We start from the raw sequence: 57302 nt of genomic DNA on the forward strand, positions 1-57302 counted from the left end.
GACGGACGCTCGTCACGACGGTCACGACCGAACCCACGGTCATCACGACGGTCACGGTTGAACGGACGGTCGTCACGACGGTCATCACGACGGAAACCGCCACCCGACGGACGCTCGTCACGACGGTCACGACCGAACCCACGGTCATCACGACGGTCACGGTTGAACGGACGGTCGTCACGACGGTCATCACGACGGAAGCCACCGCCCGACGGACGCTCGTCACGACGGTCGAAGGAACGGCCCTCGTAGGAACGGCCGCCCCGGTCGTCGCGGTCGTCACGGCGGTTGTCGAACGAACGGCCGCGCCGCTCGAAGTTGCCCCGCTCGTCACGGCGGTCGTCGCGGCGGTCCGACTGCGGCTCCGGCGCCGCGGCGGCGGCCACGGCGGCCTCCAGCTCGACTCCGGCGGCCTCGGTCACCTCGGCGACCGCGGCCTCGGGGTCCTCGCCCCGCTCGCGCGCGGCACGGGCCACCAGACGGTCGGCCTCGCCGCGCAGTTCGACCGCGCGGCGCTGGACGCGCTCAAGCTGCCGGGTGAGGTCGGCGACCTCGCGCTCGGCCTGCTTGGCCGCGTTGTTGGCGGAGTCGGCCTGAACCTCGGTCAGCGAACGCGCGCCCGTGATCTCGGCGACCTCGGGGTCGAACGCGCCCGCCCCGCCCACGATGTGACGCGAGGCGTCCACGCCCGCGTCCTCCATCAGCCGGAAGATCTGGCGGCGCTGGTGCGGCAGCGAGAGCGAGACGACCACGCCGGACTTCCCGGCGCGGGCGGTACGGCCCGAGCGGTGGAGGTAGTCCTTGTGGTCACCGGCCGGGTCCACGTTGAGGACCAGGTCGATGCCGTCGACGTGGATACCGCGCGCGGCGACGTCGGTGGCGACGAGCGCGTTGACGTAACCGTCCTTGAAGTCGGCCAGCGTCCGGGTGCGCGCGCCCTGTGTCATACCGCCGTGCAGCGCGTCTGCCTTCACGCCCGCCTCGCGCAGCTGCTCGGCGATGCGGTCCGCGCCCAGCTGGGTGCGGACGAAGATGATGGTGCGGCCCTTGCGGGCGGCGATCGCGGCCGTGACCGGGGCCTTGTCCTTGGGCTTCACGACGAGGACGTGGTGGGTCATGGTCGTGACATTGCCCTGGGCGCTGTCGACTTCGTGGCTGACCGGGTCGGTGAGATAGCGCTTGACCAGCGTGCTGATCTCGTTCTCCATCGTGGCGGAGAAGAGCATGCGCTGACCGCCGGACGGCACCTGGTCGAGCAGTTCCGTGACCTCGGGCAGGAAGCCCAGGTCGGACATCTGGTCGGCCTCGTCGAGGATCGCGATCTGGACCTGGTCAAGGGAGCACGCGCCGCGGTTGATGATGTCGCGCAGCCGGCCCGGAGTGGCGACGAGGATGTCGACGCCGCGCTCCAGGGCGTAGATCTGGTTGCCCATGGACGTACCGCCGCAGACGACCTTCATCTTCAGCCCGAGGACGTCGCCGTACGGCTGGAGGGCGTCCGCGACCTGCATCGCGAGCTCACGGGTCGGGGTGAGGATGACGCCGCGGGGCTTCTTCTTCTCGGTGTGGCCGCCGGAGAGGGTCGCCAGCAGCGGGAGGCCGAAGGAGAGGGTCTTGCCGGAGCCGGTACGACCGCGGCCGAGGATGTCCTTTCCGGCCAGGGCGTCCGGGATGGTCGCGGCCTGGATCGGGAAGGGGGTCGTCACACCGTTCTGCGCGAGCTTGCGCACGACGGGCTCGGGAAGGCCGAGGGTCGCGAAGGTGACGGCCGGCTCAGCGGTCTCGGCGGTCTCGGCGGCCTGGGCGATCTCAGCGGCCTCGTCGATCTCGGCGGCCTCGGGGGTCTCGGCAGTGACGGGGATCTCAGTGGCCTCGGCGGCCTGGGCGGCCTCGACGACACCGTCGTTCTCGGGCATGACGGGGTGCTCGGTACTGAAAGTGGACATGCGAAATGCGAAACCTTCCGGAGTCTCGGCACGCGCCCAAACTCCGTGATTTCGCAAATCGACCGCCTCTATGCGGTCAGCCACGGCTAGGGAGAGTACGCGCCACGCGGCGCTCTTCTGTTTCGGCGCCGGGCAATGGGATCAAACGATCTACCACCATACGCACCCTCCCCCACCCTAGGCAAACCGCCACGGAGTGACCCCCGTTACAGGGGTCCCGTACGCGGTGAGGCCATCGGCTCCCAGTCCACCTCGCGCACATCGGCGTACGCCAGTCGCATCGCGCCCGCGTGCACCTCGGGCTCGGATGACGCCGACGGCGGGTCGGTGGGTCCGGTCGTGGGCTCGGTGGGAGGGTCCGTGGGCGGCTCGGTGGGCGGCTCCTCCGGGGGAACCGTCGGCTCGGCGGGAGGGGTGGTCCCGCCTCCGGTGGGCGGGGGGCCGCCGGGCTGCTGCTGCGGCCGGTTCACGCCCTGGGTCGGCCGGACGGCGGGGTCCGCCGTGCCGCTCGGGCTGGGGGACGCGTCCGGGGCATCGCCCTTGCCGCCGGATTCGGCGGCGCCGGCCCGTCCGCCGCCGGCGTGGCGGCCACCGCGCCCGCTGTGCCCGCCGTCCTGCTCGGCCACCGCGCCACGCCGGTCGGCCGGCTTGCTGGGGGCCGGTTCGCCGCCCTTGCCGTCGCTCACGCTCATACAGCCCGCCGTGGCTGCGAGCGCGAGCGAGGCGGCGAGCGCGACAGCCAAACGGCCGGGGGCGGACAACTGGCGCACGGGGGCACCTCCGGAGAACAGGGCGGGGACGGGACAGGACGGGAACGGGACAGTGCGGGGACAGGCGCGGATTCCACAACCGCGCACGGGTTTCACGCACGGGTTTCACGACCGCGCGCACGGGTTTCATCACCCGGACGCGTGGTCTCGCACTGCCCAACTCCCTGTGACCCGCAGGGGACACGCCCAGAGCCCTGACGAGTACACGCCCCTCAATGTCCGAGCCCCCACCGCACGACCGGGCGATGCACGAGCGCCCACGGCACGAGCGCGCTCGGCGAGGCGCGCACGCGGCCCCGCCGTCAAGGAGCGGACCCGCGCTTCGGCGAGCGCGCTCGCGCCGACGGCCGCGTGGACGAGGTCTCTCCCTACCCCGACAGCGCCTGGGCCAACTCCGCCCCCAGGACCACCGCTCCGATGCCCACCAGCACGGAAGCGGCCACATTCGCCGCCGCCGTGCCGCGCCAGCCGCGCTCGGCCAGCCGGAGCGTCTCGTACGAGAAGGTCGAGTACGTGGTGAGCGTGCCGCACAGTCCCGTTCCCACCAGCGCGTACGCCTCCGACGACGCCCGCTCCGAGACCGAGACCGACGCCCCCGCGAGCAGGCCCAGCACGAGGCAGCCGGCCACATTGACCACGAAGGTGCCCCAGGGGAAGACCGAATCGTGACGCGCCTGGACCGCACGGTCCGTCAGGTACCGCAGCGGCGCGCCGACGGCCGCGCCCAGCGCCACGAGAAGCCAGCTCACCGCGCGGCCCTCCGGGTCAGTGCGGCGGCCAGCAGCACGGCGGCGAGGCAGCCGACGACGGTCGCGCCCGCGTACGCCGCCGCGACGGCGGTGTCCCCCCGTTCCAGCAGGTCGCGGAAGTCGAGTGCGTACGTCGAGAAGGTGGTGAATCCGCCGAGCACCCCGACTCCGATGAACGGCCGCACGAGCGGGTGCGCGCTGCGGCCTCCTTCACTGACGAGCACCATGAGCACGCCGATCAGGGCCGAGCCGCTGACGTTGATCACCAGGGTGGCCCAGGGGAAGCCGTCCACAGGCCAGGTCCGGGAGATCGCGTGCCGGGACAGCGCGCCGACGACTCCGCCCGCCGAGATCACCGCGAGGACGCGCCAGAGGCGGGGCCCGGACGTCTCCATCCGCTGGGACGGCACATGCAGATCGACATCCGGATCGATCGCTTCCGGATAGCCGGGGCCCGGAAGACCAGTCCCCGGAGGGCCGGGATCCGAAGAACCGGGATCCGAAGAACCGGGATCCGGAGGGCCGGGATCCGGAGGGCCGGGCTGCCAAAAACCAGGATCCGGGGTGCCAGGCCCGGGAGGACCGGCATCCGAAGAACCCGGCCCCGGACGGCCGGAACTCACCCGTATCCCAGCGCGTGCAGCCGCTCGTCGTCGATCCCGAAGTGGTGGGCGATCTCGTGCACGACGGTGATCTCGGTCTCCGCGACCACCTCCTCACGCGTGTGGCACATCCGCAGCGTCGGCCCCCGGTAGATCGTGATCCGGTCCGGCAGCACCCCGGCGTACCACTCGCCCCGGTCGGTGAGCGGGGTCCCTTCGTACAGCCCGAGCAGCTCGGGATCGTCGGCGGCCGGTTCGTCCTCGACGAACACCGCGACGTTGTCCATCAGCCGCGTCAGCTCCGGCGGGATCCTGTCCAGCGCCTCGGCGACCAGTTCCTCGAACTCCTCGCGCGTCATCTCCAGCACGTGGCCATTGTCACGTACGCCGTGAGAACGGTCGCCCGGCGGTCCGCCAACCGATCACGAACGCGCCCCGCGGCCGATCACCGCCACGGAGCGCCGGCCGCCGCCCGGCGCCCGCATCGCCCGCTCCCGGAACCGCATACCGACCCGCCCCGACGGGCATACGGGCCCAATGGCACGCTCAGCCCGTGAAGTCCTGAAATCGACGGCCGGAGCGCTGTCCCGGCTCCCGCTCCGGCCCCGAATCCGTCGCCGTATCCGTATCCGTCTCCGGCTCCCGCTCCCGCTCCCACTCCGCCGCCGGTTCCAGGGACCGGGCCGCCGACTCCGGCGCCACTACCGATCCCACCGCGCCGAACCCGTCAGCACCCTCGCGCACACCCCGCACCCCTGGGCCCGCGCTCTCGGCCTCACCGCCGTCGTGCTCCTGGGGGCGTGGCTCGGGCTGCTGATCGTGGGCAGCGTCCATACGCCCGTCGGGCCGATGAACACCACCATGACCCTGCGGCCGGACCTCACCGGCGGCACCAAGATCAATGTCTCTCCGCTGGGCGCGCTGGAACTCGAAACGCATACCGCGCCGCTCCGTCTGGACGTCGCCGTCGACCAGCTCGACCCGGCCCGGTCCACGGCCCTGGTCGAACACCCCGAACGGATATCCGGCCTCCAGGACGAGGTCGCCCGGGACGTCGCCGGCGGCACCACCGAACTGGCCGTACGCTCCTGCGCGGCCGTCGTCGGCGGAGCGACCGCCCTCGGTCTCGGCGTCTACCGCCGCCCTCGCCGGGCACTCGCGGCGGGCGGTCTCGCGCTGGCGCTGCTCGCCGCGTCCGCGGTCACCGCGTTCGCCACGTGGAACCCCAAGTCGGTGCTGGAGCCCAGGTTCTCGGGCCTGCTCTCCAGCGCGCCCTCGCTCGTCGGCGACGCCCGCTCCATCGTCACCGAATTCGACGTCTACCAGCAGGAATTGGCCAGGCTGGTCACCAATGTCACCAAGCTGTACAACGCGACGTCGAACCTCCCGACGTTCCAGCCGCACCCCGGCACCATGCGGGTCCTGCACGTCTCCGACATCCATCTCAACCCCGCCGCATGGCACATCATCGCCACACTGGTGGAGCAGTACGGCATCGACGTGATCATCGACTCCGGCGACACCATGGACCACGGAACCGCCGCCGAGAACACCTTCCTCGACGCGATCCCCGACCTCGGCGCGCCCTATGTGTGGGTGCGCGGCAACCATGACTCCCGCGCCACCCAGGCATATCTCTCCCGTCTCAAGAACACCCATGTCCTCGACGAGGGCAAGGCGGTCACCGTCGCCGGACTGCGCATCGCGGGCAGCGGCGACCCCCAGTTCACCCCCGACCGCTCGGTCGTCGCCCAGGGCGACCCGGCCGAACGCCTGATGGGCATCCGCCTCGCCTCCGCCCTCCGCGACCAGGCCCGCGCCGGCACCCCGGTGGACATCGCGGTCGCGCACAACCCGGTCGCCGCCCGCGAGACCGACGGCACGGTCCCCCTCGTCCTGGCCGGACACGTCCACCGCCGGGTGAACGAGGTGATGCCACACGGCACCCGGCTGAAGGTCGAGGGCTCCACGGGCGGCGGCGGACTGCGCGCCGTGCAGAACGACAAGCCGGAGAAGGTACGGGCGTCGGTGCTCTATCTGGACCGTACGACCCGGCGCCTCCAGGCGTGGGACGAGATCACGCTCGGCGGTCTGGGCCTGACGACGGCCGAGGTCAGCCGCCATCTCCCGGAGGAGAACCGGCCCGGCGCGACCCCGTCCCCCACCGGCTCAGAACCCTCGCCCGGCGCGTCGCCCCCGTCCCCCGCCCCGGTCCCGTGATCCCACCCCAACCCCTCCGGGGGAGCCGCCCCAACCCCTCCGGGGGAGCCGCAGGTAACCGTTTTGGCGATACCAGTTCCCATCCCATATGCTTCTCACGTCCCCGACGCGCTGCGAAGCGCACAGGCGGGCCCTTAGCCCTCATCGTCTAGTGGCCCAGGACGCCGCCCTTTCAAGGCGGTAGCACGGGTTCGAATCCCGTTGGGGGCACGCAACACATGTGCGAGACTAGTGCTCGCACATTGCTTGGTCCTGTGGAGCAGTTTGGAGTGCTCGCCACCCTGTCAAGGTGGAGGCCGCGGGTTCAAATCCCGTCAGGACCGCTGCGGTCGCGCGAATGACCGCATGGCTGGGTAGCTCAGTTGGTACGAGCGTCCGCCTGAAAAGCGGAAGGTCGCCGGTTCGACCCCGGCCCCAGCCACCGCAGCCCGACCAGGGCAGACACCCCCGCCAGGGATCATCGGCGGGGGTCTTTTTTTGCCGCCCCGACCGCAGAGGGCGACGGGGAAGACGGTCACTCGACCACCCCCGGAGCGTCGACGATCTCGACCTCCAGAAACTTCGCGCCGCCGCAGTCGAGACAGTAGAGCTGGAACCCGGTCGTGTCGTAGCCGGTGCCCGCGCAGGCGGGGCACTCCAGCCACTCCGTGGTTCCGAAGATCACGCGGCAGACGTTCTGGTCCTGGCAGCGCGGCTCGCCGCACACCGGGCAGATACGGGCCGAGCGGCGGACGATCCTCGGTGCTGAAGCCCCAGATTGCCGACCAGGATGGATCAGCGAAACAGGCATGATGGAGGCTCCCTTGGAGGAGAGGTGGGGCGGCGCATCTGCTTGGTGATGGGGTGCCGCCCTTCTTCAGGGAGCAATTACCTCCCTAGGGAGCTTGAAACCAAATCTCCCTAGGGATGCCAATCGGGCCTGCGCTTGTACGCGGGGCGGGGAAGTGATCGGGTATGCGTTTCGTGCGCCCGGAAGGGGTGGCAGGTAGGCTGACCACCCTAGGGAGCATCGAGGAGTGGAGAGACAATGCCCGAGACTGCGCGGCAGATCGCCGACGATCTCCGGGCTCGGATCGAGTCTGGTGAACTACAGCCGGGCGATCGGTTGCCCGGTGAACCCTCGTTGGTGAAGACGTACGGCGTCGCCAAGATGACTGCCAACCAGGCGCTGAAGATCCTCGTGGGCGAGGGCCTGGCGGCCGCTCGGCCCGGTTCCGGAACCTACGTGCGGGAGTTCAGGCCGATCCGCCGGGTGGCCAACGACCGCCTCTCCAAGTCCCGCCGAGACGCCGGACAGTCCATCTGGTCGGCTGACGTCGCGCAGCGCCCCCTGGTCACCGACGTACAGGTGTACGAGGCCGAGGCCCCGCACCAGATCGGTCGCCTGCTGAAGCTCGACCCGGGAGCGCCGGTCATCGTGCGCAGCCGGAAGTTCGTCGTCGAGGACCGTCCGGTACAGATCGCAACGTCGTACCTCCCGGCCGACCTGGTCCGAGACACAGCGATCACCCAGCCGAACACCGGCCCGGGAGGCAGCTACGCGCGCCTGGCCGAGCTGGGAGCGGAGCCAGTGCACTTCTCTGAGGAGCTGCGGGCGCGGATGCCCAGCGAGGAGGAGCGGTCGGCCCTGAACCTGGCCGCAGGCACGCCCGTCCTGGAGATCTGCCGCACTGCCTTCACTGAGGACGAGCGCCCTGTGGAGGTCAACCAGATGCTTCTGGACGCCGGTTCGTACGTCCTCGAATACCGCCTCAGCATCTGAGCTGTTACGGATTTGGGCGGGCGGTCCGCGGACGGGTGACCGTTACGCCGACGCGCGGGCGGTACGTCTTGGCCCGGGACCGGGGAATCGGCCGCCGAAGTCGACCACCGGCTGGTGCTGTTCCGGCCGGTGGCACGACACTGGCGGCGAGACCCCGGCCCCGGCCCCCGGACCGGATGACCGCGCCCCTCGGATTCAGTCGGATTCAGGCTTCCTCGGCCTGTCCCGCCCGCCCTTCCCGCCTCCGCCGTCCCCGTACGGCCAGGACCACGGCCACCGCCGCCACCACGCCCGCCAGGAGCGCCCAGTCGGGGACCGCGTCGGCGACTCCGCCCACCCACTGCTCGGCGGCGAAGGAGTCGTCCACGGAGAGCAGGCCCGGCAGGGCCGTCGTGCCGTCGAAGACCAGGAAGACCGTGCCGAGGACGATGAAGAAGAGACCGGAGAAGAGAGAGGTGGTGTGGAGGCGGAGCCGCCCCACGTTCAGGGACCGGCCGCGCAGCCAGGGGCGTTTGCCGAGGTCGAAGCGGTCCCACAGGAGCGCCAGCAGGAAGAGGGGGACCGCCATCCCCAGGGCGTAGACGGCCAGCAGCAGTCCGCCGTAGACCGGGCTGCCGCTCAGCGCCGAGACCGTCAGAACGCTGCCCAGGATCGGGCCCGCGCAGAATCCGGCGAGACCGTAGACCAGACCGAGGGCGTAGACGGGAGCCGCCGTCGTCGGGCGGATGCGTCCGGAGAGGGCCGCCATCCTGCGGGAGGCGAAGCCGAGGCCCAGGATCTGGGCCACGCCGAGGGCGATGATCAGCCAGCCGCCGACCGAGACGAGGAGATCGCGGTTGCCGTAGAAGAAACGGCTCGCGTACGACCCGGCGACCCCCAGCGGGACCAGCGTGGTCGCCAGTCCCGCGTAGAAGATCCCGGTACGGAGCAGGAGCCTGCCCGCCGAGTCGAGCGAGTACGCGAAGAACGCCGGGAGCAGCAGGGCGCTGCACGGGCTGATCAGGGCGAGCAGGCCGCCGAGGAAGGCGGCCAGATAGCCGATGTCGCCCATCACGAGTTCTCGGGCGTGCTCTTCGCGGCCCGCTGAGCCGCCTCGATCGCCTCCGTGAAGGTGTCCATGGGCTGTGCGCCCGCGATCGGGCGGCCGTTGATCAGGAAGGACGGCGTGGAGGCCGCGCCGAGCCCGTACGCCTCGTCCTGGTCCTTCTTGACGGACGCCTTGGCCTCGTCGCTGTCGAGGTCGCGCAGGAAACGGTCCGCGTCGGGGATGCCCGCCTGGACGGCGAGTTCCCGCAGACGGTCCTTGGAGAAGCCCTTCTCCTTCGCGCCCTCGGCGTACGCCGCCGCGTGGAACTCCCAGAACTTCCCCTGCTGCCCGGCCGCCCACGCCCCTCGGGCCGCGTTCTCCGAGGGCTCGCCGAAGATCGGGAAGTTGCGCCACTCGATGCGCAGGACGCCCTTGTCGACGTACTTCTCGATCAGCGTGGGCTCGGTGTCGCGGGCGAACTTTCCGCAGTAGCCGCACTGGAAGTCGGCGTACTCGACCATGACGACGGGCGCGTCCGCGCGGCCGATGGCGAGGGGGTCCTTGGCGTCGCGGCGGGCGAGTGTCTGCAGTTCGGGGTAGGTGCTGCCGCTGGGATCGGCGGAGTCGCCGGCGACCGGTCCGGAGCCGCCGCGCGTGGCGCGGTCGTCGGGCCGGGTGGCGGTGTACGAGGCGAGGCCGAGCAGCAGCGCGGCGACGGCGACGCCCGCGCCGATGATCAGGGGCTTACGGGAGGAGGAACGGGAACGGGAAGGGGAGGGCATGACGGTGGTACTCCTGAGCGTGGGTGGACTGAGCGGATACGTAACGCGGGGGCCGCTGGTCTACACGCGCAGGATCGACAGTTCCTCCGGGGAGGGCGGGGGCAGCGACGGCGGACGGCCCTCCGGCGGAAGGCCGGCGTCCGCCGGGGTCAGGGCCGGGTCGGTGCCGCAGTGGACGTCGTACGGAGCGGGCGGCGGCTCATGGGCGGCGGCGCGCGGCGGGGCGGACGGCTGTGTTCCGTGGTCGTCGGCCGTGCCGTTCCCGTCGCAGCCGGGTCTGCCGTCCTGGATTCCCGCCGGGGCCGTCAGCACGGTCCGGGCGTCGGGTCCGTACGCGTGCGAGGCCGAGGCAGGGCCCGATTCCAAGGCCGAGCCCGAAGCCGGAGCCAAGGCCGAGCCCGGACCCGAAGCCGAAGCCGGACCCAAGGCCACAACCGGTGACGCGACCGGGGCCGGCACCGCAGCGGCGGCGGGCTCCCGCGCCGGGCAGAGGAGCAGCAGCAGTGCGAAGACCGTCCCCAGCAGGGCGGTCACGGTCGCCGGAAGCCGGAACCGGCGGCGATCGCGGCCGAACGACGGCATGGACGCGCTGCCCCCTCCCCGAAGCCCCGGAATCCCTGAAGCGGCACGGCAGCCGCCCGCCACGGAATGATCTGCTCCATAGTGCACCAGTTCGCGGATGAAATGCGTTCGCCAGTGGTTTGGCGGGGGTGCGATCCTGGGGTCCGTATGTCTACTTCCTTCGCCGACCTTCAGACGCTGCTGGCCGGGGTGTCCTTGCGGGACGCCCACCGGCTGGGCCGCCGTCTCGAAGGCGCTCGCCGCATCCGTAAGCCCGAAGCGCGGCAGGCCGTGCTGGACGAGATCGCCGCCGAGGCCCGGAAGGCGGCGGACCGCACCGCCCGCCGGGCCGAGCGGTCGCCCGAGGTCACCTACCCGGAGCAGCTGCCGGTCAGCCAGAAGAAGGACGTGATCCTGGAGGCGATACGCGACCACCAGGTCGTGATCGTCGCGGGCGAGACCGGCTCCGGCAAGACGACCCAGATCCCCAAGATCTGTCTGGAGCTGGGCCGGGGCGTCCGGGGCATGATCGGCCATACGCAGCCGAGGCGTATCGCGGCCCGTACGGTCGCCGAGCGGGTGGCCGAGGAGCTGCGGACCCCGCTCGGCGAGGCCGTCGGCTGGAAGGTCCGCTTCACGGACCAGGTGAACCAGGACACCACGTTCGTGAAGCTGATGACGGACGGCATCCTGCTCGCCGAGATCCAGACGGACCGCGAGCTGCGCGCGTACGACACGATCATCATCGACGAGGCCCATGAGCGGTCTCTGAACATCGACTTCCTGCTCGGCTATCTCGCCCAGCTCCTGCCCAAGCGCCCCGACCTGAAGGTCGTGATCACCTCCGCGACCATCGACCCCGAGCGCTTCTCCCGGCACTTCGGCGACGCGCCGATCGTCGAGGTCAGCGGGCGTACGTACCCGGTCGAGGTCCGTTACCGCCCCCTCCTCGAAGAGGACGGCACAGAGGGTGCGGAAGGGGGCGAGAGCGATCGCGATCAGATCACCGCGATCTGCGACGCGGTCGACGAGCTCCAGGGCGAGGGCAAGGGCGACATCCTCGTCTTCCTCTCCGGTGAGCGCGAGATCCGCGACACGGCGGACGCGCTGAACAAGAAGCTGTCGTCCCGCGCCAAGGGCGCGCCCGGACAGAGCACGGAGGTGCTGCCGCTGTACGCGCGGCTCTCGCACGCCGAGCAGCACCGGGTCTTCCAGCCGCACGCCGGGCGCAGGATCGTTCTGGCGACGAACGTCGCCGAGACCTCGCTGACCGTGCCGGGCATCAAGTACGTCATCGATCCGGGCACCGCGCGGATCTCGCGCTACAGCCACCGCACCAAGGTGCAGCGGCTGCCGATCGAGGCGATCAGCCAGGCCAGCGCCAATCAGCGCAAGGGCCGCTGCGGCCGTACGTCGGACGGCATCTGCATCCGGCTGTACTCGGAGGACGACTTCGACTCCCGTCCCGAGTTCACGGACGCCGAGATCCTGCGGACGAATCTGGCGTCGGTCATCCTCCAGATGACGGCGGCGGGCCTCGGCGACATCGAGAAGTTCCCCTTCATCGATCCGCCGGACCACCGCAACATCCGCGACGGCGTGCATCTCCTCCAGGAGCTGGGGGCCTTCGACGCGGCCCAGAAGGATCCGGCCAAGAAGCTCACCCCGCTGGGGCGCAAGCTCGCCCAGCTCCCGGTCGACCCCCGGCTCGCGCGGATGGTCATCGAGGCCGAGAAGAACGGCTGCGTGCGCGAGGTCATGGTGATCACGGCGGCGCTCTCCATCCAGGACCCGCGCGAGCGGCCCGCGGAGAAGCAGACCCAGGCCGACCAGCAGCACGCCCGCTTCAAGGACGAGACCTCCGACTTCCTCGCCTTCCTCAACCTCTGGCGGTACGTCCGCGAACAGCAGAAGGAGCGCGGATCGTCGAGTTTCCGGCGGATGTGCAAACAGGAGTATCTGAACTTCCTCCGGATCCGCGAATGGCAGGACATCTACGCGCAGCTGCGCCAGGTCGCCAAGTCCATGGGCATCGGGGTGAACGAGGAGGACGGGCCGGAGGCGGGCGTCCATGTGTCGCTGCTGGCGGGACTGCTCTCGCACATCGGGCTCAAGGAGCCGAGCGGGAAGAACGAGTATCTGGGCGCGCGGGGCGCGAAGTTCGCCGTCTTCCCCGGTTCGGCGCTGTTCAAGAAGCCGCCGCGGCTGGTGATGTCCGCCGAGCTGGTGGAGACGTCCCGGCTCTGGGCGCGCGTCAACGCGAAGATCGAGCCCGAGTGGATCGAGCCGCTCGCCCAGCATCTGGTGAAGCGCACCTACAGCGAGCCGCACTGGGAGAAGGACCAGGCGGCGGTGATGGCGTACGAGAAGGTGACGCTGTACGGCGTCCCGATCGTCGCCCAGCGCAAGGTGAACTACGGGCGGATCGACCCCGAGACCTCGCGTGATCTTTTCATCCGCAACGCACTGGTCGAGGGCGACTGGCGTACGCACCACAAGTTCTTCGCCGACAACCGGAAGCTGCTGACCGAGGTCGAGGAGCTGGAGCACCGGGCCCGCCGGCGCGACATCCTGGTGGACGACGAGACCCTCTTCGACTTCTACGACCAGCGGGTGCCCGACCATGTCGTCTCGGGCGCGCACTTCGACTCCTGGTGGAAGGGCAGACGCCGGGAGGAGCCCGATCTCCTCGACTTCGAGCGCGAGATGCTCATCAACGAGAAGGCGGGCGCGGTCACCAAGGACGACTATCCGGACACCTGGCGACAGGGGCCGCTGAAGTTCCGGGTGACCTATCAATTCGAGCCAGGCGCGGACACGGGGTCCTCCGAGCGGAGCGAGGGCAGCGACGGGGTCACCGTCCATGTGCCGCTCCAGGTGCTGAACCAGGTCACGGACGAGGGTTTCGACTGGCAGATTCCGGGGCTGCGCGAAGAAGTCGTGGTGGAGCTGATCCGCTCCCTGCCGAAGCCGATCCGCCGGCACTACGTGCCGGCGCCGAACCATGCGAAGGCGTTTCTGGAGCGGGCCCATCCGCTCCAGGAGCCGCTGCCGGTGACGCTGGCGCGCGAGCTTCAGCGGATGGTCGGGGTCCCGGTGCGGGCGGAGGACTTCGATCTGTCGAAGATCCCCGACCATCTGAAGATCACTTTCCGTGTCGTCGACGAGCGCCGGCGCAAGCTCGCCGAGGACAAGGACCTTGAGGCGCTGAAGCTGCGGCTGCGCCCCAAGGCCCGTCAGGCCCTCTCACGGGCCGCGGCGGCGACCGCCGGGCCCTCGGGTGAGTCGATCGAGCGGACGGGCCTCACGGACTGGACGATCGGGTCTCTGAGGGAGGTCTTCGAGACGCGGCGGGCGGGGCAGCCGGTGAAGGCGTACCCGGCGCTGGTGGACGAGGGTCCGACCGTCTCCGTACGCCTCTTCGACACGCAGGCGGAGCAGCGGCAGGCGATGTGGCGGGGCACGCGGCGGCTGATCCTGCTCAACGTCCCGGTGAACGCGGCGAAGTTCGCCTCCGAACGGCTCGGCAACCAGCAGAAGCTCGCGCTCTCCAGCAATCCCCACGGGTCCGTCACGGCGCTCTTCGACGACTGCGCGACGGCGGCTGCGGACAAGCTGATCGCGGATTACGGCGGACCGGTGTGGGACGAGGAGTCGTACCGGAAGCTGTACGAGAAGGTCCGCGCGGACCTGGTGGACACGACGGTGCGCACGGTGGAGCAGGTTCAGCAGGTCCTGGCGGCCTGGCAGGCGTGTGAGCGCCGTCTGAGGGCCACGACCAGTCCGACCCTGGCCGCCAACGTCCAGGACGTCCGGACGCAGCTGGCGGCGCTGATGCCCGCGGGGTTCGTGACGGCGACGGGTCTGCGGCGGCTGCCGGATCTGATGCGGTATCTGGTGGCGGTGGACCGCCGGCTCCAGCAGATGCCGTCGGCCGTGCAGCGCGACACCACGCGCATGGAGAAGGTCCATGAGATGCAGGACGAGTACGCGTGGCTGCTGGAGCAGTTTCCGCAGGGGCGGCCGGTGCCGCAGAACGTGCTGGACATCCGCTGGATGATCGAGGAGTTGCGGGTGAGTTACTTCGCGCACGCGCTGGGCACGGCGTATCCCGTCTCCGACAAGCGCATCGTGAAGGCGGTGGACGCGGCGGCGCCGTGACGGGCGCGGGCTGTGGCCGCGGGTGCCGTTGCGCGTGCGGGTACGGGTGCCGTTGTGGGTGCCGGGGCGGGGTCGCGGTGGTTCGCGAAGCCCTGGCGGGCGCGGGCGGTGAATCTGTCGCCCCTAGCGGGTTCGACCCGTGGGCGACGCTGCTGTAGAGTCTCTTCTCGCAGCCCAGCGCACGATTCGGAGCTGCGAAACCTGGTCCTGTGGAGCAGTTTGGAGTGCTCGCCACCCTGTCAAGGTGGAGGCCGCGGGTTCAAATCCCGTCAGGACCGCGCGTGATCTTCGAAGGCCCGTACCTCTGTGAGGTGCGGGCCTTCGCCGTATGTGCGCGCCGACGGCCGCGGGGCGTGAAGTACGGAGGTCGGCGCGGTCGCCCGGTCCGAGCCCCCCGGACGCCGGGGCGCGGCTGTGGGTTGACGGGGGTCGGCGGGGCCGGTACCTCTCAATAGAGGGGCGGCACACACCGATGCGGAGGTGACGTGCATGGCGGCGTCCACAGCGAGGCGACATGAGACCAGGGCGCTGCTACGGGCCCATCTGGCGGCAGCGTCCGGCTATCGGCATCGCACCGGGCGCTGTCCCGTCTGCCGGCAGCTCCAACGGCTCGCCACGGAGGCCGAACCCGCCTCCGGCACGGAACACGGAAGCATGCCCGGTTCCGGGCTCGAATACGGACCCGGATCCGAGCCCGCGCCCGAAGCCGGGTCCGGAGCTGCTTCCGGAGCCGGATGCCCGGACAGTTCCGAGGACGGCTCCGAGGGCGGCTCCGAGGCCGCTTCCGGAGCCGGGTCCGAGGACGGATCCGAGGACGGATCCGAGGACGAAGGTCCCGACACCGAGTGACTTCGGGCCGGTCCCAACTCTCTTGGAAAGTGCCATGCTCGATGTTGGCAAGGGTTGCATGGTGTGATGGGTGTCACCGTATAGGTTTTCAGAACCCGGGTTCTTGGAGCCTTCCCACAGCGGACAAATTTAGTATGTGCAATTGCACTCCCCGGTGAACGTCTCCCCGCCCACCCACGACTCCCCCTCCGCACCCCCGTTCGCCCGCCTTTCGGGCCGCATATCGCTTACCGGGGAGTACGGCCGTAGCGCATGAAAAATCGCGCTGGACCCGGCGGAGTCCAGCGCGATCGATGACCCAGGGTCTGTTGGGGCAGACGCCTGTCATATGGAGCTATGGGTGGGCTTCACCGGGATAGGGGTCCCGGCACCGCCCGTTCGGCGAGGTTCGCACCTCACCGTGCGAGGCTTATGCCTCGCTGCGCTGCTGCGGAATGCCTGCCAGCAGTGCGCGTACCTCTGCCTCGCGGTACCGGCGATGCCCTCCGAGCGTACGGATGGACGTGAGCTTGCCTGCCTTCGCCCAGCGGGTGACCGTCTTCGGATCCACGCGGAACATCGTGGCAACCTCAGCCGGGGTCAGCAGCGGCTCGGCATCAGGGGTGCGAGCGGTCATGAGCGGCCTCCTCGGGAGAACCGAACCTTCTCGGTTCTTTCCTCTAAATTCTGCACCTTGACCCGCGTTGCCCGAAATGGCGGACGCGGGTCGAGTCGGTTATAGGACGAACGGCTTGTCCTCGGCACTACAACTACACCATCTGTCCAGCCACGTCGGCCAAACCGACGGAATTGCCCTCTCAGGCATCCAACAGCGGCGGAACGCCGATGGACCATGCCATAGCGGACAGTCACGTCACAGTAACGATCAGTCACAGAGCGATCAGGAGTCACCAGACCCCCCATAGAGCGCAATGCCAAGCATTCCGCCCGTACTTGGGCGGAAGGAACCCTCCCCGGACTCCTTGTCCTATTTTGACACGAGGGTAGGCGATAGGCGCAAGGGCCCCGTTAGTGCAGTCCGTCACGCTTGAGACAAAAGCCCGGATCGGGACCTAGGGCCCGAGACGAAAAGACCCCAGCCATCCACAGAATCGCTCAATTTGCGAACCGAAGGTCCCTCACCACCTGCCAGCGCCGCACCAGGCGTGCGTACGCCTCACTCGCGCCCTCGCCGTCACCGGCCCGCAACGCCTCGATCCCCGCGGCCACATCGGCGGCCGAGTGATCGTCGGCGAGCAGCGTTCCCGGCAGCGCGTGCACCAGCCCGCCGTAGTCCAGCTCGACCAGAGAGCGCGGATGGAACTCCTCCAGCCACTTCCCCACGTCCACGAGCCCCTCGGCGAGCGGCCCCCCGTCCGCCGACTCCCGCAGCGCCCTCAGCGTCCGCGCGACGCGCCGCCGGGCCTGCACCATGGGCGTGCGGTACCGCAGCACCGGAGCGCCCGGCCCGGCCGGCCCGTACTCGCGCTCCTCGTCCGAGAAGAGCACGAACCACCGCACCGGCACCTGCCACACCGAGGTCCTGATCCACGGCCGGGCGTCCGGATTGCGCTCCCGCCACCGCTCCCAGTCCGCCGCGGCCTGCCCGCGCACCACGGGCGGCAGCACCGCGTCCAGCAGCGGCGCGGGCAGCCGCGCCGACAGTTCCTCCAGCGCCAGCCAGCCCCGCAGCCGGGTCCGCCAGGGGCAGACGCACACCTCCCCGTCCACCTCGGCGACGAACGCGTCCCCGCTCTCGTGCACCGGTACGGCGATGGGCGGGGTGGGCAGCAAGTCGGCCAGGGAACGCCGTAGTTCGTCCTGTGCCGTCACCGTCTCCCGCCGGGCCGCGTAACGGACCCAGTGGCCCCGCTCGGGCTCCGGAAAGGCCGCCAGGGGCTCGTACACCCGCAGATAGGAGGCGTAAGGCACGATCACCGAGGACACCGCTGGCATACGGCGAATCCTTCCACGTCGGCGCCCCGCGGTACTCCTTCGAGGGGTGATCCTCGGCACTGCGGCGGATCTACGCCCCCGTAGGACTTACGCTCGTCCCCAACTGGGGCTTCCCCCACCCCGGGAAGCCCATCCGCCGCTTCGTACTTGGGAGTCACTACCGTGACCGATGTGACCGGCGTTCCTGTACCCGGCAACCCCGCCGACCCCGGCGATGTGCTGCACACCCTGTTCCGCTCCGACCAGGGCGGCCATGAGCAGGTCGTGCTCTGCCAGGACCGCGCAACCGGCCTGAAGGCCGTCATCGCCATCCACTCCACCGCCCTGGGCCCGGCCCTCGGCGGCACCCGCTTCTACCCGTACGCCACCGAGGCGGAGGCCGTCGCCGACGCGCTGAACCTCTCCCGCGGGATGTCGTACAAGAACGCCATGGCCGGACTCGATCACGGCGGCGGCAAAGCCGTGATCATCGGCGACCCGGACACGCTCAAGAGCGAGGAGCTGCTGCTGGCCTACGGCCGGTTCGTGGACTCCCTCGGCGGACGCTATGTGACCGCCTGTGACGTCGGCACCTATGTCGCCGACATGGACGTGGTCGCCCGCGCGACCCGCTGGGCCACCGGCCGCTCCCCCGAGAACGGCGGCGCCGGCGACTCCTCCGTCCTCACCGCGTACGGCGTCTTCCAGGGGATGCGCGCCACCGCCGAGCACCTGTGGGACGCCCCCACGCTCAGCGGTCGCAAGGTCGGCGTCGCCGGCGTCGGCAAGGTCGGACATCACCTGGTGGACCATCTCGTCGAGGACGGCGCGGAGGTCGTGATCACCGATGTGCGCGAGGAGTCCGTACGGCGAATTCTGGCCAGACACTCCGGACGGGGAACGGTGACGGCGGTCGCGGACACCGAGGCCCTGATCCGGGTCCCGGACCTGGACGTGTACGCCCCCTGCGCGCTCGGCGGCGCCCTCGACGACGCCTCCGTCCCCGTGCTCACCGCCAAGGCGGTCTGCGGCGCGGCCAACAACCAGCTCGCGCACCCCGGCGTCGAGAAGGACCTCGCCGACCGGGGCATCCTCTACGCGCCGGACTACGTGGTGAACGCCGGCGGCGTGATCCAGGTCGCCGACGAACTGCGCGGCTTCGACTTCGACCGGTGCAAGGCGAAGGCGGCGAAGATCTACGACACCACGCTGGCAATATTCGCACGTGCGAAGGAAGACGGCGTTCCGCCGGCCGCGGCGGCCGACCGGATCGCCGAGCAGCGCATGGCGGAGGCCCGCCGGAGCTGACCCTTGACGGGCACATGACCCGCCGTTCCGGGAGACAAGACTCACCCCGGTCGGCGGGTCGAGTGCCGAGAAGAGGTTAATATCGCAGTTGACCAGCGAGGACAGGGCTCCTCGCGGGTTCTGTGAAGTGGCACCTCATGCGGGCGGCGTACCGCATGGCCGCGGAAGCAGGTACCGTTGAAGCCCTACGGTCCGGTCTCTCCACGGAGAGTCCGTACCGAATCATGAACGCGTGTCAAGACTCTGGGGCCGTCGAGCCCCGTCACCGAGGGGGTCGAGCCATGGGGCGCGGCCGGGCCAAGGCCAAGCAGACAAAGGTCGCCCGCCAGCTGAAGTACAACAGCGGCGGCGGGACTGACCTGTCGCGTCTGGCCAGCGAGCTGGGCGCATCGACTTCGAGCCAGCCTCCGAATCCGGAGCCGTTCGAGGACGACGACGAGGAAGACGACCCGTACGCGCGGTACGCCGAGCTGTACAACGACGACGAGGACGATGAGGACGACAGCCCGTCGTCGCAGCGTCGCGGCGCTTGACGTCGTACTGACCACCGACCCGGTCCCGGGGCCCCCGCCCCGGACCGGGTTCTGCGCTGTCCGGCGGCTGCCCGCGCGGTCGCGGCACCACCGCGCACAGGACGCGCGGCCGTAACGCCACTCCGTACAGCAGCACGCGCGGCCGTAGCGCCACCGCGTGCGGAACGCGCGGCCGTGCCGGGCGTCGCGTCAGGCATGGTGTGCCGCATCGCCCGAAGGTCAGGCCGCGTAGTCGCCGACGAGTTCCGCGCCCGTGGCGCCGTCGCCGCGGGCGGTGATCTCACCGGCGACCCAGGCGTCCACACCGCGGTCGGCGAGCACGGTCAGCGCGACGTCGGCCGACTCCTGGGGGACGACGGCGATCATGCCCACGCCCATGTTCAGGGTCTTCTCCAGTTCGAGGCGCTCGACCTGTCCGGCCTTGCCGACCAGGTCGAAGACCGGTCCCGGGGTCCAGGTCGAGCGGTCGACGACCGCGTGCAGCCCGTCCGGGACGACCCGCGCCAGGTTGTTGGCGAGACCGCCGCCGGTGATGTGGCTGAAGGCGTGCACCTCCGCGGCCCTGGTGAGCGCCAGACAGTCCAGCGAGTAGATCTTGGTGGGTTCGAGCAGTTCCTCACCGAGGGTGCGCCCCAGCTCGTCGACCCGCCGCTCCAGCGCCATCCCCGCCCGGTCGAGCAGCACATGGCGGACCAGCGAGTACCCGTTGGAGTGAAGGCCGGAGGAGGCCATGGCGATGACCGTGTCACCCGTGCGGATACGATCCGGGCCGAGCAGCCGGTCGGCCTCCACCACGCCCGTGCCGGCGCCGGCGACGTCGAAGTCGTCCTCGCCCAGCAGTCCGGGGTGCTCGGCGGTCTCGCCGCCGACGAGGGCGCAGCCGGCCAGCACACAGCCTTCGGCGATGCCCTTGACGATGGCGGCGACCCGCTCGGGGTGGACCTTGCCGACGCAGATGTAGTCGGTCATGAACAGCGGCTCCGCGCCGCAGACGACGATGTCGTCGACGACCATGCCGACGAGGTCGTGGCCGATCGTGTCGTACACGCCGAGTCTGCGGGCGAGGTCGACCTTGGTGCCGACGCCGTCCGTGGCGGAGGCCAGCAGAGGGCGTTCGAAGCGCTTGAGGGCGGAGGCGTCGAAGAGTCCGGCGAAGCCGCCGAGGCCGCCGAGCACCTCGGGGCGGCGGGTCTTCCTCACCCACTCCTTCATCAGCTCGACGGCGCGGTCACCCGCCTCGATGTCGACGCCCGCGGCGGCGTAGCTCGCGCCGGTGGCCGCGTGCGGGGCACGCTCAGAAGACTCAGCTGTCATGACTAAGGGAGAGCTTTCGTGTCGTTAGGGGCGACGGAGCGCGTCGGCGGCGTCGGTGCCGCCCGCCAGCTCGGTCTCGAGGAGCTGCTTGCCGAGCAGCTCGGGGTCGGGAAGGTCCATCGGGTACTCGCCGTCGAAGCAGGCGCGGCAGAGATTCGGCTTGGCGATGGTGGTCGCCTCGATCATGCCGTCGATGGAGATGTACGCGAGCGAGTCGGCGCCCAGGGAGGTCCCGATCTCCTCGATCGACATCCCGTTGGCGATCAGCTCTGCGCGGGTGGCGAAGTCGATGCCGAAGAAGCAGGGCCACTTCACGGGCGGGGAGGAGATCCGGATGTGGATCTCGGCCGCTCCTGCTTCGCGGAGCATCTTGACGAGGGCGCGCTGGGTGTTGCCGCGGACGATCGAGTCGTCGACGACGACCAGCCGCTTGCCCCGGATGACTTCCTTGAGGGGGTTCAGCTTGAGGCGGATGCCCAGCTGGCGGATGGTCTGGGAGGGCTGGATGAAGGTCCGGCCGACGTAGGCGTTCTTGACCAGTCCGGAGCCGTAGGGGATGCCGCTCGCCTCGGCGTAACCGATGGCCGCGGGGGTGCCGGACTCCGGGGTCGCTATCACCAGGTCGGCTTCGACGGGAGCTTCTTTGGCCAATTTCCGGCCCATCTCCACTCGGGAGAGATAGACGTTCCGGCCGGCGATATCGGTGTCGGGGCGCGCCAGGTAGACGTACTCGAACACACAGCCCTTGGGCTTCGCTTCTGCGAATCGAGAGGTGCGGACGCCGTTCTCGTCGATGGCGATCAGTTCGCCCGGCTCGATCTCGCGGACGAAGCTCGCACCGCAGATGTCGAGGGCGGCGGACTCGCTGGCGACGACCCAGCCCCGCTCGAGACGGCCGAGGACGAGCGGGCGGATGCCCTGCGGGTCACGGGCCGCGTACAGGGTGCCCTCGTCCATGAAGACCAGGGAGAACGCGCCTTTGACCTCGGGAAGCACGATGGGCGCCGCGTCCTCCACGGTCAGCGGCTTGCCGTCGTCGTCGACCTGGCCCGCGAGGAGCGCGGTGACGAGGTCGGTGTCGTTGGTGGCGGCAACCCGGGTGGTGCGGCCGTCCTGGCGGGGCAGCTCGGCGACCATCTCGGCGAGCCGGGCCGTGTTGACCAGGTTGCCGTTGTGGCCGAGCGCGATGGAGCCGTGGGCGGTGGCGCGGAACGTCGGCTGCGCGTTCTCCCAGACGGAGGCCCCGGTCGTCGAGTAGCGGGCATGCCCCACGGCGATATGCCCCTTGAGGGAGCCTAGGGATGTCTCGTCGAAGACCTGCGAGACCAGGCCCATGTCCTTGAAGACGAGGATCTGGGAGCCGTTGCTCACCGCGATACCCGCGGACTCCTGGCCTCGATGCTGGAGGGCGTAGAGCCCGAAGTAAGTGAGCTTGGCGACCTCTTCTCCGGGAGCCCAGACACCGAAGACGCCACATGCGTCCTGGGGGCCTTTCTCACCGGGGAGTAGATCGTGATTGAGTCGACCGTCACCACGTGGCACGGCACCGAGTGTAGGCGAGATCGACCACTGGTCCGAATTGGGGAGTGGGGGAATCCGTATTCGACACTCTGGGTGACGGGTCGGTCACTTCTCCGCGATGGCGCCGACGCGGGCGTCGCCGGGGCCCGCGAGGGTCAGTCCGCGGTGCTGGACGACATAGGTGACCTCACGGTCGAGAACCTTGAGCATATGGGCCTCCACCTGGCCTTTCCCTCCGCCGCAGAACATCTTCGTACTGGCGATCCGGCCGAGGAGGATCTTCGGTCCGGAGACCTTGGCGGTGGCGGTGAAGGTGTTGCAGCCCAGGTTTCCGCGTACGGAGCCGTCCTTGCCGAAGACCAGATACGCGACGTTCTCCGCACCGGCCGGCACGGACGCCGACTGATCCCCTCTGATCAGGGAATTCACCGTCCATTTGGTGCCGAGGAGCGGGGCCGCGGGCTGGACGGCGAGGGTGATCGTGTCGCCGTCCGTCGGGTCGGTGAGAGTGAGTTTCTTCTCATCGCCGGAGAGCTGGGCCTTGAGCCTGCCGGTGAGGGTGGCCTTCATGGAGTTCTCGAAGCTCTGGACGGCTTCGGGGCAGCCCATTTCGGTGGTTTCGTCGGCTTTCACTACGAGGACGTCTCCGTCGAGTTCGGCGTCCGCGCCGAAGCGGTTGCAGCCGTAGTTGCCCTGGATCCGGCCCTCGGCGGCGAAGTGGAGCATCGCGCCGGCCGGTGCCTCGGTCCGCTTTCCGCCGACCGTCATACCGGTGACGGTCCACTGGTCGTCGGTGATGGGCAGATCGGCGGGTGTTTCGCGGCCGCTTCCCGCTTCGGACACCGTCTGCGAGCCGCAGGCGGCGAGCGTGAGAAGGGCGAGCACCGTGACGGGAACGCTCAGGTGAGTGCGCATGCCCCTGGGACGGGGACGGCCCGGCTCCGGTTCCAGCCGGTTCCGGGCGGGTGGGTCGGGGGCGGTTGCTCCCGGTGGGTCGGTGGTTCCGTGGGTGCTGTGCGGGGGCCGGTCTTGTACGGGGACCGGCGCTGCGGGCCGTGCGGCTCGGGCCGTGCGGCTCGGGCCGGTCGGGTGGCCGGTCGGGTGCGAGGCCGGTTCGGTGGGCCGGTGGGCCGGGCCGTCAGGGCAGGATCGGGAGGAGCGCGGCGAGGTCGGCCCGCTCGCCACTCGCGCTGACCTGCGCGTTCTCCAGTGCCTCGGCCCATCCCGTACGCCCGGTGGCGAGCCGGATCCAGGTCAGCGGGTCGGTCTCGACGACATTGGGCGGGGTGCCACGGGTGTGCCGGGGGCCTTCGACGCACTGCACCACGGCGTACGGCGGCACCCGCACCTCGACCGCGCCGCCCGGCGCCTTCACGGCGAGCGCGTCGGCGAGCAAACGGGTGCACGCGGCGAGCGCCTGGCGGTCGTGCGGGACGGAGAGGCCGGTGGCGTCGTTCAGATCGTCGGTGTGGACGGTCAGTTCGACGGTACGGGTGACCAGGAAGTCCGTCAGCCGCATCGCCCCAACCCCGGTGGCGACCAGCCGTTCGCCGGAGGCGGTCGGCAGGACGCGGGCGAGGCGTTCGGCCGTGCGCGCGAACAGTTCGCCGATCTCCTCGCCCGCCGCCGGCTCCCTGGTGTGCTCGTCGATCTCCCCGGAGCAGCGGGCCGTGACGAAGGGCCACCCCAGCGCGTCGACTTCCCGCCGCGGCGGCTCAGGGCGCTCGATGTTCCGTACGACGGTCTCGGCCGTCCAGGCGATATGCGCGGCCAGTTCGCGTACCGTCCAGTCCCCGAGCCGGGTGGGCAGCGCGAGTTGTCCGGGGGTGAGCGAAGCGACGGCCGCCGTCACATTCCCGAACTGGGCGAGCACGGCGGTACGGGTCTTGACGGGGTCATGGCTGCGGACGCGCTTCTTGGCCGGGGGCATGACATCGAGGGTAGTCACCGGGGGTCGCGCGCCGGGCCGCCGACCGGGTGGTGTGCCGGTCCGCCGACGGTGAAGGCTTCGCCCTTCGCGGGGATCCCGAAGCCCCGCCAGCGGAACGGGATGCCTCGGGCGGTGTCCAGGTCCGGGGCGTCCATCAGCTGGAAGTGGACGTGCGGTTCGGTGGAGTTGCCGGAGTTCCCGCACTGGGCGAGCTGTTGGCCCGCCCGTACCCGGTCGCCCGCCCGGACGGTGAGCGAGCCGCGCCGGACATGGGCGTACATCGCGTACGTACCGTCCCCGAGGTCGAGCACGATCCGGTTGCCGGTGACCAGGGAGGGTCCCCCCAGCGACCGGAGGAACCCCTCGACGACCATCAGATAGATCACCATCGGCAGCGAGGTACGGCTCAGATGGTCGCGCTGCCGGTCCGAGGCGTGGACGACCGTGGCGTCCGCGACCGCGAGGAGCGGGGCGCCGAAGGCGGGGAAGGCGCTGTTGCGGCGGACAAGGGGCCACAGCCAGGCGGCGCCCGGCCGCTGGGTGCCCGACCGCTGAGTGCCCGGCGTTTCGGCGCCCAATGGTTCGGCGCCCGGCCGCTCGGCGTCCGACCGATCAGCGTCCGACCGATCAGCGCCCGGCGGTTCGGCCACGATGTCGATGGCGTACGTCTGGCCGAAGACGTGCGTGCCATGGCTCGGGACCCTGTCGGCCGGGCTGTTGTGGGCGGTCCAACGGCCGGTGACCGGGGCTTCGACCTCGACCGCGGAGGGACGCTCCCCGGTCGCGTACTCCTTGCGGGCCCGCCGGCTCCTGACGAGGTCCAGCGCGAACGCGGCCAGGCCCGGCGCGACGACCACGGGAGCGCCGCCGGGCAGGCCGGAGACCAGGTCGAAGGCGAGCAGGGCGAGGAAGGTCAGCCAGCCGACCCGGCTGAGGACCGCCGACAGCTTGCGGAGCGCCGTACGTCGCGCGCTCACCGCGCCTCCCCCGTTCGCCGGACTTCCGTCGTTCGTCTGGCCTTCTCCGTTCGCCGGACTTCCGCCGTTCGCCGGGCCTTCTCCGTTCGCCGGACTTCCGCCGTTCGCCGGGCTTTCCCCGTTCGCCAGGCTTCCCGTTCCTCCCGTTTCGCCCCTGGGCATCCTCGTACTCCCCCTGTGGTCGCTACGGTCGCGCCGCGGTCAGGAGCACCAGCAGCGGGACGACCCGTGGAGCCGGGATCTCGTGACGTCCCCGGTCCGAGCTGTGCAGCCAGCCCGCGGCCGTGAGCTGGCGCAGATGGTGGTAGATCTGGCCGGTCGTGCCGAACCCGTCCAGCTCGGCCAGTTCGGCGGCGGTACGGGGAGCCTCGAGGATCACCCGCAGCAGGCACAGCCGTACCGGATGGCCGAGCGCGGCGAAGGAGTCCACCGTCTCGGACCAGTCCGCTTCGAGGAGTTCCTCGGTGAGCGCGCCGAACTGCCACTCGTACCGCTGACCGGCCGACATCCGGACCGAGCCGGCGAACAGCACTCCCCCGTCGTCGGCACCGGCACGGGCGAGCTGGTCCTTGAACCCCTCCAGTGCCCAGAACAGCCCGTCGCCGATGCGCGGGGCCTCGGCGCGCTCGCTCTCCAGCGCGTCCAGCCGGCGTTCCAGCTCGGCCACCCGCTTCTCCAGATCCATGCGAGCAATATACGTAATTACGTAATCACGTTCAAGGGGGAAAGAACCGAGCCCCTGCCCGATGAGGTCGGGCAGGGGCTCGGCGACGAACGGTCGCGTCGGTTCACACAGCCGCGCGAACGCGCGCGGAGGCGGTGGAGGCGGTGGAGGCGTCAGACCAGCAGGCCGGGGATGGTCTCCTCGTGTGCGGTGCGCAGCTCGCTCAGCGCGATGCCGAACTGGCCCTGGATCTCGACCTCTTCACCGTCCACGACACCGATACGGGTCGCGGGCAGCCCGCGCGCCCCGCACATGTCGTTGAAGCGGAGCTCCTCGCTGCGCGGAACGGCGACGACCGCGCGGCCCGCCGACTCGCTGAAGAGGAACGTGAACGCGTCCAGCCCGTCCGGCACGACCAGCCGCGCGCCCTTCCCGCCGCGCAGACAGGACTCGACGACCGCCTGGATCAGTCCGCCGTCCGACAGATCGTGCGCCGCGTCGATCATTCCGTCACGGGACGCCGAGATCAGGATCTCGCCGAGCAGCTTCTCCCGGTCGAGGTCCACGGCCGGGGGCAGTCCGCCGAGATGGTCGTGGACGACCTGCGACCAGGCCGAGCCGCCGAACTCCTCCTTGGTGTCCCCGAGGAGGTAGAGCAGCTGCCCTTCCTGGGCGAACGCGATCGGCGTACGGCGGTTGACGTCGTCGATCACGCCGAGGACGGCGACGACGGGCGTCGGATGGATCGCCGTCTCACCGGTCTGGTTGTACAGCGACACATTTCCGCCGGTCACCGGGGTGCCGAGCTGGAGACAGCCGTCCGCCAGACCACGGGTGGCCTCGGCGAACTGCCACATGACCGCCGGGTCCTCCGGCGAACCGAAGTTCAGGCAGTCGGAGATCGCGAGCGGCCGTGCCCCGGAGGCGGCGACATTGCGGTACGCCTCCGCGAGCGCGAGCTGCGCGCCCGTGTACGGGTCGAGCTTGGCGTACCGGCCGTTGCCGTCGGTCGCCATCGCCACGCCGAGGTTCGACTTCTCGTCGATCCGGATCATGCCCGCGTCCTCGGGCTGCGCCAGCACCGTGTTGCCCTGGACGAACCGGTCGTACTGGTCCGTGATCCATGCCTTCGACGCCTGGTTCGGCGACGCCACCAGCCGCAGGACCTGCTCGCGCAGTTCCTCGGGGGTCGTCGGCCGGGGCAGCGCGTTCGCGTCGTCCGCCTGGAGCGCGTCCTGCCAGTCGGGGCGGGCGTACGGACGGTGGTAGACCGGGCCCTCGTGGGCGACGGTCCGCGGCGGGACGTCGACGATCTGCTCGCCGTGCCAGAAGATCTCCAGCCGCTCGCCCTCGGTGACCTCACCGATGACGGTGGCGATGACGTCCCACTTCTCGCAGATCTCCAGGAAGCGGTCGACCTTGTCGGGCTCGACGATCGCGCACATGCGCTCCTGCGACTCGCTCATGAGGATCTCCTCGGGCGAGAGCGTCGCGTCGCGCAGCGGCACGGTGTCGAGGTCGACGCGCATACCGCCCGAACCGGCGCTCGCCAGCTCGGAGGTGGCACAGGAGAGCCCGGCGCCGCCGAGGTCCTGGATGCCCGCGACCAGCTTCTCCCTGAAGATCTCCAGGGTGCACTCGATGAGGAGCTTCTCCTGGAAGGGGTCGCCGACCTGGACGGCCGGCCGCTTGGCCGGGCCGGTGCTCTCGAAGGTCTCGCTCGCGAGCACCGAGACGCCGCCGATGCCGTCGCCGCCGGTACGGGCCCCGTACAGGATGACCTTGTTGCCGGGGCCCGACGCCTGCGCGAGATGGATGTCCTCGTGCCTCATCACCCCGATGCAGCCCGCGTTGACCAGCGGGTTGCCCTGGTAGCAGGAGTCGAAGACGACCTCGCCGCCGATGTTCGGCAGGCCGAGGCAGTTGCCGTAGCCGCCGATGCCGGCGACGACGCCGGGCAGGACGCGCTTGGTGTCGGGATGGTCGGCCGCGCCGAAGCGCAGCGGGTCGACCACGGCGACCGGGCGGGCTCCCATGGCGAGGATGTCGCGCACGATGCCGCCGACGCCGGTGGCCGCGCCCTGGTAGGGCTCGATGTAGGAGGGGTGGTTGTGCGACTCGACCTTGAAGGTCACCGCGTACCCCTGGCCGACGTCCACGACGCCCGCGTTCTCGCCGATGCCGACGAGGAGGGCGTCGTTCTCCGGGGCCTTCTCGCCGAACTGCTTGAGGTGCACCTTGCTCGACTTGTACGAGCAGTGCTCGGACCACATGACCGAGTACATCGCCAGCTCGGCGCCGGTCGGACGGCGGCCGAGGATCTCCCGGATGCGCGCGTACTCGTCTTCCTTGAGGCCCAGCTCCGCCCAGGGCTGGCCGGTGTCGGGAGTCCCCGTGGCGTGCTTGACGGTGTCGAGGGTCATGAGAGGACCAGCTTCTTGATGATCGAGGTGAAGAAGGCCAGGCCGTCGGTGCGGCCGGTGCCGATCAGGGGCTCGACGGCGTGCTCGGGGTGCGGCATCAGACCGACGACGTTCCCCTGGGCGTTGGTGATTCCCGCGATGTCACGGAGGGAGCCGTTGGGGTTTCCGTATCCGTCGGCGTCCGCGCCGTCGACGACATAGCGGAAGGCGACCCTGCCTTCCGCCTCCAACTCGTCCAGGACCCGCTCATCGGCGACATATCGCCCGTCGATGTTCTTCAGCGGTACGGAGATCTCCTGGCCCTTGTCGTAATCGGAGGTCCAGGCGGTGTCCGCGTTCTCCACCCGCAGCTTCTGATCACGGCAGATGAAGTGGAGATGGTTGTTACGGAGCATCGCGCCGGGCAGCAGATGCGACTCCGTGAGGATCTGGAAGCCATTGCAGATACCGAGAACCGGCATGCCCGCCTTGGCCTGGTCGATGATCGTCTCCATCACCGGCGAGAACCGGGAAATGGCTCCGGCCCGGAGATAGTCGCCGTACGAGAAGCCGCCGGCGAGGACGACCGCGTCGACCTGCTTGAGATCCTTGTCACGGTGCCAGAGCGAGACGGGCTCGGCACCCGCGAGCCGCACCGCCCGCAGGCTGTCCCGGTCGTCGAGCGTGCCGGGGAACGTGACCACACCGATCCGGGTGTTGCCCCGGCCCGAGGAACCTTCCTCACGGGCGGCGGCGGGGGGAGACGGTTGGGCGGTCACGACTCGTCGACCTTGACCACGAAGTCCTCGATGACGGTGTTGGCGAGGAATGTTTCGGCCATCTCATGGATGCGGGCGAGGGCGGCTTCGTCGACCGGCCCGTCCACCTCCAGCTCGAAGCGCTTCCCCTGACGGACGTCCGCGATGCCGTCGAATCCGAGGCCGGGCAGTGCGCGGTGCACCGCCTGTCCCTGGGGGTCGAGGATCTCGGGCTTGAGCATGACGTCGACTACGACGCGTGCCATTGGGCACTCCCGGTGGTGTGTTGCGAAGGCGGTTCCCTCAGCGTACCCGGCGCGAAAATCTACTCGCGTAGATATGGGCACATATCAGGCACCCCCGCCAGGCACCCGAACCGAGAACGCGCAAGGGAACGGACAGCGAAAATCCGGGAAAATATCCCGGCAGTCATTGCCGGGGACACGCGCAGGTAATTGCGCGGGCTTCACAATGTGCCGTCGGCCGCTGTACAAAGGAATGCGTGAGAAGCCGCTTGTGGCCCTCATGCACTGGAAAGCCGGTATCACCACATGTCGGAACCGGGGACCGGTGGTATCGCGGGAAAGGACCGATATCCGTGGCTCAGCGAGTAGTGGTCGCACTCGTCGACGACATCGACGGCGGAGAAGCGGCGGAAACGGTCATCTTCGGTCTGGACGGGAAGTCGTACGAGATCGACCTGAATACCGCCAACGCAAAGAAACTACGCAAGGCTCTCGCGCCCTTCGTGAGCGCGGGCCGCAAGCAGACGGGCGCCGGGAAGCGCGGCAAGGCCCGCGTCGCCTACAAGCACACCTCACTGGAGCCCGCACCCGCGGCCGTCCGGGCGTGGGCGCAGTCCAACAAGATGGACGTGCCGGCCCGCGGCCGGATCCCCAAGGCGGTCTACGAGGCGTTCCGCGAGGCGAGTTGACCGGCCCGTCGACTCGGATCGCGACACGATCCGAGTTGCGCAGTACCCCCGCACGTCGGCTAGAGTCTGGAGCACGCCGAGGGGCGAGGCCGCAAAGCCCCACCTCAGCAGCGTGCGGGTGTAGTTCAGTAGTAGAACATCCCCCTTCCAGGGGGAAGGCGCAGTGTGCGATCCCTGTCACCCGCTCTACATTGCCTTAACCGCCACGGAAGTGGTTCGGGTAAGGTAGTGGTCGCACCGCGCGGTGAGAGCCGGGCGGGAGCAATGCGGACGTGGCTCAGTTGGTAGAGCATCACCTTGCCAAGGTGAGGGTCGCGAGTTCGAATCTCGTCGTCCGCTCGTGAAGGATTGAAGGCCCTGGTCGGGAGACCGGGGTCTTCGTCATTTCTCGCCCATGGTGTGCGCGGTGTTCGGACGTGATGCTCCGCCAGCGATGTTCCGTCTGCGATGTTCCGCGCGTGGTCGTTCGAGTTCCGTGCACGGCCGCTCGCCCGGTCGGGTTGTCGTGTGGTGCGTGGTGTGCGGTATGCGGTGTGCGGTGGCGCGTTCGGTGTTTCGGTCCGTCCCCTGCCGTCTTCTGCCGATGACATTTGTCATCCGGGGTGGTGACACCGCGCACTGCCTTCCGCGCGCGGCGGGCGGAAGCCTGGAGGCATGACCACCACAGACCAGTACGTGATTACGGCGGAGGGCCTCCGGCGCGGCTACGCGGGCGGCTTCGAAGCCGTGCGGGGCATCACCTTCTCGGTGTCGCGCGGAGAGATCTTCGCCCTGCTCGGGACCAACGGCGCGGGCAAGACCTCCACCCTCGAACTGCTCGAAGGACTCGCCGCCCCCACCGCCGGCGCCGTACGGGTACTCGGCCACGATCCGTACCGCGAACGGGCGGCCGTGCGCCCCCGTATCGGTGTGATGCTCCAGGAGGGCGGCTTCCCCTCCGATCTGACGGCGGCCGAGACCGGCCGGATGTGGGCCGGCTGCACCAGCGGGGCCCGCCCGGTCGGTGAGGCCCTGGAACTGGTGGGGCTCGGCGCGCGGTCCGGCGTACGGGTGAAGCAGTTGTCGGGCGGTGAGCGGCGGCGGCTCGATCTCGCGCTGGCCCTGCTGGGACGGCCCGAGGTCCTCTTCCTCGACGAGCCGACGACCGGGCTGGACGCGGAGGGCCGGCGCGACACCTGGGACCTCGTACGGGCGCTGCGCGACACCGGCACGACGGTGCTGATGACCACGCACTATCTGGAGGAGGCCGAGTCGCTCGCCGACCGGCTGGCGATCATGCACAAGGGGCGGATCGTCACATCGGGCACCCCCGCCGAGGTGACGGCGGACCGGCCCGCCCGTATCCGCTTCGTCCTGCCCGACGGCGTGTCCGCCGCACAGTTGCCGCTGTCCCTGCGGGCCGCCGCCGACGGTCGTCGGATCGAGATCCGCACCCAGCGGCTCCAGGACTCGCTGGAGGAACTGCTGCGGTGGGCGAGCGAATCGCGCGTGCGGCTGGAGGGGCTCGACGCCCGATCGGCCTCGCTCGAAGAGGCTTTCCTGGAGATCGCGCAGACGGAAACGGCGGGTGTCTGACATGGCGGCCCTCACGACGACCTCCGGGCGCAGCACCCCGGCGGGGCGCAGCACCCCGGCCGGGCGGCTCATCGCCCTCGGGCGGGCGGAGTTGACCCTGCTCGTACGGAACCGGACCGCGCTCTTCGTGGCGCTGCTGATGCCCCCGTCGATGGTGCTGCTGATGAGGTCGTCGCTGGACCAGGTGGATCTCGGCAAGGCCGGGATGAACGTCGCCGAGGCCGCGGTGACCGGCGGCATCGGGATCGTGCTGATCCTGGTCGTGCACATCAACCTCGTGTCGGCGTATGTGGCGCGGCGCGAGGAACTCGTGCTCAAGCGGCTCCGCACGGGCGAGGTGCCGGACCGGGAGATCCTCGCCGGGACGGCCCTGCCGGCCGTCGGGCTGGCGCTCGCGCAGTGTCTGCTGCTGACCGTCGCCGGGGTGGTCTTCCTCGATCTGGACGCGCCGAAGCGCCCCGATCTGCTGATCGCGGGCATCGCCGTGGGGCTGGTGCTGCTGATCGCCCTGGCGGCGGCCACGGCTGCGGTGACCCGGACCGTGGAGAGCGCGCAGCTCACGACCATGCCGATGTTCGTGATCTCGCTGGGCGGCTCGGGGCTTCTCATTCCGCTTGACGCGATGCCTGAGAGGATGGCCCAGGTCTGTGAGTTCCTGCCGCTGAGCGGGGTCATGATGCTCGTGAAGGCCGGCTGGTTCGGTGTGGGCGACGCCGGGGAGCTGGGAGGGGTCGCGCTGACCGCGCTGGCCTGGACCGTGCTCGCGGTGTTCGCCGCTCGGCGGTGGTTCCGCTGGGAGCCCCGCCGCTGATCCGCCGCCGCGTGCCGTTCCGGGCTGCCGGTCCGTACCGTCGGGCCGTGCTGCCGGGTGTCGTGGCGTCGGGTGGCGTCGCGTGGCGTCGGGTGCTGCCGGGTGTCGTCGCCGCGCCGGTCGCGGTGCCGTCGGGTGTTCGTCCTGCTGTCGTCCTCGTGAGGGAGTGCCCGTGCTGATGAAGGGCTGGAGCGGGCGCAGCGGGCTCGCCAAGGTGGATCTGTACACCCGCGGGACCGTCTATGTGCTCGTGTGGAGCGGGGCCGTCGGCCTGACGCTCATCATGCTGACCCCGCCCGTGCGCAGGGACGGACCGCTGATCCTCGCCGTGGCCGGGCCGCTGCTGGGCATCGCGATCGGCGTGGTCTGCTCTCGGCTCGCCCATCGGGCGATGGACGCCTATCTGGGCCGAGGGGAGGTGCCACGACGGCTCATCTGCTGGGCCGTCGGACTGACGGCGGCGGCGACCTGTACCTCCCTGACGATCATGTCCACCTTGGCCACGGCGGATCTGCAGGCGCTGTCGTCGATGCTGCTGACGGGCTCGCTGATGCCCTTTCTGACCGTGCACAGTCTGCTCGTGCGCAACCGGGTCACGGTCGTGGTGCAGCTGATCGCGCTGGGCGTGGTCGGCGGACCGGTCGTCCTGATCGCGGACGACATCGGCTGGACCCTCGCGACCCTCCTCTTCCTGGCCTTCATCAACGGCTGGACGGCGTTCGCGGCCCGTGCGTCGATGTGGATCCTGGCGGTGCTGTGGGAGCTGCGGCGGGCCCGCGATGTCCAGGCGCGGCTCGCGGTCGCGGAGGAGCGGCTGCGCTTCGGCCGCGATCTGCACGACGTACTGGGCCGGAACCTCGCCGTCATCGCGCTCAAGAGCGAACTGGCCGTCCAGCTCGCCCGGCGCGGACGGCCCGAGGCCGTCGACCAGATGGCCGAGGTCCAGGGCATCGCCCAGGAGTCGCAACGCGAGGTCCGGGACGTGGTGCGCGGCTACCGCGAGGCCGATCTGCGGGTGGAGCTGGAGGGCGCGCGAGGCGTGCTGGTCGCGGCGGGGATCAGCTGCACGGTGGTCGTGGGCGAGTTGGACCTGCCCGGTGAGGTGCAGTCCGCCCTGGGCTGGGTCGTCCGGGAGGCCACGACGAACGTGCTGCGGCACGGGGACGCGCGTCGCTGCACGATCTCGGTGGCGACGACCGACGGCTCCGTCGTCCTGGTCGTCGAGAACGACCGCGCGGCCGAGGGGCCCTCACCGGCCACCACGGGCGGCTCCGGTCTCGCCGGCCTGCGCGAGCGGCTCTCCGCGGTCGACGGCACCCTGGAGGCGGGCCCGGCGCGGGGCGGGTACTTCCGGCTGACGGCACGGGTGGGGATGCCCTCGCGGATCTCCGACGGCGCGGGGGCGCAGGGCGCGGAGGCCGATGGCGCGGGCGCTGAGGGCGCGGGCGCGGAGGGCACGGGCGCTGTCTGCGCCGAGGACGTCGATGCCGGGCTGGAGGCCGGTACCGAGGGTGCCGGTACCGGTCTGGACGCCGGTACCGAGAGTGCCGGTGCGGGTCCGGGGGCCGGTCAGGGACACGGGCGGCCGATCGGCGCGTTCACGGGGATCAGAGCCGGGGCCGGAACCAAGGCCGGGACAGGTACGGAAGGGACTGCGTGACCGTGCGCTGGAGGAACGTGGTACGAGGGGCGACCGGGCGCGGGATGGCCGTGCGCCCGGCGACCGTGCGCGGGGCGGCCGTACGCGGGGCGGGGACGGGGGTGCGCGGGATGGCCGTACGCGGGGCGGGGACGGGGGTGCGCGGGACGACCGCGCGCCCGGCGGGGGTGGGGGCGGCGTGACCGTACGGGTGCTGCTCGCCGATGACGAGCACCTCATCCGGGGTGCCCTCGCCGCGCTCCTCGCCCTTGAGGACGACCTCGAAGTCGTCGCCGAGGCGGCCTCCGGCACCGAGGCGCTCGCCATGGCACGCGCCCACCGGCCCGATGTCGCCGTGCTCGATCTCCAGATGCCCGGCGGAGACGGTGTGACGGTGGCCACATCCCTGCGCGTCGAACTCCCGGCCTGCCGGACGATGATCGTCACGAGTCACGGCCTGCCCGGCCACCTCAAACGCGCCCTCACCGCAGGGGTGCGCGGCTTCGTCCCCAAGACCGTCAGCGCTCAGCGGCTCGCCGAGATCATCCGTACCGTCCACGCCGGAAACCGCTATGTGGACCCGGAATTGGCGGCGGACGCGATCTCCGCCGGAGACTCCCCGCTGACCGTGCGCGAGGCCGAGGTGCTGGAACTCGCTGCGGACGGAGCGCCGGTCGCGGAGATCGCCGAGCGCGCGTCGCTGTCGCAGGGGACCGTGCGGAACTATCTGTCGTCGGCCGTCTCCAAACTGGGTGCGGAGAACCGGCACACCGCGGCCCGTCTCGCGCGGGAGCGGGGTTGGGTATAGTGGGCTTCGCGCACGGCGCACGCGGACGTAGCTCAGTTGGTAGAGCGCAACCTTGCCAAGGTTGAGGTCGCCAGTTCGAACCTGGTCGTCCGCTCAGGATGAAGGCCCTGCTCCTCTTGTGAGGAGCAGGGCCTTCCTCGTATCCCCGCCGCCCGGTGGTGGCCGGAGGCGGCTGAGGGCTTGCGGGGATCGGGGTGTCGCTCCCCCGCAAGCCGTTGGGCCCAGGACCTGCTCAGGACCACGGGACGGATCAGGACCAAGGGACGGATCAGGACCAGGGACGGCTCAGGAACCGAGCCTGCTCAGCCCTGGGCCTGCTCAGGACCGGGACCTGCTCAGGATCACGGGATACTCAGGACCACGGCATGCCGGTGAGCAGTTCGTACGCCTCCAGGTACTTCGCCCTCGTCGCCTCGACGATCTCCGGCGGAAGCGCGGGCGGGGGCTGCTCGCTCCTGCGGTCCCAGCCGGACGCGGGGGAGGTCAGCCAGTCGCGGACGTACTGCTTGTCGTACGAGGGCTGGGCGTGGCCCGGCTCCCATTCGGCGGCCGGCCAGAAGCGGGAGGAGTCCGGGGTCAGCACCTCGTCCGCGATGACCAGCCCGCCGTCGGCGTCGAAGCCGAACTCGAACTTCGTGTCGGCGAGGATGATGCCCCGCTCGCGGGCGATGTCGCGGGCCCGGCCGTAGACGGCGAGAGTCGTCTGACGCAGCAACGCGGCGGTCTCGGCGCCGACCTGGCGGGCCACCTCCTCGTAGCTCACGTTCTCGTCATGGTCCCCGACCGCGGCCTTGGTGGCAGGTGTGAAGATCGGCGCGGGCAGCTCCGAGCCGTCGGTCAGGCCCTCCGGCAGCGCGAGCCCGCAGACCGTGCGGGACTCCTGGTACTCGACCAGCCCGGAGCCCGTGAGATAACCGCGGGCCACGCATTCGACCGGGATCATGCGGAGCGACTTGCAGGTGAGCGTGCGGCCCTCCCAGTCGGCGGGCGCGCCCTCGGGAAGCTCGGTTCCGAGCACATGGTTCGGTACGAGATCCCGGAGCAGCTCGAACCACCACAGCGAGAGCCGGGTCAGGACCCGGCCCTTGTCGGGGATCTCGGTGGGGAGCACCCAGTCGTACGCCGAGATACGGTCGCTGGCGACCATCACGAGGTCTCCCGCGTCGTTCCGGTACAGGTCGCGCACCTTGCCGGTGTGCACATGCACCAGGCCCGGCACCTGCAACGGTTCGGGCTTTTCGACGAATCCGGACACGGTTCCTCCCGCGGATCTGAGCCAATGCTCCTGATTGTCTCAGTCGCGTTTGCAGATGCGGTCGAGGAGGTTGGCGGTAGCCCGCTGGACGCGGGTGTCGACATGGCCGGGCCGGTCCAGCGCGGGTGACCAGGCGAACGTGCCGGCCGCGAAGACGAGCGCGCCGGAGGGCGCCCGGTACAGCGATGTCTCCTGGTGCCGTACCGCTCCTTCGCCGTCCCGGTACGGCGAGTGGGCCAGCAGAATGCGGCCCTGGTGCTCGGGCAGCGCGGTGCGCGGGAAGTAGCGGTCGGCCTCGCCGGCGACCAGTCCCGGCAGTTCGTCGCCCTCGCCCGCGCCGGTCGCGTCCCAGAGCCAGTGCCCGGCGTTCCGTACGACCATGGGGTGCGGCTCGGGGACCCGGCCCGCGTACTGGATGCCCAGCAGTTGCTGTTCCGCCCGGTCGACGTCCCGCCACAGCGCGGACTTGCCCGGTCCCCTGCGCTTGCGGCAGGTGAGCAGCCGGTTCGGCACACCGGACGGGGACGGGTCCAGCTCCACCTGCCAGTACAGGGTGCCGGCGGAGAGGAACACCAGCGAGGTGCCGCCGTCGCGGGCCGCCTCGACCGTGCGGCGCATGGGGGCCGACCAGTATTCGTCGTGGCCTGGGAAGACCAGGCCACGGTAGCGGGCCGGGTCGACGCGGCCCGCGTGGAGATCGCCCGCGTCGGCGTAGGCGAGGTCGTAGCCGTACCGCTCGGCCCAGCGGATGAAGTCGTAGGCGTGACCCACGTGGAGGGGCAGTCCGGCGCCCGCGTACGGGCGGTCGAACGACACCGTGACGGCGGCTTCCCGCTCGCCGAGCAGTCGGCCCTCCTCGTCCCAGGCGTGGTACAGGCTCGCACCCGTCCGGCCGTCCTCGGGATAGAGGTTGTACGCCTGCCAGGTTATGTCGGGGAGCAGGAGCAGCAGGTCGGCGGGCCGGTCGTCGCGGACCGTGAAGGGGACGTGGGAGCGGTAGCCGTCGGCGGTGGTGAGCACGGCGACGTACGCGCCCACCGACCAGAAGGACGGGACCCGGAGCCGCCACGACATCCACCAGTGATGGCAGGAGACCGTACGGCCCGCGGTCAGCGGGGGCGGCTGGACGATGCCGGCGAGGCGGGGGCTGGTGGTGACCTTGAACGCGCCGTGCCCCGCGTAGTGCCCGATGCGGTAGACGTCGACCGAGAACTGCTGGGGCGGGTCCACGGTGACGTGGAAGTCGATCGCCTCTCCCGGCGCGACGGCGCTCGTGGACGCGAACCCCTTGATCTGGCGCCGTACGTCATCGGCCGTGCGGGGCGCTCGGGCATTGCGGCCCCGGTCCGGGTCCGCGTACCAGGGCACGGCCTGCCCGGTGTCGTCGATGTACTGCTCACTGCTGCGCAGCCAGGGCAGGGGGCCCTGCCCGAAGGGGTCCGAGACGGCATGGGCGAGGGCGCCCGATTCCCACCGCCGGATGTGCTCCGCCCCCATGTTCCGCGCTCCTCCTCGTTCCCGCCCCTGCGGCGTTCCCGTCCGTGCGGGGTTCCTGTCTTGTACGGCGTCTGCCCGTACGGCGTTCTGTCCGTACAGCGCTCGTGTCCATACAGCGCCCGTGTCCGTACGGCGCTGGTCTCCGTACGGCGTGGCTGTTCCGGCTGGGTCCGTGGCCCCTCCCACGGACGGCGGTGCCGCGCCGACCGGCTGGCTCCACCCTCCAGCACATCACATAACGCACGCGACTCGTCACCCTTCGTCGTGAATTATTGAGTCGCTGAGCGTTTTTGGTGCTGATTTGCCAGGATTTAACAGACCTGGGGCTTCGGAGGCTTACGGCTTGGCGTACTGGGCGCTTGGCGCACTTGAGGCTTGGGGCTTGGGGCTTGGGCGCTTCAGGTGGGCCGGCGGGAGAGGGCGGCGCAGGGGGCACGCCTCCCGCCCGTCGGCGGCGGGAATCCCCCGGCCGCCGTCGGGCACGGGCTGCCGGTCCGTCGCTCAGACCAGGCGGACGGGCTTCTCCGGGCGGATGCCGGTCGTGGAGAGCCAGGTGCGGAGGGGGCCGGGATCGCCGTCCTCGGTGAGGGTGAGGACGCGGGTGGTGAGATCGGCGCAGCGTTCGCCCTTGATGAGGAGGGCGGGGCCGTCCAGCCAGTCGAGGCCGGGGAGCGCTCCGGCGGTGTCGATGGCCGCGCAGCAGACCATGGCGGTCACATGGTCGGCGAGCAGCTCCCGCCCGGTACGCGGCGGCTGGAGCGGGAACAGGGGGAGCGGGTCGGCTCCCCAACCGTTCGCGGCGTCGCCGACGCTCTGCGCGACGGGTGGAACCGCGGCCGCTTCCTCGCGGGCGACTTCCGCGCTGATTCCGGCCGCGAGATTCTCCCCGGCGTCCGATCCTCGTTCGGCGAGATGGCCCATCACACGGGCCAGCGTCGGACCGTCGGGGGCGGCGGAGGGGGCCACTCCCAGTCCGTCGAGAACGCGGTGGAGCCGGGCAGCCTCCGTACGCCACTTACGGTCGACGACCTCTTCGGGATAGTGCCGCCAGTCCACCGGGGACCAGTCGGGTCCGGTCTCGGCGGGACCGCCGTGGAAGAGCCGCGCGGCGAGGAGGGACGCGGCCTCGTCGACCACACCGGGCTCCTCCAGGAGGTCGCACGCGGGACGCTCGCCGAGGCGGGAGGCGAACCCTTCGGCGAGACGGTCGCGGCGGGACAGCTCGGTGAGAGCGGAGACGACGCCGACGTCCAGCCGGGAAGGCCAGCGGCCCATGCGCCAGGCGGGCAGCGCGACGCGCGTCAGCAGCCGGTCCCAGCCCGCGTAGGCGAGACCGACCTGCTCCTGGGCGACGATCCGCAGACCGTAGTCCACGGCCTGTGCCCGCTCGGACGCGGCGGCGGCCACCCCGCGCTCCATCTCGGCGGCGTCGGACTGGACGGCGCGCAACAGCAGACGGGCGATGCGGCCGACGAGACCGAGGGCGGGCCTCCGCAAGATCTCCAGAGGCCGTATGCGCCCCCGGCCGGGGCCGATGGGAATCCGGCCGGGTCCGGCGGCGACCGCGACCGCGGCGTCCAGGCCCCGTACGAACCGGCGGGCCGCAGCTATGTCCGGCTGCGCGGAGGAGGCGGTTCCGGCTACGACGGGCGCGAGGAGGGCGCGCAGCTCGGCGACCCGCATCCACCACAGGAAGGGCGAGCCGATGACCAGGACGGGCGCCTCGGCCGTACGCCGTCGGCGCCCTGGCCGTATCGCGTGAGGCAGGGCGTGGGCGGGGTGGGTGCGGTCCTCCAGCCAGCTGTCGCAGTCGGGGGTGAGCGCCAGCGCGGACGGCGCGGGCACGTCGAGACGGTCGGCGAGATCCCTCACCAGCCGGTACAGATCGGGCGCCGACCGCTCGGAGACCTCGACGGTGGGGCTGAGCGCCGGACTCGCCCGCACGATCACCGCGGCGACCGCCACCGCGAGCAGCAAGACGACCCCGGCGACGACCCCGGCGGCCACGCGCGCGGTGTCCCAGCTCCCACCGCGCATATGGCCGGTGACGCCACCGGCGAGCAGCACGACGGCGACGGCGGCGGGCAGCAGCGCCACGGCGACCGCCCTGCCGCGGATGCGCAGCACTGCCACCGCCCGCGAACGCGCCGCCCGCGCGCCGATCGACTCACCGATCCCGATACCGGACACGATCGGTCCTCACCCCCTCTGCCCTGCGACGGTGTAGATGCACTACCCCACTGTGGCACCAGCCACTGACATCGCAATGCCGGTGGGCCAAGTGCCGGAACACCTGCGCCGCACCCTAGTTGGGGCATCGACGGCCGTCATCCGGATGGCTCAGCGTCACTCGATGGAATGGCTTTGGGTAAAGGTGATGACGGGATTCCTTCGGTATGGGTTCACTGCCGGCCAGACCGTCTCGACGGGGCGACCGGCCGGAGGGCGGGGTTTCCCGCGGCGCGGGTTTCACCGCGGGTCCCGGGACTGCCGCGGCGAGGGGCCGACGGCGCGGTGCCGTTCCGGTCGCGGGCCTTGCGGGCGTTGGCCTTCCGGCCGTGGGCCCTCCAGTAGTGGGCGTTCCCGCCCGGCGGGCGGGAAGAGCGCGCGGGCGAACGTCGCCGCCCGCGCGGGGCGTTGACAGCCGACCGCGCCGCGTACGCCGCCTGCCCCTGCGCCACGTACGCGCGACGCCGAAGCCGGTGTCGCGAGCCGAGCCCATGGAGGTACGCGGTCCTACCCCTCGGCAGCCGTACGCGCGATATCGCTCCGGTGCTGCGAGCCGTCCAGCCGGATCCTGCCCAGCGCCTCGTACGCCCGCTCGCGCGCCTGCCGCAGGTCCTTCCCGGTCGCCGTGACCGACAGGACCCGGCCGCCCGCGCTCACGACCGCGTCGCCCTCGCGCCGGGTTCCGGCGTGCAGAACGTACGCGTGGGGCGCATCCTTGGCCGCGACCTCGTCAAGCCCCTCGATCACGTCACCCGTTCGGGGGATGTCCGGGTAGTTGTGCGAGGCGACGACGACCGTGACGGCGGCGTCCTCGCGCCACCGCAGCTCAGGCTCGTCGCCGAGGGTGCCGTTGGCCGCGTGGAGGAGCACCCGCGCGAGCGGAGTGCGCAGCCTGGCCAGCACGACCTGGGTCTCCGGGTCGCCGAAGCGCGCGTTGAACTCGATGACCCGAACCCCACGCGAGGTGATCGCCAGCCCGGCGTACAGCAGCCCGGAGAACGGCGTACCGCGTCGGCGCAGCTCGTCGACGGTCGGCTGGAGGACGGTCGTCATGACCTCGTCGACCAGCTTGGGGTCGGCCCAGGGCAGCGGGGAGTACGCGCCCATGCCGCCGGTGTTGGGGCCCTCGTCGCCGTCGAGCGCCCGTTTGAAGTCCTGGGCGGGGGTGAGGGGCAGGACGGTCTCGCCGTCGGTGATGGCGAAGAGGGAGACCTCGGGGCCGTCGAGGTACTCCTCGATGACCACGCGGCCACAGGCGATCGCGTGCTCGCGGGCGGCGGCGAGGTCGTCGGTGACGACGACGCCCTTTCCGGCCGCGAGACCGTCGTCCTTGACGACGTACGGAGCGCCGAAGGCGTCGAGGGCCTCGTCGATCTCCTCGGCGTTCGTACAGACGTAGCTGCGGGCCGTGGGCACTCCGGCCGCCGCCATGACGTCCTTGGCGAACGCCTTGGAGCCCTCCAGCCGGGCCGCCTCGCGGGAGGGGCCGAAGCAGGGGATTCCGGCCGCTCGCACCGCGTCGGCGACCCCGGCGACCAGGGGCGCCTCGGGGCCGACGACGACGAGCCCGGCCTCCAGCCGGGTGGCGAGCCGGGCGACCGCGTCGCCGTCGAGCGCGTCGACCGGGTGCAGCTCCGCGGTCTCGCCGATGCCGGCGTTCCCGGGCGCGCAGTGCACAGCGGTGACGTCGGGGTCGAGGGAGAGAGAGCGGCACAGGGCGTGTTCGCGGGCGCCGCCGCCGATGACAAGGACCTTCACGGGCGTCAGCCTAACCGCCGCCGGCCGTCCTGCCTGTACGGGCCTCCGAACCCTCCCCCCTACTCGTTTGTGTATTCCTCCACAACCGTCGCGCCCAGTTCGCGCACGATCAGGTCGTGGCCGGAGAGCGCGGAGTCGACGAGATCCGGGTCGTCGTCCTCGGGCACGTCGTCCTCGGGGGCGACGGGCGGCGGGCTGTACGCCTCCGGGGCGGGCGCGGCGGGCGGCGGCTCGGGAGCCGTCGGCTGCGGGGTGGGCCGGGGGGGCTGCTGCGGTCCGGGAGGGGCCGGCGGGCCGCCGGGGGTGTACGCCGGGGAGGGCGGCGGCGGCGCGGGTGGGGGTGCCTGGGGCGGGGCCGGGGGCTCCTGGGGCGGCCGGCCGCCGGGGCTTCCGGGCCCGCCGAAGCCGCCGGATCCGGGGCCGGGGCCGCCGCCCGGCCCTCCTCCGGGGCTTCCTCCGACGCCGCCCGAGGGGTCGACGATCGCCTCGACCTTCCACTGCACGTTGAACTGCTCGGCGAGGGCCTGGCGCAGCACGTCCTCGCTGCCGCTGCTCGCGAAGTTGTCACGGGCTCCGGCGTTGATGAAGCCGAGCTGGAGGGTGGTGCCGTCGAAGCCCGCCACCTGCGCGTTCTGGCTGAGCAGGATCCAGGTGAAGCGCCGGCGGTTCTTCACCGCCTCCAGGATGTCCGGCCACATGTTCCGCACCTGCCCGGCTCCCTGCGACATGCCGGGCGCGACGGCGGGGGCCGGTGCGGCGGCGTTCGCGGGGACGTTCCCAGGGGTGTTCGCGGGGGCGGGCGGTACTGGGGGCCCGGCGGGGCGCGGGCCCTGCCCCGGCGTGGAGGCGGTGGGCCAGCCCCCGGGACGCCGACCGGCGTCGGCGGCGGGTGCGGGGGCTTGGGCCGGAGGCTGTGCCTGCGGCTGGGCGGCGGCGGGCCAGGCGCCCGGACGCTGTTGCTGTTGCTGTTGCTGATGCTGATGTTGGGGGGCGGAGGGCGCCGGAGGCGCGGGCACCATGGTCTCGGGGGCGGCTCCTCCGTCCCGTACACCCGTCTCCGGGACGGCGCCACGCCCCAGCGGCTCCCTCGACACCGGTCCGTCCGGACCCGGCATGTGCGGGGCCGCGTCGGGCCCGGGGACGTAACCCATCGGGGCGTTCGCGGGACCGGGCGGGCCCGCGGCGAACGCCACCGCCTTGCCTCGCTCCAGCCGGTCCAGCCTGGCCTGCGTCGAACGCTCGTCGTCGAAGGCGGCGGGCAGCAGGACCCGCGCGCAGATCAGCTCCAGCTGCAGCCGCGGCGAGGTCGCGCCCCGCATCTCCGTGAGCCCGGTGTTGACGAGATCGGCCGCCCGGCTCAGCTCCGCACTCCCGAAGACGGACGCCTGTGCCCGCATCCGCTCGACCACATCGACGGGGGCGTCGATGAGCCCCTTCTCCTCCGCGTCGGGCACGGCCGCCAGGATCACCAGGTCCCGCAGCCGCTCCAGCAGATCCGCGACGAAGCGCCGAGGGTCGTTCCCGCCCTCGATGACCTGGTCCACGACCTGGAAGGCCGCGGCCCCGTCCCCCGCCGCGAAGGCGTCCACGACCGAGTCGAGCAGCGAGCCGTCCGTGTATCCGAGGAGGCCGGTGGCCATCGCGTAGGTCACGCCGTCCTCGGCCGCGCCCGCGAGCAGCTGATCCATCACGGACATCGAGTCCCGGACGGACCCCGCCCCCGCCCGTACGACCAGGGGAAGCACGCCGTCGGCGACCGGGATCTTCTCCCTGCCGCACACCTCGCCGAGGTAGTCGCGCAGCGTCCCCGGAGGCACCAGACGGAAGGGGTAGTGGTGCGTACGCGACCGGATCGTGCCGATCACCTTCTCCGGCTCGGTGGTCGCGAAGATGAACTTGAGATGCTCCGGAGGCTCCTCGACCACCTTCAGCAGAGCGTTGAAGCCCTGCGGGGTGACCATATGGGCCTCGTCGATGATGTAGATCTTGTACCGGCTGCTCGCGGGCCCGAAGAACGCCTTCTCCCGTAGATCACGCGCGTCGTCCACACCGCCGTGCGACGCCGCGTCGATCTCGATCACATCGATGGACCCCGGCCCGTTCCTCGCGAGATCACGGCAGGACTGGCACTCCCCGCACGGCGTCGGCGTCGGCCCCTGCTCACAGTTCAGACAGCGCGCCAGAATCCGCGCGCTCGTCGTCTTCCCGCACCCGCGCGGCCCGCTGAACAGGTACGCGTGATTGACCCGGTTGTTCCGCAGGGCCTGCTGGAGCGGGTCAGTGACATGCTCCTGCCCGATGACCTCGGCGAACGACTCGGGGCGATAGCGACGGTACAGCGCAAGGGACGACACGCTTACGAGGCTATCGGGCCCCACCGACAACCGTCCCCCACCCGCCACAACGCTCCCCCACCAACGCAAGCGCCCCCCACGCACCCGCCAGAGCCGACCTACCCTTGCTGCCTTCCGGCCCTGGGGGAGTTCAGTCAGATAGCGCCACGTGAGGGGCTCCGCACAGGGTACCCGATGCCGGGGGTGGGAACGAGTTCGCGAGCACTCCTCCGCGTCTTGTATTGTTTGCGCCGGAGGATTCGCCTAGTGGCCTAGGGCGCACGCTTGGAAAGCGTGTTGGGGGCAACCCCTCACGAGTTCGAATCTCGTATCCTCCGCCAGTGCTCTCACCGGGCACGATGTCGAAGGGCCCCACCGTTCGCGGTGGGGCCCTTCGCCGTGCTCCGTCTCACTTTCCGTCTCAGTCGGTCCCGGCGGTCCCCCAGAGCGCGCCGCCGACCTGCCCGGCCACCTTCCGCAGCACCGCCCCGGTGACGTGCATGTACCGAGCCCGCATCGGGGCCGCTCCTCCGGGCTCCCACCCCATGATCGAGTCGACGACGACATCCGGGACGCCGAGGATCAGCAGCACGGTCGCCGCCGTGCGGCGGGCGCCATGAAGCCGACCGTCCCGTACTCCCGCGTCCCTGAGCAGCCGCTTCCAGACGTGGTAGTCGGTGTTCGGGCTCAGCGGCCCACCGGTCGGCGAGGCGAAGACGTACCCCTTGTCCTCCCAGTCGGCACCGGCCGCGATCCGCTCCCGTTCCCGCTCCTCCTGGTGCTGCCGAAGAAGCTTGATCAGCGGATCGGGCAGCCCGATCGTGCGTCGCCCCGCGCGCGACTTGGTGCTCTTGCGCTCACGACGGGTCTGCTCCCGGCGGGGGCAGTAGCCCGCCTTCCGCCCGCACGGCTCGCCACCGCATCCGTGCGCGCACTTGGGCCGCAGCCGGTTCTTCCGGATCCGGGCGTATCCCGCATCCAAGTCGACGTCCTCCCAGTGCAGCCCGAGCGCTTCCCCCTGCCGGAGCCCGAGCGCCAGGGCGACGACCCACCGCGTGCTGTTGCGGAGCCTGGACGCCTCCACGAGGAGACTCTTCACCTCTTCGATCGTGTACGGCTCGATGTCCTCCTCTTCCAGGCGAGGAGCCTTCGCGATCTCGGCCGCATTGGCGCTTTCGCTCTGTCATGCCCTTTCCCCTCTACGCGGCCACGGCCGGACGACGGAGCTTGGCCACATACGCGGGTATCGCGTCGGCCGGAACCCGGCGCAGCCGCCCCACGGTGACGGATTCGATCTCTCTGGAGATCACGAGCCGGAAGCAGGCCGGTGTGCCCCCGGCCGCCAGGTCGTTCATGGGGTGCCTTCTCACTCGGTTTCGAGAAATTCACTCAGTTTCGGTTTCATTCACTTGCGACATTCGCGATATTTCTCGCGATGCGCCAGGACGCCCTTGGGGCGGCGAGCGCCGGGGCCGACGGGTGCACACTGCGGGTGCCAGAACTAGGAGCATGTTTTATGTAGGCGTACTTCTACATCTGGAGCACCTGTGGACAAGCCTGCCGAGATGTTCGACCGGGATTACGAGTGGTCGGCGCTGAGCCGGTTCATCGCCGATCCGCAACCCGGCGCGACTCTGGGCGTGGTCTCCGGACGCCGCCGCCAGGGCAAGACGTTCCTGCTGGATGCCGCCTGCCGAGCCGCCGGAGGGTTCTATTTCGGTGCGACCGAGGCCGCCGATGCCGAGTCGCTACGGCGGATCAGCGCGGCGCTGACCGTCCACGTCGGTCCTGCCAGCCCGTTCCACTTCGCCGACTGGGCAGAGGCCGTCGACGCACTGCTCGCGCTCAGCGCCGAGCGGCCCGTACCCGTGGTGATCGACGAGTTTCCGTACCTCGCCAAGGCCAACCCCGAGCTGCCCTCGATCATCCAGGAGGCGTTGCGGCCCTTGCGTGACCAGCGCACCGGCTCCCGTACGCGGCTGCTGCTGTGCGGCTCGGCGCTGCCCTTCATGGGCAGGCTGCTCTCAGGTAGCGCCCCATTACGCGGACGGGCGGGGCTGGAGCTGGTCGTCCGCCCCCTGGACCACCGCCTCGCCGCCGAGTTCTGGGACATCACCGACCCCCGCTTGGCCATGAAGGTGAACGCGATCGTGGGCGGCACCCCGGCCTATCGGCGCGAATTCGCACGCGGCGACACGCCAAAGGGTCCGGATGACTTCGACGACTGGGTCGTCCGCACCGTCCTCAACCCCGAAACCCCCCTCTTCCGCGAGGCCCGCTATCTACTGGCCGAAGAACCCGACCTTCGCGACACTGCCCTGTACCTGTCCGTCCTGGCCGCCGTCGCCGACGGCAACGCCACACGCGGGGGCATGGCCGGCTACCTGGAACGCAAGGCCACCGACATCGCCCATCCCATCAACGTCCTCGAAGACGCGGGTCTGCTGTACCGGGACGCGGACGCCTTCCGCGACAACCGTCCCACCTACCGCATCGCCGAACCGCTGATCGGCTTCTACCACGCGATCATGCGACCGGTCTGGGACCAGCTCGAACGCCCGGGAAGCGCGGCACGGGTCTGGCAAGCCAGCCGTCGCCGTTTCGTCAGCAACGTCCTCGGGCCCCACTTCGAGCAGGTCTGCCGGGACTGGGCCCTGCATCACGCCGACCCCGAACTGCTCGGCGGTCTGCCGGCCCGCGTCGGACACGGTGTCGTTCACGACCCCAAGGCCCGTACCGGCCACGAGGTCGACGTGGCGGTCATCGGAATCGCAGATGGAACCAAGCCACCACTGCTGGCCATCGGAGAGGCCAAGTGGAACGACACCATGGGCGCTGCCCACATCGAACGTCTCCGGCACATCCGCGACCTCATCACTCTGGCAGGCCGATACGACACCACGAACACACAGATCTTGTGCTTCAGCGGAGCCGGATTCAACGACAAGGCGCACGCTGCAGCGGCGGCCGACCCGGACATCCGGCTGGTCGACCTGGCGACCCTCTACAACCAGACCTGATGTACGCCCACGCATCCGCAACCGTCGGGGGCACTGTGAGCGCCACCCTGCCGTGGCGTAGCGGCACACCGCGTGCAGCCCCTTCGGCAGGGAGGTGAAGCGTTGTCTGTTGTCCGCTCTACCAAGGTTCCCGAATGACGCAGAGCACGACCGCCCGAGCCGGACGCTTCCACCAGGGACGCTTATCCGACGGACGGCCCCAAGCCCTGGATGCCTGGCGTGTCACCACCAACGATGCCGAGGCGGCCGCCCGGGTTGCCGGGCTACGGAGGGGCGAGCCTCAACTGTCTGCCATCGGAAGCCGGTGGTCACTCGGCAGCCCCTCCCGGTGGAGTGCCGCGCCACCGCGCCCTGTCAGTTGATGGTGACGACTCGGGCCCAAGGCGGTGGGGTGTCCGGGGCATAGTCGGGGTTCTCTTCGTCCACCGCCCTCGCTGGACGAGGGAAGAGACCGACGACGGTGCGGCAGGGTGGCTGCGCGGAGGGCCACGGTGTCTGGCCATCCGTCAGGGCGACGATCACGTCAGGTCGTGGCCGGGAGCGGAGCGCCCGGGCAAAACCGGAGCGCAGATCCGTTCCCCCGCCGCCGACCAGTTCGATGTTCTCGGCGCGGCAGAGAGGGACGGCGACCCCGGCCGCCGCGTCACAGGAGATCACCGACACCAGATCGCGGCGCCCGCCCACCGCCCGCGAGATCGATGCCACCTCCAGCAGCGCGCTGCCCAGCTCGGCGTCGCTCACCGACCCTGAGGTGTCGATCACGACGCAGACCCGGGGCGGCATGCGACGCAGGCTCGGCAGCAACGCCTTGGGAACAGCGGCCGACCGGCGGGACGGACGTCGGTAGCTGTGGTCCTCACCCGGCCCCGACGCCCCCACCGCGGAGCGGACCGCCGCCCCCAGCAGCTGCCGCCACGGCTGCGGTGGATGGAATGCCTCATCCGCCCAGCGGCGCCATCCCTCCGGAGCATCACCCGGCCGACCCTTGATCCCCTCGGCGACCCGGAAGCGGACCGCGTCCCGCTGCTGCCTGCTCAGCCCGTGCGCCCCCTCGGGTCCCAGCTCCCACGACCGAGGCTGCCCGTCGGCCCCACTGCCGCAGTCGAGCCAGGCCAGGTCCGAAGCGAGCCCGGACATCGACGCCCTCCGCAGGTACTCCTCCATCAGCAGCCCGTCGGGCAGCCGCAGCAGCGACGGCACCACCGCCCCGGAAGGCAGCGGCAGACCGTCGCCGTAGATGTCATCGTTGATCTCGAAGTCGGCGGCCATGTTCCGCCGCAGTCGCTCTGCCGGCCCGTGCTCCCCATGCTCCCGGGCGTACCGCTCGCCCCGCCCGTGGTGGTCTCGGAGCAGGTGGGAGACCTCATGCACCCAGACGCCCGCCAGCTCCTCCACCGGCGTGCGCGCCACGAAGCCGGGGGACACGTAGCAGCGCCAGTACGCGTCCACCGCCATCGTCGGCACCGACCGGTCCTCCACCACATGCAGCGCGAAGAGTGCGCCGGCCAGATAGGGACGGACCCTCACCGCGTGCAGCCGGGCGGCCAGCAACTTCTCCATGTCCAGGGGGAGTCCGGGCCCGCCGTATGACCCACGGGAGCCAGACGGCGGCCTCGGCACAGTGGCCCGCACCGGGCGCGGTGGCGAGGGGCGGGGCACCGGGTGCCGCCCGGGGCGTTTCGTGGCCCCCGTCATGGGCGCGCCCCCGTCGGACGCCCGGCATCGGCCGCCGCCGCGGCCCGCACCACCGACTGGTCCGCCTGCCGGACGAGACCGATCAGCCCGGTGAACCGCTCCAACGCCTCCGGCACCTCCCAGTCGTCGCGCCGCAACGCGGCCAGCGCCGTCGCCGGAGCGACCAACAGGTCCGGGGCACCGGTCTCCAACGCCCGGACCAGCACCGCCCAACCCGCCTCCCACCGCGCCCGCTGCGGCCGTGCCCCTACGGCGGCCACCACCGCCTCCAGCGCGGCCTGCCGAAGATCGCCCCGCGCCGGCAGGTCGGCAGCGGCCGGATCGGCCAGCAACGACTCCGGGTCCGGCAGTTCCATCCGGTCCAGATGGGCGAGGAGTTCGAGCCCCGGCCCGTCCCCCACCGCGCCCCGCACCAGCAGCGCCAGCACCTCTCGTGAGGCGGAGGCAGCCGTCCCGAAGGCCAGCAACGTCAACGCGGCCTCCCAGCTTCGGGGCGACGGCCAAGCACCGCCGCGCCGCGTCTCGGTGCTGGGCAGCCGGTGGATCAGCGTCGGCCGGGCTTCCAGGAATCCGCAGACCGCGCGCCGAGCGAAAGCCACCGCCTCTGCCAGCCGCTCCGGTGCCAGCCAGGGCAGCTCCGCCCGGGGCCAGGTCCCGCCCAGCCCACGCACCACCACCTCCCGGTCGTGCACCCAGTGCAGATGTACGAACCGGTTCGCCAGCGGAGGGCTCAGCTCCCATCCGTCGGCCGCCGACGCGCGCGGATTGGCGGCAGCCACGATCCTCACTCCTGGCGGCAGTCGCAGCGCACCGACCCTCCGCTCCAGGACGACCCGGAGCAGCGCGGCCTGGACGGCCGGTGTCGCGGTGGAGAGTTCGTCCAGGAAAAGCAACCCCCGCCCGGCCCGTACGAGTTCGACGGCCCACTGCGGTGGTGCCATCGGCACCCCCCGCACCTCCGGGTCGTCACCGACGATGGGCAGCCCGGAGAAGTCGGTCGGCTCGTGGACGCTGGCGATCACAGTCGTCAGCGGCAGGTCGAGTGAGGCGGCGAGCTGCGTCAGGGCCGCGGTCTTGCCGATGCCCGGCTCACCCCACAGCAGCACGGGCAGGTCGGCCGCGACAGCCAGGGTGAGCGCTTCGAGCTGCTCGTCGGGGCGCGGTTCGGTGGTGGTCGTTCGCAGCAGGGCCAAGAGATCCTCGGCGACAACGAACCGGGTGCCGGTTCCGGATGGGGCGACAGGGGTGGGCGCGCCAGCAGGGACGAGTGCGGGCGCACCGCCGGCCTGGGCCGAGGCGGACAAGAGGGTACTGGAGGTCATGGGCATCACCTGGGGTGGGAGAAGGGAAGGGGACCACCCGTCCCGGGGGTGGTGGGGTCGTGCGGAGCGAGACGTGAGTGGGGCGACCGGTCAGGCGATCGCCCGGTGATCAGGGTCAGGCCAGGCCGGTACGAGGCCGTGCCCGGCTACCCCGCTTGAGGCGCATCACGGCAGGGGTGCGACGGTCGAGCCGGGGACGGTGGCCCGGCTCCGCGCGCCCCGTGCCACGGGCATCCCCGCCCCCGACCACACCGGCGGCGGGGTGCCCGACGACCAGCCCCGAGCGGAAGAGTCCGTGGTCGATGCGGCGGGCCGCAGCCGCCTCCAGCTCCTCGCGGAGCGGACCGTCGCGCAGGACCGCACCCGGACCGAGCAACCCCTCGACCACATCCAGCGCCCCGGCGACATCACCGTGACCGAGCCGCTCCCGGACCGCAGGCAGCGCCTCCGGTTCGCGATGCACCGCGTCGATCACCCGCAGACAGGGCAACGCGGGCCCGCCGAGCGCCACCAGCAACTCCTCCCGGCGCAGCTGTGCCGGATCGTGATCGATCGCCGCCAGTGCGCCGTCCCGCAGCGCGATCCGGTGGACCTCGCCCCGGCACTCCACCCGGTGCGGGTCGCTGGGCCGGGGGGCGGAGCCGGCCGCCGCCGAGTCGGCCACCGCCAGTGCCGTGGCGACGAGCGGATGCAGCCGATCGGACGAGACCAGCCCGGCCCGCAGCAGCTCCAGATCCGGAAGAACCCGGGCTGCCGCTTCCGGAAGGACCGGAAGAGCCGCGACGGCCTGCGGCGGCAGCGCCTCCCGATGCGGCCGCATCGTCGGGGCATGGCTGTCGTCGGGGGCGACGAGTTCGAACACGGCCCGGCTCCGCGCACCGAGCCGCACGGTGAAGGCCCCGCGAGGGCGCCCCTCGGCCCCCAACAGCAGCTCGGCCTCGGCGGCCCACCGTGCCGAAGCCCACGAGCCGCCGTGGACAGCGGACCGAGCGGGCAAGTCAGGCCAGGCCGCCGCGTAGGGCCCGTCGGATGGCACCAGGTACGGCGCACCGTCCGCACCGCACCGCCACGTCAGTTCACCGCACCGCCCGGAGTCCCAGAGATGCCGGTGCAGGTCGAGCCGGAAACGCCGGTCGGGATGCGGGTGGGGATGATGCCTCGGCACACCGATCCCGGACCCCTCCCACAGGGTCAGGGACATCCGCTGTCCGGCGTCCGCCCAGGCCGGCGGTGTCCGCACCACCAACTGCAACGGCGTGGCGCCGGAACTTGCGTAACGGGCCAGGGAAATGGTGAGACCGGGCCGGAGCCGTCCGTCAGGGGCGATCCGGGGCATGTGCCAACGAAGCAGATCCGGTGCCAGGCGACGCAGATCCGCACGAACGCGGGTGACGAGTTCAGTGCCGTGGCGGTCGCGCACGGCGCGCAGATCGAGATCGGCGTCGACGCGGGCGGCGGCACAGGCCCCCGCCCAGTCGCCGACCGCACGCCGTGCGGTCGCATTCTCGATCATGGACGGCGGCACGGCGTATTCACGCACGCGCTGCCACATCAGCAGGTGGGTCGGAATCGTGTTCGCGAAGTGATGTGCCATCAGCACTCACCTTGCGCGAACGATTCCCCCGATCCATACGAGGAGTAGTTCTTCATCCCCGGCATCATAGGCACCACGACGAGGATCTGTCAGTCCCCCTCGGCCTCCTTGCCGCACACCGCAACGTTCGGAGTGGACCGGCGGGTACCGCAGTTGCCGCCCACGACGGACCCTGCGGATCAGAACGACCATCGACCGAGCCCGACCCCCTCCATTCCGTCCGTGAGCGCGACCATGACCTGTCGGCCCGGCGCTCAGGCAACTGTCGGCTCTCGCCGTGCGGCACCACGAACCGGTCGATCAACGGCTCCGCGCGTGGGGGCCGCAGACTGGCGCGCGACTGTACGCGATGAACTGGACGATCTCGACACCGAGCACACGCACCGCGCGGCCGGGAATCGTGCGGGAGAAGCCGCGTGAAGCAACGGAGCGGTGACCACAGTCCGCCGCTGCGTGTCTTCGTGCTGGACTGCGAGGCTCTGTCGTCGGCCGAGCGCGGGAATCGGATGATGATCGCCCGGCTCAAACTGGCCGCTGAAGGTGAAGCCGAGGTGGTGACATCCCCGATGACACCACCATGCTCGCCACCTCAGAGATCGAAGTCAGCGTCCGCACGGCCGCTTTCCGCGATCTCGGCCAGGGCTGCGCGGCAGACCACTTGAGAGATATATTCTATGCACGAGTTGATATCTTCGGAGGTGCATGAATGAGTCGCACAGTGATCGACTTGGACGACGATCTGCTGGCCGACGTGGCACAGGCGCTGGGGACCAGCACGAAGAAGGAGACCGTCAACACCGCGCTGCGGGAGGTGCTGGAGAACCGGCGCCGGGCACTCGCCCTCACCCGGCTGCGTACGGCAGCGGCCGACGGCGGCTTCGATCTGGACCTGTTCGATGACAAGGGGAGCTACCGGCGGTGAGCGCGGCGCAGTTCCTGATCGACACCAGCGCGCTCGCCCGATTCCTTCGCGGGGACGCCGAAAAGTACGGCTGGGACCAGGCAGCAGCAGCGGGGCTCATCGCGGCCTGTCCCATCACCGAGCTGGAGTTCTTCTACAGCTCGCGCTCAGCAGAGGATCGCGCCCGGGGCGTCGAGGACATGCGGATGATCTTCGGCTGGGTCCCCGTCGACGATCGTGCCTACGATCGAGCCTGGCAGGTTCAGGAACTGCTGACCCGGCGAGGTCAGCACCGCAGCGCCGGCGCGGTGGACCTCGTCGTGGCCGCCACGGCGGAGTTGCAGGGCCTGACCCTCCTGCACCGCGACCGCGATTTCGACTGCATCGCCGCCGTCACCGGTCAGGCCCTGCAGTGGTTCGGCCCCGAGGCGGGCAAATGAACAGCCCCTTGTGTGGTCTCAGTTCTGGTCTCATTCAACGGCGTTCAGCACGGTTCGCGGGTACCGCAGCGCCCTGATCCGCCAAAGGCCAGGACGTGCACGAATGCCCCCGAACACCGGTGGGGACAGTGGGAAAGCGTGTTGGGGGCAACCCCTCACGAGTTCGAATCTCGTATCCTCCGCACCTTGCCTGAACAGGCAAAACGGCCGGCCTTCTCCCTCTTCGACTGGGAGGACTGGGGAAACGCCCCCCGGGGCCTCGATGCCGCGACGTTCTGGGCCGCGTCGCTCGCCGTCCCCGCTCTGGCCGACCGCGTATGGCGTGAGCGGCGGCACGATTTCGAGAGCCGGGACGGCAAGCTGATGACGCTGTTCGTGTGCTCGAAGATCCTCAGGCCGGACGCGCACCCGGAGGACCCCCGGATCGAGCCCACCCTTCACAGGGCACGGCAGGTCATCGCGGAGCTTCAGGAGGGCTGACCGCTCGATCGCTCCCGGAGAAGGACGCGGTACTCGTGGATCGTCCGCTCATCGGCATCGGCGGCCAGGGCGTCGAGCAGTTCACCCGGATGAGCCGGATCGTCCGTGCCTACGGCCACGGTTCCGACACGAGGGAGGCGGTAGGAGGCCCGAAAGGCCGCCTGGACGCGGGAGAATCCATCACCGCCCTGGAGAACGACCCGGGGATCGATCCGATCCCACACCTGGGCACCCGTGCTTCCACCGAAGGGGCTCATGCCCCACACCCTGGCACCGCCAAAACCCCATGCCGCCGTCAGCTCGTCTGTGGCATCGAGCGTTCTGATGCCGACCAGCAGTCCAGCTCGCACCATGAGGACCGACGGCCTCGGCGCGGTCGTATCTACCAGGTCGAGCAGCGGTGACGGGTCCCAGGAAGCCACCCCCAGACTCCGCACAGCCCCTTCGATGTGCATCGTCCAGCGCGGCGCATGCCTGGGCCAGTGCGTCCCGCCCATGAGCGCGGCGCCGTGTCTACGAACGCGCCTGGGAGGTCCAAGAGCCGCTGAGTTCGCAGCGCGTCCTGCGCCCCGCTCCGCCGCAGGTCGACCCCGCCCGTACGGATCGGGGCGCGGCGCATCGCACTACGATCGCCGTTCATGGACTGGCTCGGGCGTACCGCGAAGCTGAGGCAGTGGAGCAGGAGCGGGGCGCGCGCTCCGCACAAGCCGCTGCTGTTTCTGTACGCCCTCGGCCGGTTCCAGCAGGATGCCGACGGCGAGCTGCGGTACAGCGCGGTGGAGGAGGACCTGAAGCGGCTGCTGGCCGAGTACGGTCCGTCCAACCGGACGACGCCCGCCTATCCCTTCCACCACCTGGTGAGCGACGGGGTCTGGGAGGTGCGCACCGTGCGCGGGCCGGGCAGCCCCGGCAGCGGGGTGCGGGAGCTGCGGGCGGCGGCGGCCGCAGGGCGGCTGGCACCGGAGCTGCGGGCGGCGCTGCGGCGGGAGCCGGCGCTGCTGGGGCGCATGGCGCGGGTGCTGCTCGACCTGAACTTTCCGCCCTCGCTCCACGGCGAGCTGTGTGAAGCCGTCGGTCTGGAGCTGGAGGCGGCGGAGACCGAAGCGCTCTCGGCCGTACGGAGACAGCGGGACCGGCGGATGAGGGAGCAGGTGCTGACGGCCTACGAGTACCAGTGCGCCTTCTGCGGCTACGACGGCCGGATCGGCGCGGTGCCGGTCGGGCTGGAGGCCGCGCATGTGCGCTGGTGGGCCTTCGGCGGCCCCGACGAGATCGACAACGGGCTGTGCCTGTGTTCGCTGCACCACAAGCTCTTCGACAGGGGCGTCCTCGGCATCGGCGAGGGCCACCGCATCCTCGTCTCGCAGAGCTTCGTCGGCCGCGGCACCGCCGCCCGTGAGCACGTCATAGCCCTCTCGGGCCGTCCGCTCATCGGCCCTCAGCCGGGAACCCTCCCCATCGCGGCGGCCCACCGCACCTGGCACACCGGCCAGGTCTTCCACGGCACCCCACGCCCGGTCGCCCCCGTGTGACGGCCGTCGTGACGGTCTGTGCCGTCGTTGCCCGGCCGGGCTCGGGCCTGAGCCCGGGTGCGGGCCTGGGGCCGGGTGCGGGCCTGGGGCCGGGTGCGGGCCTGGGGCCGGGTGCGGGCCTGGGGCCGGGTGCGGGCCTGGGTCCGGGTGCGGGCCTGGGGCCGGGTGCGGGCCTGGGTCCGGGTGCGGGCCGGGGTGCGGCTCGGATAATGGGACGGGTGGGATCGTCGACGTACCACGGGTACGCGCTGGACCCGCTCGTACCGGCTCCCACGCTCGGACGGGAGGCGCGCCCCATGACCAAGGACACCGGGATTTCCGGCGGAGGCGTACCGCGGCCGTCGCCGCGGGAGCGTGCGGAGCGGGGGAAGGCGGCCCGTAAGAAGATCCCCAGGAGCGATCACGGCGACTTCGCGCCCGGTGAGGGACGGCCCGACCCGGTGCAGGTGATCGAGGAGCAGTCGGCGGCACGGGTGCGGGAGCTGATTCCCATCCGCTACGGCCGCATGACGGAGTCGCCCTTCCGCTTCTACCGGGGCGCGGCCGCGATCATGGCCGGTGATCTGGCGTCCACCCCCGACTCGGGCATCACGGCCCAGCTCTGCGGAGACGCGCACATGATGAACTTCCGGCTGCTCGGCTCCCCCGAGCGGCGGCTGGTCTTCGATGTCAACGACTTCGACGAGACGCTGCCGGGCCCGTGGGAGTGGGACGTCAAACGGCTCGCCGCGAGCCTGGTGATCGCCGGACGGGAGAACGGTTACTCGGGAAAGGAGCGCGCCGACATCGTCCGGGCGACCGTACGGCACTACCGCGAGCGGATCCGGGCCTTCGCCGGCATGGGCAATCTCGAGGTCTGGTACGACCACGGCGACACCGAGGAACTGCAGTCGCTGGCGGACCGGCAACTCGACGCCAGAGGCCGCGGAAACGTCTCCAAGGCCATGACGAAGGCGCGTACGCGGGACAGTCTCCAGGCGTTCGAGAAGCTCACCCGCCTCCGCGACGGCAAGCGCCGGTTCGTGCCCGACCCGCCGCTGATCGTGCCCATCGAGGAAGCCCTGCGGGGCACGGAGGCGGACCTGATCGGCCGGGAGCTCCACGACCTGGTCGACCGGTACGGCAGGAGCCTGTCCACGGAGCGGCGGCATCTCCTGCGTGAGTACCACCTGGCCGACATCGCCCGGAAGGTCGTCGGTGTGGGCAGTGTCGGAACCCGCTGCTGGGTTCTGCTCCTGCTGGGCAAGGACGACGAGGATCCGCTGATCCTCCAGGCCAAGGAGGCCGACCACTCGGTGCTCGCCGTGCATGTGGGCGCGAGCGAGTACGACAACCAGGGGCAGCGCGTGGTCGTCGGGCAGCGGCTCATGCAGGCCGTCGGCGACGTGTTCCTGGGCTGGGACCGGGTCATGGGGACCGACGGTCGCCGACGCGACTTCTATGTACGGCAGTTGCACGACTGGAAGGGCATCCTGGAGCCGCAGGACATGGTGCCCAACGGCATGCGCGTGTTCGGCGAACTCTGCGGCCGGACCCTGGCCCGTGCCCATGCCCGTTCCGGGGACCGGATCGCCATCGCCGCCTATCTGGGCGCGGGCGACTCCTTCGACGTCGCGCTCTCACGGTTCGCGGAGAGCTACGCCGACCAGAACGAACGCGACCACCGGGCCCTGGTGGCCGCGGTGCGCTCGGGCAGGGTGACGGCCGCGGCCCCGTGATGCGCATGGTTCTCGTGACCCGCGGCCTCGTGATGCACGTGATCCGCGTGATCCGCGTGATCCGCAGCCTCGTGATCCCCGTGATCCCCGTGACCCGCGGCCGCGTGATCCGCGTGGCGCCCGGGTCGGTCGGCCGCGTGTGCGGGGCGGCCGCTATTTCCAGGGGATGTTCAACCAGGGGCTCGCCGGGTCGGTCGTGAGCACGCGGTGCGCGGCGAGCACGTCCTCGTACCACTCGCCGAACTCCTCGTCGTCGAAGTGCAGGCACCGGCCGAGGATGTACGCGGCGGAGAACTCCTCCCAGGAACGGTAGTCGAGCCGGGCCGCGCGGCCGGCGCGGATGACGGCCTGTTCGGCTTCGTGGAGGGTGCAGTACCGTCCGCCGAGCCCCCAGCGGGCCATGCCGGAGGCGCGGCCGTAGTCCCATGCCTCGACGGAGCGGACGAACTGGCCGTCGCGGAGCAGGCCGTCGGCGCGGAAGCGGGCCTCGTAGCGGACGATACGGCCGATGAGCCGCTGGATGCCCGCGACCTTGGCCGCCACATCGACTTCGTTGTGCGGGCGGCCCGGTGTGACTCCGTCGGGGGTGATCCTGGGCTGGGTCGCCTCGGCGGCGTTGGCGCGCATCACGCGCTCGGCGACATGGCGCCAGTGGTCCAGCTCGACCCCACCCCCGTATTCGAGGGCGAGGGAGCGCCGCACCTGGAGGGCGAACTCCCATATGGGGCTGACCACTTCGGCGCTGAGGAGGCGTTCCTGAAGACGCTGCCAGTCCTCGCGGTCGGTGACGCCCCACCACTCCTTGAGGCGGTCCCTCTCCTCGGTGTAGCCGTGGCCGTGGTACGCCATGGAGTTCCAGAACTCGCCGTTGGTGACGAACAGCAGGGCCGCGCAGGCCAGCCCCTGGGCCACCGGGCCGTGCAGCGGACCGCCCACCTGGAGGGTGCGGAGGGTGCCGCGCGGGTGGCAGTGGCTCTCGACGCGGGCGGCGTGCCGGCGCCACAGGTCGCG

General features: G+C 70.9%; 47 protein-coding genes, 8 tRNA genes, 1 other RNA gene and 2 pseudogenes (1 of these 58 only partly in view). 25 read left to right on the forward strand and 33 right to left on the reverse strand.

Annotated elements, in window-relative coordinates; translation table 11 throughout:
• From ACWEFL_RS25160 to ACWEFL_RS25180, 5 genes are all read right to left on the reverse strand, one after another.
• Positions 1-1946 (reverse strand): DEAD/DEAH box helicase (locus ACWEFL_RS25160; protein WP_451716612.1); only part of this gene is annotated, 1946 nt, incomplete at its 3' end.
• Positions 1947-2152: 206 nt separating this feature from the next.
• On the reverse strand, positions 2153-2716 hold the full coding sequence (locus ACWEFL_RS25165) for a hypothetical protein (RefSeq protein ID WP_451716614.1): 564 nt from the start codon (positions 2714-2716) through the stop codon (positions 2153-2155).
• Positions 2717-3084: 368 nt separating this feature from the next.
• A complete protein-coding gene (gene crcB, locus ACWEFL_RS25170) occupies positions 3085-3465 on the reverse strand; it encodes a fluoride efflux transporter CrcB (protein WP_451716616.1) in 381 nt (126 codons plus the stop codon).
• Positions 3462-3875 carry a fluoride efflux transporter FluC gene (locus ACWEFL_RS25175; protein WP_451716617.1) on the reverse strand — a complete coding sequence of 138 codons (414 nt, stop codon included), beginning with the start codon at positions 3873-3875 and terminating at the stop codon, positions 3462-3464. Before ACWEFL_RS25175 ends, crcB begins: the two co-directional genes overlap by 4 nt.
• Before the next feature lie 209 nt (positions 3876-4084).
• Positions 4085-4435, reverse strand: coding sequence for a metallopeptidase family protein (locus ACWEFL_RS25180; RefSeq protein ID WP_451716619.1), 351 nt, complete (start codon positions 4433-4435; stop codon positions 4085-4087).
• 169 nt (positions 4436-4604) lie between these two features.
• On the opposite strand from ACWEFL_RS25180, the gene ACWEFL_RS25185 reads away from it, so the two are divergent.
• The 4 genes from ACWEFL_RS25185 (at position 4605) to ACWEFL_RS25200 (ending at position 6708) form a co-directional block, all read left to right on the forward strand.
• Positions 4605-6287 carry a metallophosphoesterase family protein gene (locus ACWEFL_RS25185; protein ID WP_451716620.1) on the forward strand — a complete coding sequence of 561 codons (1683 nt, stop codon included), beginning with the start codon at positions 4605-4607 and terminating at the stop codon, positions 6285-6287.
• Positions 6288-6424: 137 nt separating this feature from the next.
• A tRNA-Glu gene (locus ACWEFL_RS25190) sits at positions 6425-6497 on the forward strand.
• A 38-nt stretch (positions 6498-6535) separates the two neighbouring features.
• Positions 6536-6610 (forward strand) — tRNA-Asp (locus ACWEFL_RS25195).
• Positions 6611-6634: 24 nt separating this feature from the next.
• Positions 6635-6708, forward strand: a tRNA-Phe gene (locus tag ACWEFL_RS25200).
• Between the two features lie 93 nt (positions 6709-6801).
• Here ACWEFL_RS25200 and ACWEFL_RS25205 read toward each other — a convergent pair.
• Positions 6802-7077, reverse strand: coding sequence for a hypothetical protein (locus ACWEFL_RS25205; protein ID WP_451716622.1), 276 nt, complete (start codon positions 7075-7077; stop codon positions 6802-6804).
• 237 nt (positions 7078-7314) lie between these two features.
• On the opposite strand from ACWEFL_RS25205, the gene ACWEFL_RS25210 reads away from it, so the two are divergent.
• On the forward strand, positions 7315-8049 hold the full coding sequence (locus ACWEFL_RS25210) for a GntR family transcriptional regulator (RefSeq protein WP_451716624.1): 735 nt from the start codon (positions 7315-7317) through the stop codon (positions 8047-8049).
• A 205-nt stretch (positions 8050-8254) separates the two neighbouring features.
• Here the strand turns inward: ACWEFL_RS25210 and ACWEFL_RS25215 are convergent, their stop codons facing one another.
• Genes ACWEFL_RS25215 through ACWEFL_RS25225 form a run of 3 tightly spaced genes read right to left on the reverse strand, consistent with a single transcriptional unit; the run spans position 8255 to position 10440 of the window.
• Positions 8255-9100 carry a cytochrome c biogenesis CcdA family protein gene (locus ACWEFL_RS25215; protein ID WP_451716626.1) on the reverse strand — a complete coding sequence of 282 codons (846 nt, stop codon included), beginning with the start codon at positions 9098-9100 and terminating at the stop codon, positions 8255-8257.
• The gene (locus ACWEFL_RS25220) at positions 9100-9858 is read right to left on the reverse strand and encodes a DsbA family protein (RefSeq protein ID WP_451716628.1); all 759 of its coding nucleotides are present in this window, start codon (positions 9856-9858) and stop codon (positions 9100-9102) included. Before ACWEFL_RS25220 ends, ACWEFL_RS25215 begins: the two co-directional genes overlap by 1 nt.
• A gap of 60 nt (positions 9859-9918) precedes the next feature.
• Complete coding sequence (locus tag ACWEFL_RS25225) at positions 9919-10440, reverse strand: hypothetical protein (RefSeq protein ID WP_451716630.1); 522 nt, start codon at positions 10438-10440, stop codon at positions 9919-9921.
• Between the two features lie 147 nt (positions 10441-10587).
• Here ACWEFL_RS25225 and hrpA point away from each other — a divergent pair, with 147 nt between their 5' ends.
• From hrpA to ACWEFL_RS25240, 3 genes are all read left to right on the forward strand, one after another.
• Positions 10588-14580: an ATP-dependent RNA helicase HrpA gene (hrpA, locus tag ACWEFL_RS25230; protein ID WP_451716631.1), complete on the forward strand. Its 3993-nt coding sequence runs from the start codon at positions 10588-10590 to the stop codon at positions 14578-14580.
• Positions 14581-14783: 203 nt separating this feature from the next.
• Positions 14784-14858 (forward strand) — tRNA-Asp (locus tag ACWEFL_RS25235).
• Between the two features lie 211 nt (positions 14859-15069).
• The gene (locus ACWEFL_RS25240) at positions 15070-15429 is read left to right on the forward strand and encodes a DUF6274 family protein (protein ID WP_451716633.1); all 360 of its coding nucleotides are present in this window, start codon (positions 15070-15072) and stop codon (positions 15427-15429) included.
• A gap of 409 nt (positions 15430-15838) precedes the next feature.
• Here ACWEFL_RS25240 and bldC read toward each other — a convergent pair whose 3' ends face one another.
• Positions 15839-16045, reverse strand: a complete 207-nt coding sequence (gene bldC, locus ACWEFL_RS25245; protein ID WP_003949541.1) for a developmental transcriptional regulator BldC — start codon at positions 16043-16045, stop codon at positions 15839-15841.
• 479 nt (positions 16046-16524) lie between these two features.
• On the reverse strand, positions 16525-17364 hold the full coding sequence (locus ACWEFL_RS25250; protein ID WP_451716634.1) for a hypothetical protein: 840 nt from the start codon (positions 17362-17364) through the stop codon (positions 16525-16527).
• Between the two features lie 162 nt (positions 17365-17526).
• On the opposite strand from ACWEFL_RS25250, the gene ACWEFL_RS25255 reads away from it, so the two are divergent.
• Together ACWEFL_RS25255 and ACWEFL_RS25260 are read left to right on the forward strand one after the other, a co-directional pair.
• On the forward strand, positions 17527-18651 hold the full coding sequence (locus ACWEFL_RS25255; RefSeq protein WP_451716636.1) for a Leu/Phe/Val dehydrogenase: 1125 nt from the start codon (positions 17527-17529) through the stop codon (positions 18649-18651).
• A 281-nt stretch (positions 18652-18932) separates the two neighbouring features.
• Positions 18933-19184: a DUF3073 domain-containing protein gene (locus ACWEFL_RS25260; RefSeq protein ID WP_451716638.1), complete on the forward strand. Its 252-nt coding sequence runs from the start codon at positions 18933-18935 to the stop codon at positions 19182-19184.
• Between the two features lie 219 nt (positions 19185-19403).
• Here the strand turns inward: ACWEFL_RS25260 and purM are convergent, their stop codons facing one another.
• The 9 genes from purM to purS all read right to left on the reverse strand — a co-directional run bounded on the left by purM (position 19404) and on the right by purS (position 29016).
• Positions 19404-20498 (reverse strand): phosphoribosylformylglycinamidine cyclo-ligase, encoded by a 1095-nt coding sequence (gene purM, locus ACWEFL_RS25265; protein WP_451716640.1) that lies wholly within the window; start codon positions 20496-20498, stop codon positions 19404-19406.
• A gap of 24 nt (positions 20499-20522) precedes the next feature.
• Positions 20523-22040, reverse strand: coding sequence for an amidophosphoribosyltransferase (gene purF / locus ACWEFL_RS25270; protein WP_451716641.1), 1518 nt, complete (start codon positions 22038-22040; stop codon positions 20523-20525).
• Between the two features lie 84 nt (positions 22041-22124).
• On the reverse strand, positions 22125-22934 hold the full coding sequence (locus ACWEFL_RS25275; RefSeq protein ID WP_451716643.1) for an META domain-containing protein: 810 nt from the start codon (positions 22932-22934) through the stop codon (positions 22125-22127).
• Between the two features lie 223 nt (positions 22935-23157).
• Complete coding sequence (locus ACWEFL_RS25280; protein ID WP_451716644.1) at positions 23158-23949, reverse strand: sterol carrier family protein; 792 nt, start codon at positions 23947-23949, stop codon at positions 23158-23160.
• 14 nt (positions 23950-23963) lie between these two features.
• Positions 23964-24926, reverse strand: coding sequence for a M23 family metallopeptidase (locus ACWEFL_RS25285; protein WP_451716645.1), 963 nt, complete (start codon positions 24924-24926; stop codon positions 23964-23966).
• A gap of 184 nt (positions 24927-25110) precedes the next feature.
• Positions 25111-25611, reverse strand: coding sequence for an ArsR/SmtB family transcription factor (locus ACWEFL_RS25290; protein WP_451716647.1), 501 nt, complete (start codon positions 25609-25611; stop codon positions 25111-25113).
• Between the two features lie 152 nt (positions 25612-25763).
• Entirely contained in the window at positions 25764-28013 is a 2250-nt protein-coding gene (gene purL / locus ACWEFL_RS25295) for a phosphoribosylformylglycinamidine synthase subunit PurL (protein ID WP_451716649.1), read from the reverse strand.
• A complete protein-coding gene (gene purQ / locus ACWEFL_RS25300; RefSeq protein WP_451716742.1) occupies positions 28010-28702 on the reverse strand; it encodes a phosphoribosylformylglycinamidine synthase subunit PurQ in 693 nt (230 codons plus the stop codon). Before purQ ends, purL begins: the two co-directional genes overlap by 4 nt.
• Positions 28703-28767: 65 nt before the next feature.
• Positions 28768-29016 (reverse strand): phosphoribosylformylglycinamidine synthase subunit PurS, encoded by a 249-nt coding sequence (purS, locus tag ACWEFL_RS25305; RefSeq protein ID WP_451716651.1) that lies wholly within the window; start codon positions 29014-29016, stop codon positions 28768-28770.
• A gap of 332 nt (positions 29017-29348) precedes the next feature.
• Between purS and ACWEFL_RS25310 the strand changes: the two genes are divergently transcribed.
• The 8 genes from ACWEFL_RS25310 (at position 29349) to ACWEFL_RS25345 (ending at position 34611) form a co-directional block, all read left to right on the forward strand.
• Positions 29349-29684 (forward strand): histone-like nucleoid-structuring protein Lsr2, encoded by a 336-nt coding sequence (locus ACWEFL_RS25310; RefSeq protein WP_451716652.1) that lies wholly within the window; start codon positions 29349-29351, stop codon positions 29682-29684.
• Positions 29685-29798: 114 nt separating this feature from the next.
• Positions 29799-29870 (forward strand) — tRNA-Gly (locus ACWEFL_RS25315).
• Positions 29871-29950: 80 nt separating this feature from the next.
• Positions 29951-30023, forward strand: a tRNA-Gly gene (locus tag ACWEFL_RS25320).
• Positions 30024-30338: 315 nt separating this feature from the next.
• The gene (locus tag ACWEFL_RS25325; RefSeq protein ID WP_451716654.1) at positions 30339-31259 is read left to right on the forward strand and encodes an ABC transporter ATP-binding protein; all 921 of its coding nucleotides are present in this window, start codon (positions 30339-30341) and stop codon (positions 31257-31259) included.
• Position 31260: 1 nt separating this feature from the next.
• Positions 31261-32070 (forward strand): ABC transporter permease, encoded by an 810-nt coding sequence (locus ACWEFL_RS25330; protein ID WP_451716744.1) that lies wholly within the window; start codon positions 31261-31263, stop codon positions 32068-32070.
• A gap of 178 nt (positions 32071-32248) precedes the next feature.
• Complete coding sequence (locus ACWEFL_RS25335; protein WP_451716746.1) at positions 32249-33730, forward strand: sensor histidine kinase; 1482 nt, start codon at positions 32249-32251, stop codon at positions 33728-33730.
• Between the two features lie 178 nt (positions 33731-33908).
• On the forward strand, positions 33909-34517 hold the full coding sequence (locus ACWEFL_RS25340; RefSeq protein ID WP_451716656.1) for a response regulator: 609 nt from the start codon (positions 33909-33911) through the stop codon (positions 34515-34517).
• Positions 34518-34538: 21 nt separating this feature from the next.
• Positions 34539-34611 (forward strand) — tRNA-Gly (locus ACWEFL_RS25345).
• A gap of 258 nt (positions 34612-34869) precedes the next feature.
• Here the strand turns inward: ACWEFL_RS25345 and ACWEFL_RS25350 are convergent.
• The 6 genes from ACWEFL_RS25350 to ffs all read right to left on the reverse strand — a co-directional run bounded on the left by ACWEFL_RS25350 (position 34870) and on the right by ffs (position 43771).
• Entirely contained in the window at positions 34870-35772 is a 903-nt protein-coding gene (locus ACWEFL_RS25350; RefSeq protein ID WP_451716658.1) for a phosphoribosylaminoimidazolesuccinocarboxamide synthase, read from the reverse strand.
• Positions 35773-35811: 39 nt separating this feature from the next.
• Positions 35812-37269, reverse strand: a complete 1458-nt coding sequence (locus ACWEFL_RS25355; RefSeq protein WP_451716660.1) for a N,N-dimethylformamidase beta subunit family domain-containing protein — start codon at positions 37267-37269, stop codon at positions 35812-35814.
• A 501-nt stretch (positions 37270-37770) separates the two neighbouring features.
• Positions 37771-39459, reverse strand: coding sequence for a hypothetical protein (locus ACWEFL_RS25360; protein WP_451716662.1), 1689 nt, complete (start codon positions 39457-39459; stop codon positions 37771-37773).
• Positions 39460-40005: 546 nt separating this feature from the next.
• Complete coding sequence (gene purD, locus ACWEFL_RS25365) at positions 40006-41256, reverse strand: phosphoribosylamine--glycine ligase (protein ID WP_451716664.1); 1251 nt, start codon at positions 41254-41256, stop codon at positions 40006-40008.
• A gap of 59 nt (positions 41257-41315) precedes the next feature.
• Positions 41316-43610, reverse strand: a complete 2295-nt coding sequence (locus ACWEFL_RS25370) for a DNA polymerase III subunit gamma and tau (RefSeq protein WP_451716665.1) — start codon at positions 43608-43610, stop codon at positions 41316-41318.
• A 62-nt stretch (positions 43611-43672) separates the two neighbouring features.
• Positions 43673-43771, reverse strand: an RNA gene (ffs, locus tag ACWEFL_RS25375) — signal recognition particle sRNA small type.
• Between the two features lie 71 nt (positions 43772-43842).
• Here ffs and ACWEFL_RS25380 point away from each other — a divergent pair.
• Positions 43843-43930: transfer RNA gene (locus ACWEFL_RS25380), tRNA-Ser, on the forward strand.
• Between the two features lie 80 nt (positions 43931-44010).
• Here ACWEFL_RS25380 and ACWEFL_RS25385 read toward each other — a convergent pair.
• Together ACWEFL_RS25385 and ACWEFL_RS25390 are read right to left on the reverse strand one after the other, a co-directional pair.
• Positions 44011-44757: pseudogene (locus tag ACWEFL_RS25385) on the reverse strand (tyrosine-type recombinase/integrase); the annotation flags it as partial.
• Between the two features lie 31 nt (positions 44758-44788).
• Positions 44789-44944, reverse strand: a complete 156-nt coding sequence (locus ACWEFL_RS25390) for a hypothetical protein (RefSeq protein ID WP_451716667.1) — start codon at positions 44942-44944, stop codon at positions 44789-44791.
• A 192-nt stretch (positions 44945-45136) separates the two neighbouring features.
• Between ACWEFL_RS25390 and ACWEFL_RS25395 the strand changes: the two genes are divergently transcribed.
• Positions 45137-46609: an AAA family ATPase gene (locus ACWEFL_RS25395; protein ID WP_451716668.1), complete on the forward strand. Its 1473-nt coding sequence runs from the start codon at positions 45137-45139 to the stop codon at positions 46607-46609.
• 354 nt (positions 46610-46963) lie between these two features.
• Here ACWEFL_RS25395 and ACWEFL_RS25400 read toward each other — a convergent pair whose 3' ends face one another.
• The 3 genes from ACWEFL_RS25400 to ACWEFL_RS25410 all read right to left on the reverse strand — a co-directional run bounded on the left by ACWEFL_RS25400 (position 46964) and on the right by ACWEFL_RS25410 (position 51220).
• Positions 46964-48169, reverse strand: coding sequence for a vWA domain-containing protein (locus ACWEFL_RS25400; RefSeq protein ID WP_451716670.1), 1206 nt, complete (start codon positions 48167-48169; stop codon positions 46964-46966).
• A gap of 131 nt (positions 48170-48300) precedes the next feature.
• A complete protein-coding gene (locus ACWEFL_RS25405) occupies positions 48301-49626 on the reverse strand; it encodes an AAA family ATPase (RefSeq protein WP_451716671.1) in 1326 nt (441 codons plus the stop codon).
• Between the two features lie 115 nt (positions 49627-49741).
• On the reverse strand, positions 49742-51220 hold the full coding sequence (locus ACWEFL_RS25410; RefSeq protein WP_451716673.1) for a hypothetical protein: 1479 nt from the start codon (positions 51218-51220) through the stop codon (positions 49742-49744).
• A gap of 706 nt (positions 51221-51926) precedes the next feature.
• Between ACWEFL_RS25410 and ACWEFL_RS25415 the strand changes: the two genes are divergently transcribed.
• The 3 genes and pseudogenes from ACWEFL_RS25415 to ACWEFL_RS25425 form a co-directional block, all read left to right on the forward strand.
• The gene (locus tag ACWEFL_RS25415) at positions 51927-52142 is read left to right on the forward strand and encodes a type II toxin-antitoxin system VapB family antitoxin (protein ID WP_451716675.1); all 216 of its coding nucleotides are present in this window, start codon (positions 51927-51929) and stop codon (positions 52140-52142) included.
• The gene (locus ACWEFL_RS25420) at positions 52139-52561 is read left to right on the forward strand and encodes a PIN domain-containing protein (protein WP_451716677.1); all 423 of its coding nucleotides are present in this window, start codon (positions 52139-52141) and stop codon (positions 52559-52561) included. Before ACWEFL_RS25415 ends, ACWEFL_RS25420 begins: the two co-directional genes overlap by 4 nt.
• A gap of 207 nt (positions 52562-52768) precedes the next feature.
• A pseudogene (locus ACWEFL_RS25425) lies at positions 52769-53041 on the forward strand (hypothetical protein); the annotation flags it as partial.
• Here the strand turns inward: ACWEFL_RS25425 and ACWEFL_RS25430 are convergent.
• Positions 53029-53463, reverse strand: a complete 435-nt coding sequence (locus tag ACWEFL_RS25430; RefSeq protein WP_451716678.1) for a hypothetical protein — start codon at positions 53461-53463, stop codon at positions 53029-53031. The pseudogene ACWEFL_RS25425 and the gene ACWEFL_RS25430 sit on opposite strands and share 13 nt — an antisense overlap.
• Positions 53464-53679: 216 nt before the next feature.
• Between ACWEFL_RS25430 and ACWEFL_RS25435 the strand changes: the two genes are divergently transcribed.
• Complete coding sequence (locus ACWEFL_RS25435; RefSeq protein ID WP_451716679.1) at positions 53680-54573, forward strand: phosphorothioated DNA-binding restriction endonuclease; 894 nt, start codon at positions 53680-53682, stop codon at positions 54571-54573.
• 296 nt (positions 54574-54869) lie between these two features.
• Complete coding sequence (locus ACWEFL_RS25440) at positions 54870-56291, forward strand: DUF2252 domain-containing protein (RefSeq protein ID WP_451716748.1); 1422 nt, start codon at positions 54870-54872, stop codon at positions 56289-56291.
• Between the two features lie 153 nt (positions 56292-56444).
• Here ACWEFL_RS25440 and ACWEFL_RS25445 read toward each other — a convergent pair whose 3' ends face one another.
• Positions 56445-57302, reverse strand: partial view of a DUF1266 domain-containing protein gene (locus ACWEFL_RS25445; protein WP_451716681.1) — the 3' portion only. It continues 423 nt past the right edge of the window; only the last 858 of its 1281 coding nucleotides appear in the window; the start codon falls outside the window, past its right edge — the gene reads right to left on this strand; it ends in the stop codon at positions 56445-56447.

The sequence above is a fragment of the Streptomyces sp. NPDC004838 genome, assembly GCF_053600955.1.

Coding starts and splice junctions, on each gene's coding strand:
- ACWEFL_RS25185 (WP_451716620.1), top strand. CDS start 4,605: ATGGCACGCTCAGCCCGTGAAGTCCTGAAATCGACGGCCGGAGCGCTG.
- ACWEFL_RS25205 (WP_451716622.1), bottom strand. CDS start 7,077: ATGCCTGTTTCGCTGATCCATCCTGGTCGGCAATCTGGGGCTTCAGCA.
- ACWEFL_RS25210 (WP_451716624.1), top strand. CDS start 7,315: ATGCCCGAGACTGCGCGGCAGATCGCCGACGATCTCCGGGCTCGGATC.
- ACWEFL_RS25215 (WP_451716626.1), bottom strand. CDS start 9,100: ATGGGCGACATCGGCTATCTGGCCGCCTTCCTCGGCGGCCTGCTCGCC.
- ACWEFL_RS25220 (WP_451716628.1), bottom strand. CDS start 9,858: ATGCCCTCCCCTTCCCGTTCCCGTTCCTCCTCCCGTAAGCCCCTGATC.
- ACWEFL_RS25225 (WP_451716630.1), bottom strand. CDS start 10,440: ATGCCGTCGTTCGGCCGCGATCGCCGCCGGTTCCGGCTTCCGGCGACC.
- hrpA (WP_451716631.1), top strand. CDS start 10,588: ATGTCTACTTCCTTCGCCGACCTTCAGACGCTGCTGGCCGGGGTGTCC.
- ACWEFL_RS25240 (WP_451716633.1), top strand. CDS start 15,070: ATGGCGGCGTCCACAGCGAGGCGACATGAGACCAGGGCGCTGCTACGG.
- bldC (WP_003949541.1), bottom strand. CDS start 16,045: ATGACCGCTCGCACCCCTGATGCCGAGCCGCTGCTGACCCCGGCTGAG.
- ACWEFL_RS25250 (WP_451716634.1), bottom strand. CDS start 17,364: ATGCCAGCGGTGTCCTCGGTGATCGTGCCTTACGCCTCCTATCTGCGG.
- ACWEFL_RS25260 (WP_451716638.1), top strand. CDS start 18,933: ATGGGGCGCGGCCGGGCCAAGGCCAAGCAGACAAAGGTCGCCCGCCAG.
- purM (WP_451716640.1), bottom strand. CDS start 20,498: ATGACAGCTGAGTCTTCTGAGCGTGCCCCGCACGCGGCCACCGGCGCG.
- ACWEFL_RS25275 (WP_451716643.1), bottom strand. CDS start 22,934: ATGCGCACTCACCTGAGCGTTCCCGTCACGGTGCTCGCCCTTCTCACG.
- ACWEFL_RS25280 (WP_451716644.1), bottom strand. CDS start 23,949: ATGCCCCCGGCCAAGAAGCGCGTCCGCAGCCATGACCCCGTCAAGACC.
- ACWEFL_RS25290 (WP_451716647.1), bottom strand. CDS start 25,611: ATGGATCTGGAGAAGCGGGTGGCCGAGCTGGAACGCCGGCTGGACGCG.
- purL (WP_451716649.1), bottom strand. CDS start 28,013: ATGACCCTCGACACCGTCAAGCACGCCACGGGGACTCCCGACACCGGC.
- purS (WP_451716651.1), bottom strand. CDS start 29,016: ATGGCACGCGTCGTAGTCGACGTCATGCTCAAGCCCGAGATCCTCGAC.
- ACWEFL_RS25325 (WP_451716654.1), top strand. CDS start 30,339: ATGACCACCACAGACCAGTACGTGATTACGGCGGAGGGCCTCCGGCGC.
- ACWEFL_RS25330 (WP_451716744.1), top strand. CDS start 31,261: ATGGCGGCCCTCACGACGACCTCCGGGCGCAGCACCCCGGCGGGGCGC.
- ACWEFL_RS25335 (WP_451716746.1), top strand. CDS start 32,249: ATGAAGGGCTGGAGCGGGCGCAGCGGGCTCGCCAAGGTGGATCTGTAC.
- ACWEFL_RS25355 (WP_451716660.1), bottom strand. CDS start 37,269: ATGGGGGCGGAGCACATCCGGCGGTGGGAATCGGGCGCCCTCGCCCAT.
- ACWEFL_RS25390 (WP_451716667.1), bottom strand. CDS start 44,944: ATGAACGACCTGGCGGCCGGGGGCACACCGGCCTGCTTCCGGCTCGTG.
- ACWEFL_RS25400 (WP_451716670.1), bottom strand. CDS start 48,169: ATGGAGAAGTTGCTGGCCGCCCGGCTGCACGCGGTGAGGGTCCGTCCC.
- ACWEFL_RS25405 (WP_451716671.1), bottom strand. CDS start 49,626: ATGACCTCCAGTACCCTCTTGTCCGCCTCGGCCCAGGCCGGCGGTGCG.
- ACWEFL_RS25410 (WP_451716673.1), bottom strand. CDS start 51,220: ATGGCACATCACTTCGCGAACACGATTCCGACCCACCTGCTGATGTGG.
- ACWEFL_RS25415 (WP_451716675.1), top strand. CDS start 51,927: ATGAGTCGCACAGTGATCGACTTGGACGACGATCTGCTGGCCGACGTG.
- ACWEFL_RS25435 (WP_451716679.1), top strand. CDS start 53,680: ATGGACTGGCTCGGGCGTACCGCGAAGCTGAGGCAGTGGAGCAGGAGC.
- ACWEFL_RS25440 (WP_451716748.1), top strand. CDS start 54,870: ATGACCAAGGACACCGGGATTTCCGGCGGAGGCGTACCGCGGCCGTCG.